We start from the raw sequence: 56527 nt of genomic DNA, 5'->3' as shown, positions 1-56527 counted from the left end.
GTCGAGGCGCCGCAGAGCTACGAGGACCTCAGCCCCCGGCTCGCCCAGATCCTCAAGCTCGGCGAAGAGGAGGCCGCGGCCAAGCGGTCGGACGCCGAGGCAGAGGCCGCCAGCGTGCGTGACGCGGCCAAGTCGGAGGCCGACCGGCTGTTGTCGACGTCCCGCGAGACCGCCGACAAGATCCTCACCTCCGCGCAGGCCGAGGCCGAGCGTCGCGTGCACGAGGCGACGCAGGCGGCGGAGGGCATGTTGGCCCAGGCGGGTGCGGACGCGGAGGAGCACCTCACCGCGGCCCGCGCCGAGGCCGATGAAGCGCTGCGCGAGGCGCGTGCCGAGGCGGAGCGCGTGCTGGCCGCCGCCCAGGCCGAGTCGGAGCAGCTGTTGAAGTCCGCCAACGCGCAGGCCGAGCAGCTGGTCACGGGAGCGCGTGCCGAGGCCGACTCGATGCTGGCCGCGGCGCACCAGCGTACCGCGACGCTGGACGAACAGGCGGGGCGGCGGGTCGAATACCTGACCAACACCCACACCGAGGTCGTGCGGCGGCTGACGGAGATCAGCTCGGTGCTGGGCGATCTCATGCGTAGCGAATCGGGTGCGGGGCCGCTGGTGCCCGAGCACGCCCTTCCTCCCTCGCCCCAGGAGAACGCCCTTCCTGCGGGGCAGGACGATGTGCGGGTCATCGTGGAGGCGGAGGAGGAACGTCCGCCGTCGGACGCGGCCCCGGCCGTCTCCGACGACACGGACGTGACCATCGTCCACCTGTCGGAGGCCCACAAGTAACCCACCACCGCCACCCCTCCGACCTCGCCTGGCAATCCACCCACCCGACAGCTCGCCCACGGACGGCTCTCCCGCTGGCGGCGTCCCCACCGGTGGCTCCCCACGGGTGGCTCCCCACGGGTGGCTCTCCGCCCACAGGAGGGCTCTCCCGCGGGGGTGCCTCGCACCGGTGGAGCCGCCCACGGTCGGTGCCTCCACAGGAGGCGCGCCCCACGGGCGGCTCCGCCCACAGGCGGCCATCGGCCGTGGCCGCGGGCTAGTGGGCCGCGGGCGGCGCCCTCCACCGGTGGCCCACCCCTACAGCCAGCGCCCCCAAGGGCAGCGCCGGTGGCCGGGGCGGACGGCGATGCCTGCTCGGGCTCGGTGGCCACGCGTCAGGTGATGGACGACAGGTATGCCTGGCCTCGTGGGGACAGGCGGTAGCCGGTCTCCAGGCTGATGGTCAGGCCGAGGGCCTTGAGCTTGCGGACGTTGAGTTTGAAGCGGGCGAGGTCCTGCCCCACCGCGGGCGCGAGGTCGGCGGCCCGCACCCCGGGCCGTTCGGCGATCAGCCGCAGCGTGCGCACGGCCCACGGCCCCATCCGGGTCAGGCGCGCGGTGAGCGCGGCCCGGTCCGGGTAGCCGGCCGCCCTGGCCTCCTCGTCCGTGCAGTCCTCGACGATCTCCACCGAGGTGACCTCGGCCAGCAGGCCGTATCCCATGCGATAGCGCCCGCCCACCGTGACCTGGGCGCGCTTCCAGCGCCTGAAGGCCAGGGTGATCGGCCCGTCCCGCACGCCTTCACGCAGCCGCCGTTCGAACAGCATGCCTATGACTGTACGGAGCGGAAGCCCCCGCCCCCGATAGGGTCGGAGGCTTCCGCGTTCGTGGCCCCTCCTCGTGGTGGCCCGGTGCCGGGGCCGCCGAGACGCTGGACCCGGCACCGGGCTGCTCGTGTGCGCCCGCCGCGGAACGGCGGACGTCAAGGGGGCGCTGGACCGGGTCCCCACCGGTGCGGCTCGCCGGCCCGTCGCTCCTGCTCCCGGAGCCGGTCACGCAGTCCGTCCGGGTCGTCCGCGTCGATGGTCATCGCACATCCGGCGTCGCGCTGTGCAGCACTCAGCGGATGGTGTCTCGTGGCCCACCACCGGCCCGCATCGCTCCGCCAGATGGTCCACTGGGGGTACTCCCGGGCGATCTCGGCGAGGTGCCGATCAAAGGACATCGCTGTCCACCTTCCCGGGCCCCAGGCGAGGTTGCCATCTCCCTAAAAGATGAAGGACCTCTCTAGAGATATCAATGATCGTGGTGGACAGGTCAACCTATCGCTTGACAGATCGGCTTGATTCAGGCGTCGAAGTCGTACTGGAGTACGTAAGCCGCCGAGTCCAGCACCATTTCGTTGACCTCGACGGGCAACCCGCCGGAGGTGTACGCGGTCCGCGCGATGACGATGACCGGTGTGCCGCCCGGCAGGTCGAGCAGCGCGCTCTCGCGGGGTTGCGGCATGCGGGCGCGTACCTCCTCGGTGAAGTGGGCCGGGGGGACGCCCAGATCGCTCAGCCTGGCGTAGACGCCTCCAGGACCCGTGTCGGGAAGGGTGATCGCGCTGCCCTCGACCAGGCGCGCGGGAAAGTAGGAGGTCGCCAGTTGCACCGGCCTGGTGTCGACCGAGTAGCGGCGTCGCCGCACCCATACCTCGGGGCTCTCGAGAATGCTCGCCACCTCCTCTGTGGCGTGCTCGAGCCCGACCTCGACGTGATCCACGGTGAACGGCCGGCCACGGGTGTCGGCGTCCCAGATGGCCTGGCCCTGACCCCACTGCTCCCGTGAGAGCCGGCGTGAACCGTGCCTGCGTATCGGTTTGAACAGCCGCACGTAAACCCCCGAACCTCGTTTGGGCACCGCCAGCCCTTCGTTGATCAGTACGGCAAGCGCCTGCCTGGCGGTGGCTCGTGCGATTGCGTATTCGGCCATCAGAGCGTTCTCGCCCGGTAGCCGGTCCCCGTCGCGCAACTCGCCGGCGAGGATCCGGGCGCGGAGACCGTCGGCGATGCGGCGATAGATAGGGGGCTCTTGGGGTACCGGGGATTCAGACAACTTTGATCACCCTCTGTCACCAACCAGGTTGTGGCGTCTCCAGAGAACTTGCCCCGTCTTGTCCACGATCGCACAGATACTGAGGTTGGTCCCGGGCTTCTTTTGAGCGGATCGTGCCCATGTGGTGAATTCCGCCCGGGTTATAGCGGACCGTTACTGTGGAACGGCCCCAGCCGGTATTCGGGTGGCCCACCAGCGGCGAGTAACCAGTGCGAAGATCACGGCGCCTGCGGTGTTGAGGACGACGTCGTCGATGGAGGAGAAACGACCCAGCCTCAGCCCGTACTGGAGGAGCTCGACGAGGACCGAAAATGCCGCGGAGACCGCCGCAATCCGGCCGAGAGAGGCCATTGCGGGGGTGCGTACCGGCAACAGCGCCCCCAGGGCGGCGAACACCAGCAGATTGCCTCCGACCTGCACCAAGACGGTCTCCCACGAGGCGGTGGCGACGTCCGCGAGGTCCATGAACGGGACGAGTCCGACTCCGCGGGCGCCGTCGGACGGCGTGAGGATCATCCAAATCCACGGCGCGGTGCCGACCACGATGCCGATGTCCGCGATCGACGTACGCAGAGGCGCCGGATGGCCGGCGCGAGCGCGGTGACGGGAGAGAAGCAAGATTGCTAGCAAGGCCAAGGGGAGTGCAAACGTACCAGCAATAATGACGTTTCCCCACAATTCCCACGTCCGCGTCATCCGACCATGATGGCCAGCGCTCTAGGGGTACCGGAAGATGTCCTTCTGGACAGGTCTTCGCAGCACCTTTTGCGCCGTGGTCGAGGGAGACGATGCCAAGAAAGCCTTCTCACCGAGAGCGACAGTGGAGGAGGGCGTTGTGCTGACCCATTTCATCGGCGGCGAGCCGGTGGTCGCGGGCAAGGCATTCCCGGTGCACAACCCGGTGACAGGCACGGTGATCAGGCAGGTCTGCGAGGCCGATCCGGAGGTCGTCGATCGGGCGGTCCGCGCGGCCAGGGAGGCGGCGCCCGGCTGGGCGGCACTGCCCGTGGCCGAACGGGCCGGGTGGATGCGGCGCCTGGCCGAGGGCATCGAGGACCGCTTCGACGCACTGGTGGCGGCGGAGATCGCCGACACCGGCAAGCCGCTCGACCAGACCCGCACGCTGGACATCCCGCGCGGCATCGCGAACTTCCGCGCGTTCGCCGAGATCGCCGCCCAGCGCCCCGACGACGCCTTCCACCTGTCGGGGGTGCTCAGCTACACCGTGCGCCGGCCCCTGGGCGTGGTCGCGGCGATCGTCCCGTGGAACCTGCCGTTCCTGCTGATGACGTGGAAGCTCGCCCCCGCTCTCGTCGCCGGCAACGCCGTGGTGGTCAAGCCGTCCGAGCACACGCCGGGGACGGCCGCGGTGTTCGGCGAGATCTGCGCCGCCGTGGGGCTGCCGCCCGGCGTCGTCAACATCATCTACGGGTACGGCTCCGCCGGCCGCCTCCTCGTCGAGCACCCCGGCGTGGACGCGGTGACGTTCACCGGCTCCACCGGGACGGGCTCGGCGATCATGAGGGCCGTGGCGGACCGGGTCAAGCCGGTCTCGTTCGAGCTGGGCGGCAAGAACGCCGGGCTGGTCTTCGCGGACTGCGATCTCGACCGCGCGGTCGAGGGGACGGCGAAGTCCGTCTTCACCAACGGCGGCCAGGTCTGCCTGTGCACAGAACGGCTCTACGTCCAGCGCCCGATCTTCGAGGAGTTCTGCGCCCGGCTGGCGGTCCGCGCCCTGGAGGTGGCGCCCCAGCCCATGATCTCCGCCGAACACCGCGACAAGGTGCTCTCCTACTACGCCTTGGCCCGCTCGGAGGGAGCCAAGATGCTGGCGGGGGGCGGCGTCCCGGTGTTCGGCGATCACCGGGACTCCGGTTATTTCGTCGAGCCGACAGTGGTGACAGGCTTGTCGGAGTGGTCCCGCTTCAACAGGGAGGAGATCTTCGGTCCCGTGTGTCACGTCGCACCCTTCGACACTGAGGCCGAGGCGATCGACCTGGCCAACGGCAGTGAGTACGGCCTGGCCGCCACCCTCTGGACCGGCAGCCTCGACCGCGCGCACCGGGTGGCGCAGCGGCTGGAGGCCGGGCTCGTCTGGGTCAACACCTGGTATCTCCGCGACCTGCGTACCCCGTTCGGCGGCGTGCGGCTGTCGGGTATCGGCAGGGAAGGCGGCGTCCAGTCGCTGGACTTCTACTCGGAACCCACCACGATCACGATCAAACTGGAGCAGCCCGATGCATGACGAATGGTCCCAGGCCGTCGACGCGCGTTCCCAGGCCGCCGAACGGCTGGCCGAAGCCGCGCGATCCGGCAAGCCGTGCGCGCCGATCAGGGACCTGATCGGTACGGCGGCCGACGCGTACGCCGTACAGGAGATCAACACGCGGCGGGCGCTCGGCGAGGGGCGGCGGATCGTCGGCAGGAAGATCGGCGTCACGAATCTGGAGGTGCAGCGGCAGCTCGGCATCGACCAGCCGACCTGTGCCCCGCTCTACGCGGACATGGCCTACCTCGACGGGCTGCCCATTCCGTACGGCCGGCTCCTGCAACCGCGGGCCGAGGCCGAGGTGGCGCTGGTGCTCGGCGCGGACCTGGTGGGCGGGCCTTTCACGGTGGCCGAGGTGATCAGGGCGGTGGAGTTCGTGCTGCCCGCCATCGAGATCGCGGACTCGCGCATCGACGGCTGGGACATCACGCTGGCGGACACGGTGTCCGACAACGCCTCCAGCGGGGTGTTCGTGCTGGGCAACACGCCGGTCTCGCTGATGGGGCTCGACCTGCGCGCGGCCGGGATGACGATGACCCGCGCAGGGAAGGAGGTCTCGGCCGGGTCGGGCGCCGCGTGCCTGGGCAGCCCGCTCAACGCCGCCACGTGGCTGGCGACGCGGCTGGGCCGTACGGAGCGGCCGCTGCGGGCCGGCGAGGTGGTGCTGACCGGCGCGCTCGGCGCGGTGGTCCCGGTCGAGCCCGAGGACGTGTTCGAGGCGCACATCGACGGGCTGGGATCGGTGCGGGCGGTGTTCGGCAAGTGAGGGGCAAGGGCATGCGGGTGCCCGGGAAGGCCACGCCGCGTGGCAGGTTCCCGCACGTCAAGCGGGCAGGCGACTTCCTGTACGTCTCGGGCACCAGCTGCCGCAGGCCCGACGACACGTTCGTGGGCGTCGAGGTCGACAAGTACGGAGCCACGAACCTGGACATCCGCGCCCAGACCAGGGCGGTCATCGAGAACATCGGCGACATACTCAAGGCCGCCGGCGGCTCGCTCGGCGACCTCGTGCAGATCACGGCCTACCTGGTGAACATGAACGACTTCAAGGGCTACAACGAGGTCTACGCCGAGTTCTTCGACGAGGAGGGGCCGAGCAGGACCACGGTCGCGGTGCACCAGCTGCCGCACCCGCACCTGCTCATCGAGATGCAGGCGGTTGCCTACCATCCGCAGGACTGATCCCCGGTGAGATCTGGTGCGCCCGGACGTACCAGAATGGTGTAAATCGGATACAGGAGTAATCGGGTGATAGACCGCGACCACTGTCTCGCCCTCGACGCCGGCGACCCGCTGCGTGCGTTCCGGGACGAGTTCGTGCTTCCGGAAGGCGTCGTCTACCTCGTGGGCAACTCGCTCGGCGCGTTGCCCCGCCACGCCGCCGAGCGGGTGCGGCGCGCCGTCCAGGACGAGTGGGGCGGGCAACTGGTCGGCGGCTGGAACCAGGCCGGCTGGTATGGCCAGCCGCTGACCGTCGGCGACCGGCTGGCCCCGCTGATCGGCGCGGGCCCCGGCCAGGTCGTGGTGGGCAACACGACCTCGATTGCGATCTACCAGGCGGTGGCGGCCGCGCTGCGGCTGCGTCCCGAGCGCCGGGTGATCGTCTCCGACGTCCAGAACTTCCCCACCGACCACTACATGGTGCAAGGGCTGGCCGGACTGCTCGGCGGCTACGAGATCCGCGACTTCGCGGCCGGGCGTTTCGACGACGCGGCCGTGGTGCTGCTGTCGGAGGTGGACTACCGGACCGGTGCGCGCCACGACGTGCCCTCGATCACCGCCCGCGTGCAGGAGGCCGGGGCGCTCATGGTCTGGGACCTGTGCCACAGCGTGGGCGCCATGGAGGTGGACGTGTCCGAGGCGGATTTCGCGCTCGGATGCACGTACAAGTACCTGAACGCCGGTCCCGGCGCGCCCGCGTTCCTCTACGTCAACCCGCGCCACCACGCCACCGCCGAGAACGTGTTGTCGGGCTGGCACGGGCACGCCGAGCCGTTCGCGTTCGAGCCCGATTACCGCCCGGCCGAGGGGATCAGGCGGTTCGCGGTGGGCACCCCGCATGTGTTGTCGTTCGCGGCGCTGGAGGCGGCCCTGGACGTGTGGGAGCGCGTGCCGATGGACCAGGTTCGCGCCAAGAGCATGGCGTTGACGTCGCTCTTCGTCGAGCTCGTCGGCGACGCGCTGGAGCTGGTCTCGCCTGCCGACCCCGCCGCGCGGGGCAGCCAGGTGAGCCTGCGCCACGCCGACGGCTACCCGATCATGCGGGCGCTGATCGACCGGGGCGTGCACGGGGACTTCCGGGCGCCGGACGTGCTCAGGTTCGGCTTCGCGCCGCTGTACATCCGCTACGCCGACGTCTACGACGCGGCCGTCACGCTCCGGGAGGTGCTGGATCGGGAGCTCTGGCGGGACGAGAAGTACGCCCAGCGGCTGGCCGTCACCTAAGCGCGGCGGCGGAACTCCTCCAGCTTCCCTTCGATGGCGTCCCTGATCAGGTCCCGGGCCTCCATCCGGGGCACGCCCGACATCAGCAGGCTGTCGTAGTCGGTGTCGAGGTGTCTGATGGAGGCGATCACGGCCAGCGTGATCGCGTTCTCGTCGAGCGCCTTGGCCGCCGCCGACCGGCCCACCCTGCCGCTGCCGCGCTGCCCGGCATGCTCGGCGATCTCGCGCGCCCGCGCCGGCGGGCAGCCGGGGAACAGCCGGGCGATCTCGGCCGCCATGCGGGCCTGGAACTCGACGTCCTGCTCGGCCCTGCGGACCCGATCGCGCTCACGGCGGCGCAGGCGCACCTCCTCGTCGGCCAGGCACCGTTCCTCGGCCGCGTCCAGGGCCGCCTGCTCGACCAGCAGGCCGAGGCGCTGGTAGATCTTGCGTCGCCGGTTGAACTGCATCACCACGGCCGAAAGGCCGCTCTCCTGCTTGGCGCGGCGGCTGAGCGCCGCGTTGCCGGCCGGGAGGAACACGAGATGGTCCATGTCGGCGCAGGTCAGGCAGTGCGGCTGAGCCTCCTCCATGATCAGGTAGGGGCCGGTGTCGCCGCAACCCGCGCACGTCCAGTCGTTCAGCGGGGCCACCGCCACCAGGTCGGGCGCCTTGCTCTGCCGCTCGGTGAGGCGGCGCAGCCTCGCCTCGCCGAGGTCGGGGGAGACCCAGTGGACGCGGAACGGCTCCTGGGGGTGGCGGGCGGTGAACCGCAGCTCGCGACGGTCGCGGGTGCCCGCCACGTACGGGGTGTCCACCGGCTTGAGCCCTCTGGCCAGGGCCCACTCCTTCAGCAGCGCCACCGTGGCGAGCAGGCGGTCCTCGTCCACGTCCGCCAGCTCGGCCAGCGTGGCCACCCGGCCCTGCCGCCAGGTGTCCACGTGCCTGGAGTGCAGCCAGCGCAGGCCCGTGACCACGTCGATGAACGTCACGTACTTGCGGGTGGTCAGCGCGATCTCGGCCGCGTCGGCGACTCTACGCGCCAAGTTGGGCTTGCTCACAGGGCCTCCTTCGTCGGCCCTGTGAGCATGCTGCTGTGTCTATTGGTTCGCTCGCTCCGCTCGCTCACGGCCTTAGTCTCCCGCGCCCTTTGTCGGGAGATGGCCAGACCGGAAGCTTTCCTTTTACGCATCGGGGCTAGTAATTCCTCCGGATTGGAGGATTATCGTGCGCCTGTTCTGGCCTGCCGTCCTCATGGTCGCCACCTCGTGTGGTCTGGCCGAGGAGGGCACACAGCCCGTTGTCACCGGCGCGGTCGGCAACAAGCCGGTCGTCGCCATCCCCAAGGGTGATCCGGGACGCACGTCGCGGATCACGGTGGTGTCGGTGGGGAGTGGGCGGCGTACGTTGCCTGGGGACGTGGTGCTCGCCGACGTGGACATCCGGCGCTGGTACGGCAATCAGCCGTATTCCAGCACGTACGACGCCGACCAGCCCACCACGGTGGTCTTCGACGGCAGGCAGGTGGCGGAGACCTGGCGGCGCTCGCTCATCGGCCACCCGGCGGGCAGCCGGGTCATGCTGGTCGGCCCGGCCGCCGAGGCACTGGGGCCCGACGTGCCGGCGACCGGCGTCGCACCCGCGGACCCGCTCGTGGTGGTCTTCGACATCCTGGGCGGATACCCGCCCGACGCCCGCCTGGTCGGCCGGACGCTGCCGGTCGTCCCCGCCGACCTCACGCCCGCCGCGCCGCCCCGCATGCTCATCGACGGCTCCGGGCGGGAGATCGTGGCCGGCGCGAAGGTGGTCGTCCAATACGTGGCCGCGTCCTGGCCGTCCCGCATGGTCGTGGACTCCTCCTACCGGCGGGGCGGACCGGTCGCGTACCCGCTGAGGCACGGGGCGGTGCCTCAGTCCTGGCTCAACGCGCTGGTCGGGCAGCGGGTCGGCTGCCGCATGGCGGTGCCGTCCCCGGGTGAGCAGCCCCGGCTGTACGTCATCGACGTCCTGGACACCATCACCCAGGTGTAGCCCGGTGGGCGAGTGAGCACTCAGAGCTCGCCGTCGAGGTCGGCGCGGACGATGCCGTAGAGCACGCCGTCGTGCCACCTCCCCGCGCGGAACCCGGACCCGCGCAGCACGCCCTCGCGGGTGAACCCGGCCTTCTCCAGCGCCCGCTGCTCGGAGAGGTTGCCGATCTCGGTGGCGGCCTCGATTCTGTTGACGGTCGAGTGATCGAACAGGTAACGCACGATCAGCTTCTGTGCCTCGGTGCCGTAGCCCTTGCCGCGGAATTCCGGTGCCACGATCAGCCCCATCGACCAGGAGAAACTGGCCCGGCTGGTGATCTGCTTGCGCCACGAGACGAAGCCGGCCCGGTCGTCGTCCTTCGTGATGATCAGCATGCCGCCCTCGTCGCCGACCAGGCCGTCGTCCTCCCAGCGCCGGCGCAGGCGGTGCGGGTTCTGCCAGCCGTACCACTGGTGGATGCCGGTGTGGTCGGGGTCGCTGGTGAGCTTGTAGAGGAAGGGCAGGTCGTCCTCGTCGACGGCACGGAGCTTGATGGTCATGATCCGGACACTATGCGACGCATCAGGCGTCTGAGCCGTGACTCCTGGGCGGGCGGGGCCTGCAGGGCGTGCAGCGCCTCCGCGGCGGCGGGCCGCTTGGCGGGGGAGTGGTCGAGCATGCGCCGCACCACCTCGGGGACGTCAGGGCCGCCCTGGGCGTCGGCGCTCGTCGGCAACTCCCCGGTGAGCAACTGGTAGGCGATCGCTCCGGCCGCGTACACGTCGGACGCGGTCGTCATCCTGTCGGGCCGCGCCTGGCACTCCGGCGCCACGTAATGCGCGTCCAGCACATTGCCGAGCTCGTGGGCGACGGTGTAGTTGCGCGGCCCCGGCTTGGCGTAGTCGAATCCGGTCAGCACCGCGTGCCCGTCGTCGGTGACCAGCACGCAGGCAGGCGTGAGCGCCCGGTGCACGACGCCGTTGGCGTGCGCGTGCGCCAGCCCGCGCAGCAGGTCCTGGATCACGCCCATCCGGGCGCCCCGGCCCAGCGACAGGTGCAGCGCCTGCCCGTGCACGTCATCGAGCACCAGCACGAACCGGCTCTCGTCGTCGATGGCGAAGAAGTCGCGCGAGCGCACCACGCACGGATGCGGGGGGATCCTGGCCAGCGTCTGGTAAGCATTGGCGATGCGCTGCCGCTCGGCCGCCCTCGCCTCCTGATCGGCCAGAGGATCGGCCTGGTAGACGCGGAGCAGCACGGTCTCGCTGCCCGGTAGCGTCACGTTGAACGCCCGGTATTCGGTGACCTTGGTGTCGCCGCCGAGCTGCTCCTCCACCTCCCAGTTGCCGAACCTGGGCGGTGCGGTGCTGCGGCGCACGGTCTGGTTGAGCGCGTCGAGAATCGCGGTCATGTACGGCCGCGCGTCCGGGCTGCACCCGCGCCTGACCCGCGAGGCGTCGCTCAGCGTCGCCAGGAGGCCGGGCAGGGTCGTGACGTTGACCGCGTCGCGCCCGGCCGGATCGATCAGCTCGGCGTCCGGCGAGGTGAGCACGACCAGGCTGTCGACGTAGACGCGTTCGAGCTGGGTGGCCTTGGACACCAACAGGCCCTTCAGCGCCTTGGCCGTGCCCCGCAGCTTGGCCACAGGAGAGCCGAACGCCTCCCTGCGCGGCGGGAACCACCGCGTGCCCGACACCTCGATCCGCCCTCGGGTGCCCTTGACGTCGACGACCACCAGCGAGTGGCCGGTCAGCACGAGCAGGTCGACCTCGAAGACGTCGGGGCCGCGCGGGACCTCGATGTTGTGCAGCAGCAGCCAGTCGGAGGGTGCGTGGTCGCGCAGATACGCGATGACGCGCCGCTCGGCGTCATTGACCGGATGTCCTCCGCCGACGATCTCTGCCATGGGCCCTATCCTCGCACGCAATCCTATTGACAGCATGCTGTCGAAATGACAAGATACTGTCATGAAGGAAATCGTTCACCACGCTGTTTACGACACGCTCGCCGACTGGGAGACCGGTCACGCCACCGCGCATCTGCGCAGCGGGCGCTTCCGGCGCGAGCCCGGCGCCTATGAGATCGTCACCGTGGGCCTGACCACAGACCCCGTCGTCAGCATGGGCGGGCTGCGCATCACCCCCGACCTCGCGCTCGACCAGCTGTCTCCGGCCGACAGTGCGCTGCTGATCCTGCCGGGGGCCGATCTGTGGGACGCGGGGGAGGAGCTGGCGCCGTTCGCACGCAAGGCCCGCGAGTTCCTGGAGGCCGGCGTGCCGGTCGCGGCCATCTGCGGCGCCACGGCCGGGCTGGCCAGGGAAGGGCTGCTGGACGAGCGCGAGCACACCAGCGCCGTCGTGCAATACCTGGAGGCGCAGGAGGGCTACGCCGGCGCCAAACGTTACCTGGACCAGGACGCGGTGCTCGACGGCGACCTCATCACGGCCGGGCCCACGGAGCCTGTCGCGTTCGCCAGGGAGATCTTCCGGCGGCTGGACATCTACCGGCCCGAGGTGCTGGACGCCTGGTTCCGGCTCTTCAGCAGGAGTGATGCCTCCGCCTACGAGGTGTTGATGGCGGCATGAGCGAGACGTCGGAATTGCTGTCCGGCCTGGCGCTGGGGGCGTTCCGGCTCAACGGCCAGTTCCTCCAGATCGCGGAGGGGCTGGCCAGGCCCGCGGGGATCACACCGGCGTGGTGGCAGGTGCTCGGCGCGGTCCTGCGCGAGCCCCTGCCGGTGGCCGGGATCGCCAGGGTCATGGGGATGACCAGGCAAGGGGTGCAGCGCATCGCGGACCTGCTGGTGGAGCGGGGGCTGGCCGAATACCGCCCCAACCCGGCGCACCGCCGCGCCAAGCTGCTCCAGCCGACGGCGGCCGGCCGGGAGGCGATCGCCAAGATCGCCCCCGGGCACCAAGAGCTCGCCGACCGTCTGGTGGGTGAGCTGGGGCTGGACCAGGCGAGGCAATGCCTGGAGGCCCTCCACCGCCTCTCGGCCGCTCTGGACCACTTCACCGACCACCCCTGACCCACCCACCCCCAGGAGGAGGGCGCCGTCGCCCGTCCCCGGCCCAGTGCTTGCGGCGCACCCGCCCGGCGTGGTGGGCGGCCGCGACCAGCGTCCCGGCCCAGCGGCCGGTGGTTCGTCGATGGGGGTGACCGGTCATCGCCCGTCGGCCTGGCCTGACGGGTGGCCGTGAGCTGCCGGGCCAGTCGGTGTCCAGGCGTGTGCCACTGGCCGGGCCGGGGTCGCGTCGTAGGGCGACGGCGCGGGTCGTGAGCCGGCGGGGGTGTAGGGGCGGCGTGCGGCAGGTCTACAACTTCTCGATGAGCTGATCCAGCAAGGTCGGGGTTTCGGCCGGGGGTGCGGCGTGGATGCCGAGCTCGTTCAGCAGATGGCGGTAGTGCCGGACGTCGCTCTCCCTGGTCAGGTATTGGGCGCCGGTGAGGTGTTCGAGGTAGACGACGTCGTCCAGCTCCTTCTGCGCGAAACGCAGCATGGTGACGGGCCCGACGCCGCCGATGGCGCTGCCCGCGGCGAACGGGAAGATCTGCAGGGTGATGTGCGGCTGCTCGGCCATCCGGGCGAGGTGCTCGAACTGCGCCCGCATGATGGCCTCACTGCCGACCCGTCGGCGCAGCGCGCCTTCGTCCAGCACGACCCAGAGTTTGCGCCGCGTGGGCGGGGCGAGCATCTCCTGGCGGCGCATCCGCACCTCGACCCGGCGCTCGAGCTGCTCGGTGGAGTCGTGCTCGTGGCCCTGCGCGATGATGGCATGGGCGTAGTCCCTGGTCTGCAGCAGACCAGGGACGAACTGCACCTCATAGGTACGGATCAGCGCGGCGTCGTGCTCGAGCCCGAGGTACGGCTCGAACCAGTCGGGGATCACGTCGCGGTATTCGTGCCACCAGCTCGGTGCGTTGGCCTGCCGGACGAGGGCGAGCAGGCTCGCGCGCTCGGCGTCGTCGGTCACGCCGTAGAGGGTGAGCAGGTCGGCCACGTCACGTGCCTTGAAGCTGGTGCGCCCGGACTCCATGCGGCTGATCTTGGAATGCGAGCCGCGGATGGCGTAGCCGGCGTCCTCGCGAGTGATGCCGCGCGCTTCGCGGAGCCGGCGCAGCTGCGCGCCGATGAGGAGCCTCAGCGTGGTCGGCCCGGATTGGAGCGAATCGCTATCGAATATTTCGGTCATGTCGCCCATATCGCGGACACCCCGTATCTATGCTCCTAAATCCGGCAGTTCTCCACGGTTCTCGCCCTGGCATAATCCTGCCATGTCGGCCGACGCCTGTGCCCTATTTCCTGAAGTGGGGAATGTGCTGGCTTTTCCGCACATTTCGAGGTAGATCCAGGCCAACCGCGCCGCCGTACGGCTACCGCGCAGTCGCCAGGATGACGCCGGAGCCGTGACCGGCCAGCTCGACGGCGGCCAGCCGCTCATGCCCCAGCAACGTCCGCCGCACCGCGTCCTGCCTGCTCGCGAACTCCGCGTCCCACACCACGCCGGGCGGCGGCACCATGTCGTCGACGACAAGCACGCCGCGCGGGTTGAGCGCGGCGATCGTGAGCTCCAGCCCCACCTGCTTGCCCGCCTCGGCGTCCGCGAAGACCAGGTCGTACGTCCCCAGCTCCGGCAACAACTCCAGCGCGTCCCCGGTACGGAAGTCCACGAACCCGGGCCAGTCGCCGCCCGCCGCCAGCCCGGTAGACCCCGGATCACGCTCGATCGTGGTCACCGTCACGTCGGCGCGTGGCACCAAACCGCTCACCAGCCAGGCGAGCCCCACGCCGGCGCCGGTGCCGATCTCCAGCACACGTCCACCTCCCGGCACGCCCGCGGCCAAGGTGGCGAGCAGACGGCCGACGGCAGGTTCGCAGGAATACACGAACCCCGCCGCCCGCGCGCGTTCCAGGGCGGCGCGGACCGGCTGCGGCGTCTCGTCGTTCGTTTGGTCGTTCATGACCGAATTTCTATCGCGGCACCGTTCCGGGCGTCACCGCAGTTTCCTGCGGGGTTTGAACACCGACAGCGCCGTCGCGGTCAGCAGCATGGCGATCTGCGTGCTCAGCGCCGCGACCTGACCCCACTGGCGAGCGGGGGCGGGCTGCGCGGCGCCCGCGGTGGCCGCGGCCATACCCTCGGGGTCGAACAGGAACATGCCCACGCAGATGACGGCCACGAGCAGGACCAGCTTGATCGCCACCCAGTAGTAGCGAAACAGCCCCCAATGGCTCGCCAGGCCGAGCGTGATGCCGGTGGCCAACGCGGTGAGGCTCAGCGGTATGCCGCCCGCGAACACCAGGGTGGGCATCAGCCGATAGGCCGCGTGCGCGAGCTCCAGGTCCTTGGTCAGGGTGGCCGCCGTATTCAGCGCGACCAGCCCCCACACCTCGCCGACCAGCGCGACCGAGACGACGATGTGGATGACCAACACTGTCTTGCGGATACGTGGCCCCATGGTCATGCCTCACCTCCGGATTCGGGAACTCCCGCCATCGTCGTGGCTTCGCCGGCGCGGGGCGTCCCCCCTCGGATGGCGCTCCAGGTACGTCGATCGGCGTACGCGGCTGCTCAAAGTTTCAGGTGATCATTGCTTATACAGCGGTGAAAGATTTCCCTGTCGATCTTGTGGTCAGCCAAATGAACGTCGATTGCCGGGTGGCGAGAGCGTGCTGAATGCCGTCCGTCGGTGATTAGCGTGAAAACCGAGTGCCAAGAAATCGAGGAGCCTCCTTGACCTCCGGGATGGCGTTCTGGGTTGCGATACCGGCTGCCTCCCGCAATTGTTATTCGCGGCACCTCACAGCCCTGCACGAACGACTATGGCGCTGGGAATTCCGCGCCGGTCCATGGAGGAAAGACAAGAATGATCGGTCGTATTCTGGCGGGCGCCGCAATCGCCGCCGCCGCCCTGGGCTTCACGGCCACCACCGCGTCCGCCGACCAGAACCCGCAGAACTCGGGTCAGGCGATCCTGAGCCAGTTCCAGGTCTTCGACGACGTCCTGAACAACGTGCTCAACAACTCGCTCAACGACTCGATCAAGAACATCGAGGTGGACTTCGTCGAGAGCGTGGCGGTGGACGAGGTCGACCTCGACGTGTTCGCCAACAACCACGGTCTGTGACCGCAACAAGGTCAGTGCCGCCTGGGTCGGCGGCACCCCACTACTGACGCTCGCCGCGTGGTGCAGGCAGGAGAGGCGATTCGCGGCCGTCCTCATGGCGGCGGCCGTCTGGCCAGAGTCACCATCCTCGCGCCCAGGCGAAGCGCGAAACGACTATGGCGCTGAATCCCGCGCCCATCCATGGAGGAAAGAAAATGATCAAGCGTATTCTGGCCGGCGCGGCCATCGCGGCCGCGGCCCTGGGCTTCACAGCCTCCGGCGCGTCCGCCGACGGGAACCCGAACAACTCGGGTCAGGCGATCCTGAGCCAGTTCCAGCTCTTCGACGACGTCCTGAACGGCGTGGCCAACAACTCGCTCAACGGGTCTCTCAGGGACATCGAGGTGGACCTCGTCGAGGACGTGACCCTCAACGAGTTCGACCTCGACGCGCTCACCAACAACGTCGGCTCCCGCCTCTGACGCTCGCAGCCTGGCGTGAGCAGGGGGATCGTCGGCGGCCGCCCCAGTGGCGGAGGCCGGCCGGCGAGTGAGCAACCCTCCTGGTGCCGAGGTGAACCGACAGAGCCCGTCGTGGGTGCTCGCGAGGCCACGGACGGCTCTTGAAGAACACCGGATGTTCGAGCGCCGTGCGGTCCAGGTCGCTCCTGGGCCGCCCGGCTCACCCTCAGACTCCCAGGTCGGCACGGCCGACGCCCGGCCTCACCACCCCCAGGAAGTGCGGCCGGTCCAGCGGGTCCACCCGCACGAGCGCCCCCGTGTACGGGGCGTGCACCATTCTCTCCCCGTCGAGCGCGATGCCGACGTGCTCCGGCCCGGGACGCCGCGGCTTGCTGTCGTAGAAGACCAGATCCCCCGGCTCTATCAGTTCTCTCGGCACCTGGATCCCGGAACTCCATTGTTCCTGCGTCGTGGATCCGATGAGCACCCCCGCCCGCGCGTAGGCGTACTCGGCGAGTCCCGAGCAGTCGAACCCCTTCGTCTTGGCGCCTCTCCCTATCCCGTATCCGGGCCCGTGCACCCCGCCACCGCCCCACGAGTACGGGACGCCGATCATTTCCAGGGCCGCGCGCAGCGCAATGCTTCCGGTCATCGACCTGCCGCTGAACGTGCAGGCGATGGCGCATGCCGACGCTATCAGTAGTCGTGTCCATCTTCCTTTCATCAGGTATTCAGCGCCCCCAGTCGATGCCCCACTTCGGTTGTCTGCTGTGTGACTTTTCTCCGTCCCTATGGGGATAAACGCCTCCGGACAAACCGCCATGAATCCGTAAATATCCAGACGGCCGGTGCCGGCCTGATATTCGCCTCTCGTCGTATATTTCGGCGCCGATTCCCCAGGTCGGGATGGAAATATCGCACCGCATCCTCGGGGTAGGACTCGGTCGAAAGGCGTGGGCGGGGCGCTGCTCGAGGAGATCCCTGGCAAACCAGGCGTTTCGCACGCGCGCGCCCGGCCCGCGCGGCGATGCGGCGTCAGCGTGCCAGAGAGGGGCGGGGCGCTCTGTCCGACTCTTCAGGATTTCTCACTAATTCGGTCATATTCTCGCGAAAATTACGTTGTGAAACGTACGTCGTGTAGCCTTAGTTGTGGCCAATCCACAACCCCCGAGGCATGCGTGTTGGGGGGTGCGAGGAGCGTGGGCGGTCTAGAAGAGCGGCTGCTTTACCAGGACGAGCAACTCAAGATCATGGTGCGCCAGAGTTCAGCGGCGCCCGAGGCCCCGGCCGTCTCGCTGATCGGCGAGATCGACGCCTCCAACAGTCGCGCGCTTGCCGGCGCTCTGGCGAGTTGCCGTCAGGGCACCTACATCGTCGTCGACACCGGGAAACTGACCTTTATCGACGTCTCGGGGCTGCGTGTGCTCGCCATGCCCACGCTGCCACCGTCGGAGCGCTGGATCCGGCTGCACAACGTCACGCCGTACCAGCGGCGACTGCTGCGCATGATGGGCTGGTACTACGAGCCCCGCGCCCACCACCTGCCCATTTAGCCCGAAGTCTCACCTGCCGGCGAAGGCCGTCGCGGCCGAGGTGCCCAGCCCGTTCGGTCCGCCGAGCCGCCACGGCGCGGGTTGCCTGTGCCGGAGAAGCGATGGCTCGTCGTAGCGTGCGCAGTGGCGGTGCCAATGGAGTATGCCGGTCACCAAGTTGCGCAACTCGTCCACGAACGCGTCGAGTTCCCGCCTCCCCTCGGCGTCGAGATCGAATTCGTCGCACACGATCGGCAGTTCGTGCTCGACGATGTGCTGGAACTGCCGCATCCGCGAGGTCAGCAGGTCGTTGACGACGGCGAGCGCCGTGGAGTAGTCGCAGTCGAAGAAGCTCTGCACGACCAGGATGCAGTTGTGCACCTCGCCGTCGAACTCGATCTCCTTCTGGTAGGAGAAGACGTCGTTGACCAGCAGGCCGCAGTCCATCATCGCGTTCTCCAACGCCCGCATCGGCCCGCTCGCATGAAGCTCCTCGGGGATCCCCTTGGTATGCCGTAGCCGGCACAGGTCCATCGTGAACTCGGCGCCGAAGGTCAGCCTGCGCATCTCCATGTAGTCCACCGGGTCGGGAACGTGGTGGGCCAGCTCGCCGGCCAGCTCCCACAACCACGCCGTGCACATCTTCTCCACGTCCTCGCGGAGCCTGCGGCGCGCCGCGAGCGGCATCGGCCCCGCCGTACGTCTCCACACGTCGGCCAGCCCACGCTCCATCGCGCTCGCGGGTGGAGGGGCGGGGGAGTCGTCGAGAGGCATGAACGCCGAGAGCCGGTCCACCGCGATCTTGGCGGCGGCCAGGTTGCCGGACCTGCCGAAGACGGCGGGGAAGTAGTCGTCGCCGTAGGTGCCCCAGCTCAGCCAGAACGACGCCAGGTCCAGTCCTTCCTGGGTGGCGTCGGGATGCAGGCCCGCCGCGCAGAGCGGGAAATCGAAGTCGATCAGCTTCTGCTCGTCCCACACTGCCGAGCCGACCACTCCGGGCTGGGCTTCGAGCATGCCCATCTCCCGGCACCAGGCCACGGTGTGGCGCCGGGCGGCGTCGAGGTGCGGTGAAAGCCGGAGCGGAAAGGGCACGTAGAGGTCGGGAATCTGAGAAGGCCCCACCCGCCGGTACGGAACGTGCGTGAAGTTCCGCACCCGCTTGGCCCCCAGCAGATCGACGATCGACGACATGCCCAGCGGCCGGCCGGTCCTGGCCCGCTGGTTCATGTAGCGGCTGGAGCGCAGGTGCCACTCGTGCCCGCCCGACTGCCAGTCCTGCAGCCCTTTGACGTACGCCAGCACGCCGGCCGCGGTGAGCGGGTCGATCGCGTGCTCGGCGAACATCGGCCCCAGCTCACCGAGCGCGGTGTGCTCGAACTGCTGCATCCGCGACGTGAGCAGATCGTTGACGGCGTTGGCGGCCTCCTGCGTGGTGCAGCCCAGGAACGTCTCCAGCACCAGCACCCCGTTGCTCAACTCGCCCTCGTCCCCGACCTCCCGCTGGTAGGAGAACAGGTCGTTACGCAGGTGCACGGCGTCGGCGAAGGCGTCCCTCAGCACCCGCATCGGCCGGGTCGCCGCGATCCTCGCCGGCACCTCGGCGCCCACGGCGTGCTCGACCAGCCCGGCCGACCATGGCGCACCGCCGACCTTGCGGCGCATCTCGATGTACTCGACGGGGTTGGCGATCCGGCCCTTGTTGATGTTGGCCAGCTCCCAGAGCGACTCGTCGAGCAGGTTTCTCGTACTCTCGGCGAAGCGGGTCCGCCAGTCCGGCGACATGCCGGGCACCGTGCGCACCCACAGGTCGGCGAGACCCGCCTCGACCGGGTTCTCCGGAGCCGGCATGGTCAGGTCAGCGCCCATGGGCATGAACCGGGCGAGCCTCGCGAGGTACGCCTTGCCGCCCTTCAGGTCCCCCGTACGTTTGAACACCTCCAGGAAGTGGTCGTCGAAGAAGAAGACCCACACGTACCAGTCGGTGATCAGGCACAACTCGCCGGCGCCGCAGTCGGGATGGGTGTAGGCGCACATCAGCGGATAGTCGTGGGCGTCCAGATCGGCCTCCTCCCAGACGCCCGAGCCTTCGAGCATGCCCCTGTCACGGGCCCACTGCGTCGAGTGCACGCGGGCCACGTCCAGATGTGGATTGAGCCGCGCCGGATACGGCAGGTAGAAGTCCGGCAGTTCGAACGGCTGGCTCATGGTCGCTCCTCGCGTGGATCGGTCAGCGGGCCGGCGAGCCGCGCACGGGGGCCGGTCGCCGGCCTCGGAGGCAAGGATCAGCCGTTCCTGCCGACCTCCACGTCCTCCAGGACGCCGAGCGCGTCGGGGACCAGGACGGCACACGAGTAGTAGGCGCTGACCAGGTAGGAGACGATGGCCTGCTCGTTGATGTTCATGAAGCGGACCGACAGGCTGGGCTGGTATTCGTCGGGAATGCCGGTCTGGTGCAGGCCGACGACGCCCTGGTTCTCCTGGCCGGTCCGCATGAGCAGGATCGACGTCGTGCTCGTGCCGGAGATCGGGATCTTGTTGCACGGGAAGATCGGGACACCCCGCCAGGACGGCACCCGGTGCCCGTTGACCTCGCCGGACTGCGGATAGACGCCGCGCTTGCTGCACTCCCTGCCGAAGGCGGCGATGGCCTGCGGGTGGGCCAGGAAGAACGCCGGGTCCTTCCACACGGTGGCGAGCAGGTCGTCGAGGTCGTCCGGGGTGGGCGGCCCGGAGCGGGTGCGGATGCGCTGGCTGAAGTCGGCGTTGTGGAGCAGGCCGAACTCCCGGTTGTTGACCAGCTCGTGCTCCTGGCGCTCGCGCAGGGCCTCGATCGTGAGGCGGAGCTGCTGGTCGAGCTGGCTCATCGGCTGGTTGTACAGGTCGGAGACCCGGCTGTGCACGCGCAGGACCGTCTGTGCCACGCTCAGCTCGTATTCACGCGGGCCCAGCTCATAGTCCACGAACGTGCCCGGCAACGTGGGCTCGCCGGTGTGACCCGACGCCATGTCGATGGCGGCCTCGCCGTAGTCGTTGTGCGCGTGCTCGACACTGGAGCGCCAGCTCTCGATGTGCTCGCGCAGGGCGGGCGACTGCTCGGCGATCTGCTCGAAGTCCTGCCGGGAGAGCGTCAGCACTGTGGTGGGCGTCTTGGTCCGCCAGGTGTGCTGGAATGTGCCGCCGTCTACCAAGGACTGCTCGCCGAGGTAGTCGCCGTCGGCCAAGGTGCCGAGGTGCTGCTCGTCGCCGTACGCGCCGCGCCCTATCTTGCGCACCCGCCCGTGGGCGATCAGCACGAGCCGGTCAGCCGGGCTGCCTTCGGCGACGATCTTCTCGTCGGCCTCGAACTCACGCTGGACGAAGCGGCCGGCCAGCGCTCCGAGCACCTCCATGTCGTCGAAGCCGCGCAGCATCGGCAGTTCGGTGAGCTCGGCCGGGATGACGCGCACCTCGGAACCGGTGGTGCTGAACGTGATCCGGCCGTCGCCAAGGGTGTACGTCAACCGCCGGTTGACCCGGAACACGCCGCCGGAGCACTGCACCCAGGGCAGCAGCCGCAGCAGCCACCGAGAGGTGATCTCCTGCATCTGCGGCGGCGTCTTGGTGGTGGTCGCGAGTTGCCTGGCGGCCTCGGTGCTGAGGCTGAGCTGTCCATTGCCGTTCGCCGGGGCGGTCGACGGGGTCGTTTCGGTCATCGTGCACCTGCCTGTCTCATGCTGTGCCTAGCCGGGGTTCCGAGAGGATCGGAGCTCGGGCGGGAGGGAGAATGTCAAGGTCTCTTCGGCCTGGGTGACCTGCTCGACGTCGGCGTAGCCGCGGGCGGCGAGCCAGCCGAGTAACTCCGTGACCAACCGCTCGGGGGCGGAGGCGCCGCAGCTCACGCCGACCGTGCGCACGCCGCGCAACCACCCCTCGTCCGCGTCGTCGGCCCGGTCGACCAGATAGGCCGCGTCCGCACCGGCGCCCCGCGCGACCTCCACCAGCCGTTGGGAGTTGGAGGAGTTGGCCGAGCCGACCACGATGACCAGCTCGCACTCCGGGGCGATGCTGATGATCGCCTCCTGGCGGTTCTGGCTGGCGTAGCAGATGTCGTCGCTGGGCGGGTCGGCCAGGTGCGGGAAGCGCCCGCGTAGATCGGCGACGGCCCGCATGGTCTCGTCCACGCCGAGCGTCGTCTGCGACAGCCAGCTCACCGGCCCGGAGCCGCTCGCCGTCACCTCGCCGGGCCTGGCCGGGTCGACGACGTGAATGCGGCCGGGGGCCTCGCCGAGCGTGCCCTCGACCTCTTCGTGCTCGGCGTGGCCGATGAGCAGGATCTCGTGGCCGGCCTTCGCCAGTCGCGCGGCCTCCTTGTGGACCTTGGTCACCAGCGGGCAGGTCGCGTCGATCGTACGCAGCCCGCGCCGCCGGGCCTGCTCCTTGACCGCCGGAGAGACGCCGTGGGCGGAGAAGACCACCAGCGCGCCGTCGGGGACCTCGTCCAGCTCCTCGACGAAGACCGCGCCGCGCCCGGTGAGCTCGGCGACCACGTAGGTGTTGTGAACGATCTGTTTGCGCACGTAAACGGGCGGCCCGAAACGCCTCAGCGCTTCCTCGACCGTGACGATCGCGCGTTCGACGCCCGCGCAGAAGCCGCGCGGCGCCGCGAGAAGTACCCGGCTCATCTGGGAAATCCCCTTACCTGGTGCGGCGCGCGAGCCGATCGGTCAGCCCGGCCAGCGCGCTAGCGGCCTCCGCGGCGATCGGCGCCTCGATCAGGGCCGTCACGGCCTCGCGCACGCGTTGTTCGATCATTTCCTCGACCTTGGCGACCGCCCCCGTGTCGAGCAGGATCCGGCGCAGCTCGGCGGCACGCTCCTCGGTCAGCTCCGGGTCGCCGTGCCAGCGCTCGAGGTGCTCACGCTGCGCCGGCGAAGCACGCCGCAGGGCATGTGCGATCAGCACGGTGCGCTTGCCCTCACGCAGGTCGTCGAGCGCGGACTTGCCGGTCTCCGCCGACGAGCCGAACGTGCCCAGCACGTCGTCGCGCAGCTGGAAGGCCTCGCCCAGCGGCACGCCGAACCGGGAGTAGGCGTCGAGCAGCTCGCCGGAGGCGCCGGCCAGGGCGCCGCCGATCTGCAGCGGCCGCTCCACGGTGTATTTGGCGGTCTTGAAACGGATCACTGTCAGGGCCTCGTCCATGCTCACCCTCGCGCGGAGCTGGGCGAGCATGTCGAGGTATTGGCCGCTGATCACTTCGGTGCGCATGGCGTCGAAGATGTGGTGCGCGGTCCGCAACCGCGGCGGATCGACCCCGCACGACGACAACATCGCGTCGGACCAGACCAGGCTCAGCGTGCCGAGCAGGATGCCGCCTGCCTGGCCGAACGCCTCCGCGCCCGGCCCCTCGTACAGCCCGGCCAGGGTCTTGTGCACGGTGGCCCGGCCGCGGCGCAATTCGCTGCCGTCCATGATGTCGTCGTGGATCAGCAGGCCCGCGTGACACAGCTCCAGCGCCGCGGCGGCCCTGATGATCTCCTCGCAGTCCTCGCCGCCGGCGCCGCGCCAGCCCCAGTAGCACAGCTGAGGTCGGATGCGCTTGCCGCCACCGAGCACGAAGTCGTTGAGCACCGCGTACGCCGACTCGACGTCGGGGTCGGACACGAGCGCGCACCAGGTTTCGAGGAAACCGCTCAGGTGTTGATCAATGCGTGAACCAAGGGAGTGCTGGGTGAAGCTCACCGGCATGCGCACGGCTCCTTCTGTCAATTGGCCACTACCAGTAGTTACTCATTGAATACAGAGCGTGTAAAGCCTCTTTCACTGCTTGCGGTCTGATCGACCACAGCGGTCCCGCCGTTTGATGTCTGACGAGGGGGTATGCGGTCAGGCATGAAGGCAGTCACCTGGCACGGCAAGCGCGACGTCCGGGTCGAGAACGTGCCCGACCCGGCGATCAAGGAGCCCAATGACGCGGTCATCAAGGTGACCAGCACCGGCATCTGCGGCTCCGACCTGCACCTCTACGAGGTGCTCGGGCCCTTCATGGCCGAGGGCGACATCCTCGGCCACGAGCCCATGGGAATCGTCGAGGAGATCGGCCCGGCCATCAGCACCATCAAGCCCGGCGACCGCGTGGTCATCCCGTTCAACATCTCCTGCGGCCACTGCCACATGTGCGACATGGAGCTGTACGCGCAGTGCGAGACCACCCAAGTACGCGAGCAGGGCACCGGCGCCGCCCTCTTCGGCTACACCAGGTTGTACGGCCGGGTGCCCGGCGGCCAGGCCGAATACCTCCGGGTGCCGGAGGCCCAGTTCGGCCCGATCAAGGTGCCGGAGGGGCCGCCCGACGAGCGCTTCCTCTACCTGTCGGACGTGTTGCCGACCGCCTGGCAGGCCGTCGAGTACGCCGACATCCCCGACGGCGGCAGCGTCACGGTCTTCGGGCTGGGCCCCATCGGCCAGATGTGCGCCCGCATCGCCCGCCACCTCGGCCACCGCGTGATCGGCGTGGACGGCGTCACGGCCCGACTGGCGATGGCGCGCCGCCACGGCATCGAGATCGTCGACGCGAGCGAGGTGCACAACGTGCCCGAGGAGATCCGCTACCGGACCTCGGGACGGGGCACGGACTCCGTCATCGACGCGGTCGGCATGGAGGCCCACGGCTCGCCTGCCGCCAAGCTCGCCCAGACGCTCACCGGCCTGCTGCCCGACGCGGTGGCCGCGCCGTTGATGTCCAACGCCGGCGTCGACCGGCTGGCGGCGCTCAACCAGGCCATCGACTCCGTCCGACGCGGCGGCGTGATCTCCGTCATCGGCGTCTACGGCGGCATGACCGATCCGCTGCCGATGTTCCGCATGTTCGACAAGGGCATCACGCTGCGCATGGGCCAGGCCCACGTCAGGCGGTGGATCAGCCGGCTGATGCCGCTGGTCACCGACGAGGCCGATCCGCTCGGCGTGATGGACCTGACCACGCACCGGATGCCGCTGGAGCAGGCGCCGAAGGCTTACGAGATGTTCCAGAAGAAGGCCGACGGGGCCATAAAGATTCTCCTCCAGCCGTAAGGCGCAGGTCGTCAGCGTTTCGCGGCCCTGGCAACGGGCAGCGGAGCGGTCATGAGAGTCGTTGTGGTCGGAGCTACCGGGAACGTCGGCACCAGCGTGGTACGCGCGCTGTCGAGGGATGAGAACGTGACCTCGATCGTGGGCGTCGCACGCCGGCTGCCCGGGTGGCGGATCGACCGCACCGACTGGCGGCAGGCCGACGTGGCCTCCGCCGACCTGACGCGGATCTTCGACGGCGCGGACGCCGTGGTGCACCTGGCGTGGTTGTTCCAGCCGACCAGGGACCCGGCGACGACCTGGCGGGCCAATGTGCTCGGCAGCATGCGGGTCTTCCGCGCCGCGGCCGAGGCCGGGGTGCCCACGCTGGTCCATGCCTCATCGGTGGGGGCGTACTCGCCGGGGCCCAAGGACCGTCCCGTGGACGAGAGCTGGCCCACGCACGGCTGGCCGGGCGCCGCGTACGGACGGGAGAAGGCGTACGTGGAGCGGGTGCTCGACGTCTTCGAGCACGATCACCCCGGTATCCGGGTGGTGCGGATGCGGCCGGGGTTCGTCTTCCAGCGGGTCGCCGCGACCGAGCAGCGCAGGCTGTTCGGCGGGCCGTTCGTGCCGCGGCGGCTGATCCGGCCGGGGCGGATCCCGTTCGTGCCGGACATTCCCGGGTTGCGGCTGCAGGTGGTGCATGCCGACGACGTGGCCGAGGCCTACCGGCTGGCCGTCACGCGGCCGGTGAAGGGCGCGTTCAACATCGCCGCCGAGCCCGTGCTCGACCCGCATGACCTCGCCAAGCTGCTCCACACCCGCACGGTGCGGGTGCCACGGGGCGTGGCCAGGGCCGCCATGGCCGCAGGGTGGCACATGAGGCTCCTGCCGGCCGCGCCGGGCCTGTTCGACCTGGCTCTGCGGCTCCCCGTCATGAAGGTCGAGCGTGCCAAGGACGTGCTGGGCTGGACGCCGCGGCACTCGTCCTGGGACGCCATGCGGGAGCTGATCGACGGCCTGCACGACGGGGCGGGCATGGACACCGCCCCCCTCGCACCGGACCGAGGCCCGGCCGGTCGGCTCAAGGAACTCGCCACGGGCGTCGGCGGACGCGCGTAAGAGCAGCCCGCGAAAAAAGTAGCCCGGAAAACCTGGCAGAGTGTAACTCCTCCTTCCTTGGGAAGAGGGGGACTGCTTGCTCGAGGTCCTGAGGCGCGGCCTGGGTGTCGGAACGACACGGAAGGAACGCCCATGGACCCCTTTTCCCGGGCCGCTTTCAGACAGGTCCTTCACCTCGATTTCCCTTCCGAGGGCGCCGCGCCCTCGGGTTCTGCGCGTCGGCGTGACCAGGCAACGTTGGAGGACCCCGCCATGCGCACCCTGTTGACCCAGCCCTTCACGCTCCACGACGTCACGAAACTGCGCCGTGCGGTGGCAGAGCAGGCCGAAAGCTGCGGACTGAGCGGCCCCAGGCTGGACGACTTCGTCCTGGCCGTGCACGAGAGCGTCGTCAACGCCGTCGAGCATGCGGGCGGGCACGGGTTCCTCAAGTTGTGGACGGTGAACGGCGTCATCCGATCGGAGACGACCGATCAGGGGTCGGGCATCCCCGATGATTACGTCGACGGCCGGCACCGGCCGTCCGACCTCGGCTACACCGGGAGAGGGATCTATCTCATCCGCCGATTGTGCGACACGGCGGACTTCCAGACCAGTCCGCTCGGCACCACGGTCCGGCTCACCATGCGGCTGCCGCGGGGGTTCGAGCTCTGCACCCGCCAGCGCATGAAGCGCATCAGGGTCTCGGCCGGGGGTCACCCTCCGGGCCGCTTCACCGCCTGAGTGACCTGCTCCTACGCCAGGTAGGCTCGCAACGTGAGCGGCGAGCAGCTTTCCCCTGAGATCACCTCCCCGGTCCGGCGCATTGGGCGGCGGGAGTTCGATTTCGAGCGCCAGGTCGCCATCATGGCCATCGTCAACAGGACCCCCAACTCCTTTCACGATCAGGGCCAGACGTACGCGCTGGACAGCGCCGTGGCAGCCGCGAAGAAGGCCGTGGACGACGGGGCCGACTGGGTGGACATCGGCGGGTTCGCCTTCAGCGCCGCCCAGGCGCCCATCGGCGCGGCGGAGGAGATCGAGCGGGTCGTCCCGGTGATCGCCGAGGTCAGGGCCGTGACGGACGCCGTGATCTCGGTGGACACCCACCGGCCGGAAGTGGCACAAGCCGCCATCGAGGCGGGCGCCGACGTCATCAACGACACCAACGGCCTGCGCGAGCCCGGCATCGCCGAGGTCGCGGCGGCGGCTGGGGTGAGCGTGGTGGTCACCCACAGCCTCGGCGGTCCAGGGCGGCGGGTCTTCCGGCCGAGCTACGCCGACGTCGTCTCGGAGGTCGCGGACTTCCTGCGCGAGCGGGTGGCGTTCGCGCTGAAGGCGGGCATCGCCCCGGAAAAGATCATCATCGATCCCGGGCACGATCTCAACAAGAACACCTTTCACTCCCTTGAGCTGACGCGCCGGCTCGAGGAGATCACCTCGATCGGATACCCGACGCTGGTGGCGCTGTCCAACAAGGACTTCATCGGGGAGACGCTCGACCGTCCCCAGGGGCAGCGGAAGGAAGGCACGATCGCCGTCAACGTGCTCTCCATCGTCAAGGGCGCCCGCATCCTCCGGGTGCACGACGTGGCCGCGGCCGTGGACTCCGTACGCATGACCGAGGCCGTGCTCGGCTGGCGCGGCCCACTCGCACCAGGTCACAACCTGGCCTGACGAGACGGGAGCTGATGTGACAGAGCGCAAGCCGCCCGGCATGCCGTTCGAGAGCTGGGTCGATCGGCAGATCCGCGAGGCGATGGAGCGTGGGGAGTTCGACGATCTGCCCGGCACGGGCAAGCCCCTGCCAGGGCTGGACCGGCCACACGACGACATGTGGTGGATCAAGCAGAAGGTGGAGAGCGAAGGGCTCACGATGCCGCTGCCACCGACGCTGGCGTTGCGCAAGGAGGCGGAGGAGGCGCTGGCCCAGGCGCGCGGGGCCCGATCGGAGACCGAGGCGCGGCAGATCGTCGAGGACATCAACCGCAAGATCCGCGAGGCGATCAGGACGGGGGTGTCCGGTCCCCCGCTCAACCTGATGCCCTTCGACGTCGAGCAGATCGTGTCGGAGTGGCGGCGGGCACGACCATAGACACAGACGTCGAGTGGATCGTGTCGGAGTGGTGGCGGGCACGATGAACGAGAAAGGGGCCGGGTCGATGCGACCCGGCCCTTTTCGAAAGCCGAGGGACCCGGGTCAGGCGGGTCCCTCCGAGGGACCTGGGTCAGGCAGGCCCCTCTGGCCGGGCTGAGCGAGCTCGATGCTCCTCAGCCCGGCCAGGTCCTCAGTTGATCGGCGGGTAGGCGTTCGCCAGCAGCTCGCGGAACTGCGCGGAGAACCACTGTCCCGACAGCGGCGCGTCGGGCAGTGCACCCGACATGTTGAACTTGTTGAGGTTGTTGCCGGTGTAGGTCGGGTCGCACATCCGGTCGAACTTCTTGCCCTCGTTGTTCGGGATGTCCTTGCTGGCGCCGTCGGACTCGCCCGGAGGCTTGATCCAGACGTAGGCGTCGAAGCCGGCCGCGGGGCTGGCGGTGGGCCGTGCGCCCATGCCCGCGCCCTTCTGGTTGCACCAGTTGCCGGCGTGGATGCGGCGGTCGGCGCGCGACTGGTCGACGAACGGGTTGAGCTCCGTCGAGGTGCTCGGCGCGGTCGGGCGGGCGCTGCCGCCCCAGCCGTTGCGCGAGGTGTCGATCAGCATGCCGAGTCCGGAGCGGAAGCCCTTGGCGATCAGCCGGTTACGCAGCTCCGTCGCGAAGGTCTGCTCGTCGATGTAGTAGTTCCAGTCCACCCAGTTGGACGCCCGGACCGACTGATTGCCCACCTGGGTGTTGATGGTGAAGTGCGGCTCGGTGGTGATGGAGTAGTTGGCGGTGTTGACGATGAAGCCGTCCACGCTGTCCACTCCGGCGGTGGTGCCGGAGACGGTGTTGTAGAAGAGGTCGACGGCGGGCTGGAAGTTCGAGTCCCAGCCGAGCCACGCGTGGTGGGCGGCGTCGATGTAGGAGTAGACGTTGGTGATGGGCTCGAGCTGGTTCAGGGCGTACCTGACGCCGTCGACGTAGCCGCCGGGGCCGTTGGCCTCGCGGCACTTCTCGAAGGCGTTGATGTTGGTGACCAGGTTCGGCAGCGAGTCGGGCTCGATGATCGCGACGATACGCAGGTTGGCGTACTTGGAGTCGCGGAGGATGGCCGCGATCGGGTCGATGTACTCGGTCTTGTAGCGGTTGAAGCCGTTCTGGGCGATGAGCAGCTCACCGCTGGAGGCCAGCGCCGAGCAGTCGCGGTTGGGCAGGTTGTAGACGACGACCTGGATCGTCAGCGGCGCGGCGCCGTTGGCGGCGTCCTGCCTGACCGCCTCGTCCAGGTGGGCACGCAGGCCCATGGCCGACTCGGAGCCGGCGATGGCGGCGATGCGGTCCATCCACACGGCGGTGGAGGTGTTGGCCACGGCGGAGCCGCCCGGCTCCGCGGCCGCCTTGGCGGACCAGTTGGGGTTCACGTAACCGGTGGCGCCGGCGTACGGGTTCTCGACGTGGGTCGGGTTGGTCACGCCGTCGTCGTCGGCCTCGGTGGCGGTGACGGTCCGCGCGGTCAGCCCCGTGGAGGCGACCGAGATGGGCCGGCTGCCGTTGGTGTTGTCGCTGTCCTGCGCGGCGGCCAGGGTGACCGTCTGCGCCGTGTTCCAGTTGCCCGAGGTGAACGTCAGGCTCGCGCCGGAGGAGACGGTGATGTTGGTGTCACCGGTGCCGGCCGTCGAGGTGACGATCACGTCCGCGGAGGGCTGGGTGGCCAGCTTCACCGTGTACGTGGCGGTGGAGCCCTCGGGCACGGTCACCGCGGTCGGCGTCACGATGATCGACTGCTCCTGGACGGCGTCGTCATCCACCTCGGTGGCGTTGACCGTGGCGCCGGTGACGCCGTTGCCGCCGACGCTGAAGGCCGCCGTGCCCGCCGTGGTGTCGGAGTCCTGCGCGGCGGCCAGGGTGACCGTCTGCGGGGTGTTCCAGGTGGTCGGCGAGAAGGTCAGCGACCCGCCGGAGCTGACGGTCAGGTCCGTGTCACCGCTGGTCCGCGCGGTGGTGACGGTCACGTTCGAAGCCGGGGCCGAGGAGAGCCTGGCGGTGAAGGTCGCCGTGCCGCCCTCGTTGACCGCGACCGAGCTGGCCGACAACACCACCGACGGGGTCGTCTGGGTGCCGCCGCAGGCGACGCCGCTGACGCTGAACGACTCCGGGTTCGGGTTGGTGCCCGTCCAGGTGCCGTTGAAGCCGACGGACACGGAGGCCCCGGTGGCGAGGCTGCCGTTGTAGGGCATGTTGGTGCCGGTCATGCGAGTGCCGGACTGTGTCCAGTTCGCGCCCCAGCCGCTCGGGGTGTACTTCTGGCCGGTGGTCGGGAAGTCGAAGGCCAGTGACCACGACGAGATCGGGTCACCGGTGTTCTTCAGCGTGATGTTCGCGGTGAAACCGCCCTGACCCGGGCTGCTCGTCCACGAGTTGGCAGAATAGGTCACGTCGCATGCGGGCGCGGCGTTCGCGGCCGTGCTCTGGCCGACGACGAGTCCTAAGGCCGCGACACTCGCGGCGGTCATGGTCACGGCCCATTTCCGAAGGCCGCGTTGGAGTCTCACGAGCGATCATCTCCAGTGCTGCTAGTTGGCTGGGAGCGCTCCCATGGTGAGCCGAGTGTGAAGCGCTGTACAGAGGCGGCCTTTCGCGGAGGTGTCCTCCGCCCCGCATGCTCGTTGAATGCCCCGGAATGTCGATGAAACTTTCATTACCGGCAGCCTGGTGAGAGGAAACACGGGGGTTACCGCGGCGCCATTCCGTTGACATACGCCGGACGGCACCCACAATCCCTTTTGGGAGCGCTCCCACACCCCTACTCCCATGGAGATCCCGTGAAGTACAGACCTCCCTTGTTCTTATCGCGCGTGACGAGACGGCTCGCCGTGGCCACGACCCTCGTCCTCGTCGCGGGCGCGACCACGGCAGTGGCGGCCTCTCCCGCCCAGGCCGCCGTGTCGTGCGACGTGACGTACGCCGCCAACCAGTGGACGAGCAGCCCAGGCCAGGGCGGCTTCACCGCGAACATCACGTTGAAGAACACCGGCGACCCCATCACCTCATGGTCACTGGCCTTCGACTTCCCGACCACCGGCCAGAAGTACACCCCGAGCGGCTGGGGTGCGAACTGGACGCAGTCCGGCACCCGCATGACCGGCACCAACATGCCGTGGAACGGGAGTCTCGGCACCGGGGCCTCGACGACGATGGGCTTCAACGGCACCTGGACGGGCAGCAACCCCAGTCCGGAGTCGTTCAGCGTCAACGGCGTCACCTGCGGCGGCACCGGCAACAACGTCGCGCCCAACGTGTCGCTGACCTCCCCGACCGCCGGACAGAGGTTCACGGCGCCGGCCACCGTGCCGATCGCCGCCAACGCGTCCGACCCCGACGGCACGATCTCCAAGGTCGACTTCTACCAGGGCTCCACGCTGCTGGGCACCGACACCTCGGCGCCGTACAGCTACAGCTGGCAGAACGTCGCGGCCGGCAGCTACTCGATCACCGCGAAGGCCACCGACAACGGGGGCGCGACCAAGACCTCCGATCCGGTCGGCATCACGGTCGCCCCGGACACGGGACCCGCGCTCGTGGTGAGCCCGACGACGCTCTCCGTGCCGGAGGAGGGGCAGGCGGGCTTCACGGTGAAGCTCTCGCAGGCGCCCACGTCGAACGTGACCGTCTCGGCCGCGCGGGCCAGCGGTGACGCCGACATCACCGTCGTCCCCCCTGCCACCAAGACGTTCACACCGGCCAACTGGAACACCGCGCAGGAATTCCAGCTGAGCGCGGCCAACGACAGCGACACGACCAGCGGCTCGGCCGTGATCAGGGTCAGCGCCACCGGCTACGACCCCGTCGACGTCACCGCCAGCGAGGCCGACAACGACCTCGGCGGCGACAACGAGTACGTCAAGCGGTTCGTCGAGCTCTACAACGACCTCCACGACCCGGCCAACGGCTACTTCTCGCCCGAGGGCGTGCCCTACCACTCGGTCGAGACCTTCATGGTCGAGGCGCCGGACCACGGGCACGAGACCACGTCCGAGGCCTACAGCTACTACCTGTGGCTGGAGGCGACGTACGGGCAGGTCACCGGCGACTGGTCGAAGTTCAACAACGCGTGGGCCTCGATGGAGAAGTACATCATCCCGGCCACCGCGGACCAGCCGACGAACTCCTTCTACAACCCGTCGAAGCCGGCCACGTACGCGGCCGAGCACAACGCGATCAGCAACTACCCCTCGCCGATCGACTCCGGCGTCCCGGTCGGCGTGGACCCGCTGGCGAACGAGCTGCAGAGCGCGTACAACACCCGCGACATCTACGGCATGCACTGGCTGCTGGACGTCGACAACACCTATGGCTTCGGCCGCTGCGGCGACGGCACGACCAAGCCTGCCTACATCAACACCTACCAGCGCGGCCCGGAGGAGTCGGTCTTCGAGACGATCCCGCAGCCGTCCTGCGACACCTTCAAGCACGGCGGCACCAACGGCTACCTGGACCTGTTCATCAAGGACGGCTCCTACGCCAAGCAGTGGAAGTACACCAACGCCCCTGACGCCGACGCGCGTGCCGTGCAGGTGGCGTACTGGGCGCTGACCTGGGCCAAGGCGCAGAACAAGGCCGGCGACATCTCCGCGACCGTGGCCAAGGCCGCCAAGATGGGCGACTACCTGCGCTACGCGATGTACGACAAGTACTTCAAGAAGCCTGGTTGCACGAGCCCCTCGTGCCCGGTCGGCACCGGCAAGGACTCCGCCGCCTACCTGCTGAACTGGTACTACGCCTGGGGTGGCGCGACCGACTCCAGCGCCGGATGGGCCTGGCGCATCGGCTCCAGCCACAACCACTCCGGTTACCAGAACCCGTTCGCGGCCTGGGCCCTGTCGAACGTGACCGAGCTCAAGCCCAAGAGCCAGACCGGCGCTTCCGACTGGAGCACCAGCCTCACCCGCCAGCTGCAGTTCTACAAGTGGCTGCAGTCCGCCGACGGCGCCATCGCGGGCGGTGCGACCAACAGCTGGAACGGCAACTACAGCGCGCCGCCGAGCAACCTGCCGAAGTTCCACGGCATGGCCTACGACTGGCAGCCGGTCTACCACGACCCGCCGTCGAACCAGTGGTTCGGCTTCCAGGCGTGGACGATGGAGCGGGTGGCCGAGCTCTACAACGTCACCGGCAACGCCGATGCCAAGGCCATCCTCGACAAGTGGGTGACCTGGGCGCTGGCCAACACCACGATCAACGCGGACGGCAGCTACCGGATGCCCTCCACGCTGCGGTGGACCGGCCAGCCCGCCGGTGACTTCAACGCCACCACCGGCATGCCGCCGGCCAACCCGGACCTGCGCGTGACCGTCGTGGACCACACGCAGGACGTGGGCGTCGCCGGCTCCTACGCCAAGGTGCTGATGTACTACGCGGCCCGGGCCAACCACACCCAGGCCAGAGACACGGCCAAGGCGCTGCTCGACGGCGTCTGGAAGAACCGCGACGCCAAGGGCGTGTCGGTGCCGGAGACCAAGGCCGACTACAACCGCATCGACGACCCGGTCTACGTGCCGCCGGGCTGGACCGGCAAGATGCCGAACGGCGACACCATCGACTCCAACTCCACGTTCATCTCGATCAGGTCCTTCTACAAGAACGACCCCGACTGGGCGGAGGTCGACGCCTACCTGAAGGGCACCGGCCCGGTTCCCAGCTTCAACTACCACCGGTTCTGGGCGCAGGTCGACGTGGCCGTCGCGCTCGCCGAGTACGGGCGGCTCTTCCCGTGAGAAAGGCAGCTTTCATAGCCGCGGTGTCGCTGGCCCTGCCCCTTGTGGTGGCAGGGCCGGCGGCCCCCGCCTCGGCCGCACCGGCTTTCGCCTACGGCGAGGCGCTGCAGAAGTCGCTGTGGTTCTACGAGGCCCAGCAGTCGGGCGCGCTGCCCGACTGGAACCGCGTCTCCTGGCGCGGCGACTCGGGCATGAACGACGGCAAGGACGTCGGCGTGGATCTGACGGGCGGCTGGTACGACGCGGGCGACCACGTCAAGTTCGGCTTCCCGATGGCGTTCTCCGCCACCATGCTGGCCTGGGGCGCGGTCGAGTACCGCGACGCCTACGCCTCCTCGGGGCAGCTCACCCACCTGCTCAACAACCTCAAGTTCGTCAACGACTACTTCATCAAGGCCCACCCGTCGCCGAACGTGCTCTACGGGCAGGTCGGCAACGGCGGCACGGACCACGCTTGGTGGGGCCCGGCCGAGGCCATGCAGATGAACCGGCCGGCGTACAAGATCGACGCGTCCTGCGGCGGGTCGGACCTGGCGGGGGAGACGGCGGCGGCGATGGCGGCCTCCTCGATCGTCTTCCGCCCGACGAACCCGACCTATGCCGACACGCTGGTGACGCACGCCAAGCAGCTGTACTCCTTCGCCGACACCGTCAGGAAGAAGTACAGCGACTGCATCACCGACGCGCAGGGGTACTACAACTCCTGGAGCGGCTTCAACGACGAGCTGGTGTGGGGCGCGATCTGGCTCCACCGGGCCACGAACGACGCCTCCTACCTGGCCAAGGCCGAGAGCGGCTACGCCAACCTGGGCACCGAGCCGCAGAGCACGACCAAGTCGTACAAGTGGACGATCGCCTGGGACGACAAGTCGTACGGCGCGTACGTGCTGCTGCACAAGCTGACCGGCAAGCAGCAGTATCTGGACGACGCCAACCGCTGGCTCGACTGGTGGACGGTCGGCGTCAACGGCTCACAGGTCAAGTACTCGCCGGGCGGCCAGGCCGTGCTCGACCGGTGGGGCTCCCTGCGGTACGCGGCCAACACCTCGTTCGCGGCGCTCGTGCACAGCGACTCGATCACCGACGCGACGCGTAAGGCCCGCTACCACGACTTCGCGGTGCGGCAGATCAACTACGCGCTCGGCGACAACCCGCGCAACTCCTCCTACGTGATCGGGTTCGGCAACAACCCGCCGAAGAACCCGCATCACCGCACGGCGCACGGCTCGTGGACCGACCAGATCACCAACCCCGAGCAGACCCGCCACACCCTGTACGGCGCGCTGGTCGGCGGCCCGCCCGACCCGAACGACGCCTACACCGACAAGCGCGACGACTACGTCATGAACGAGGTCGCCACCGACTACAACGCCGGCTTCACCAGCGCGCTGGCCCGGCTCTACAAGGAGTACGGAGGAGCGCCGGCGGCGAACTTTCCCGTGCAGGAGACGCCGGACGGTCCTGAGATCTTCGTCGAGGCGGGCGTGAACGCCTCGGGAAGCAACTTCACCGAGATCAAGGCCATCGTCCGCAACCAGTCGGCCTGGCCGGCCAGGGTGCTGTCCGACGGCTCGTTCCGCTACTACTTCACGCTCGACGGTTCGACGACGGCCTCGCAGATCAGCGTGTCGTCGGCGTACACGCAGTGCAAGGCGCCCACGCTGCACTCGGCGGGCGGCAGCACGTACTACGTCGACATCGACTGCTCGGGGCAGGTCATCGCCCCGGCCGGGCAGTCGCAACACCGCAGGGAGGTGCAGTTCAGGATCAGCAGCGCGGGCACGTGGGACCCGGCCAACGACTGGTCGTACCGGAACATCCCCACGACGCCCGGCGCGACGCCGGCGCGGACCCAGAACATCACCCTCTACAGCGGCGCCACCAAGATCTGGGGTGAGCCGCCGGGTCCGGAGGAAGAGGACGACACCCCGCCCAGCAAGCCGGGCAAGCCCGCGGTATCCGGGATCACGGGCTCGACCGCCAAGCTCAGCTGGACGGCCTCCACGGACAACGTGGGCGTGACGGGCTACGACGTCTACCTGGGGTCCACCAAGGTAGGCACGGCCACGAGCGCCTCCTTCGACCTGAGCGGTCTCACCCCTTCCACGTCCTACACCGCCTCCGTGGTGGCGCGGGACGCGGCGGGCAACACCTCGGCGCCGTCGGACGGCACACCGTTCACCACCACGAACGAGGAGCCGCCGCCGGGCGGCTGCACGGCGGCGTTCAAGGTGACGAGCTCCTGGGGCGGCGGCTACCAGGCCGAGGTGACGGTGAAGAACACGAGCACCTCGGCGATCAACGGCTGGACGGTCGCCTGGACGTCCCAGAACCAGATCAGCCAGCTGTGGGGCGGCAAGCACACCCAGAACGGCTCCAGCGTCTCGGTCAAGAACGAGGCCTGGAACGGCACGCTCGCCCCGAACGCCACCGCCACGTTCGGCTTCATCGCCGGCGGCACCGCGTCCACCCCTGACCCGATCACCTGCACCCCCGCCTGAGCGCGGACCCCGCCCCCGTCGCCCCGTGCAGCGGGGGCGGTTCCACGCCTCAGGGAGAGGCCCTTCATGAAGTCACTGTTCACCGCGCTGGCCGTCGCGGCGGCCCTCGCCGTCGTGCCGGCCACGGCCGCGAACGCGGCCACCGGCATCCACGTCAGCGGCACGAAGATCCTTGAAGGCAACGGCCAGGAGTTCGTGATGCGCGGCACCAGCCACGCGCACACCTGGTACGCCGGCCAGACCAAGGCGTTCGCCGACATCAAGTCGCTGAAGGCCAACACCGTCCGCGTCGTGCTCAGCGGCGGCCGCTGGACCGCCAACAACGCCGCCGACGTGGCCAACGTGGTCGCGTTGTGCAAGCAGAACAAGCTCATCTGCGTCCTGGAGAACCACGACACCACCGGGTACGGCGAGCAGAGCGGCGCCTACACCCTGGACCAGGCCGTCGACTACTGGCTCAGCGTCAAGTCCGCCCTGGTCGGCCAGGAGGACTACATCATCGTCAACATCGGCAACGAGCCGATCGGCAACAACGCGGTCACCCCCGGCTGGGCCGACCGCACCAAGGCCGCCATCCAGGAGCTGCGTGACAACGGCTTCGACCACGCGCTGATGGTCGACGCGCCCAACTGGGGCCAGGACTGGCAGGGCACCATGCGCGACAACGCGCGGTCGGTCTTCGACAGCGACCCCGACAAGAACACGATCTTCTCCGTCCACATGTACGGCGTCTACGACACGGCCGCGGAGATCACGGCGTACCTGGACGCGTTCAAGACCGCCGGGCTGCCGCTGGTGATCGGGGAGTTCGGGTTCAACCACTCCGACGGCGACCCGGACGAGGACACGATCATGGCGCAGGCCGTGAGCCGCGGCATCGGCTACCTGGGCTGGTCGTGGAGCGGCAACAGTGGCGGCGTCGAGTATCTCGACCAGGTGACGAACTTCGACGTCACCCGGCTCACCTCCTGGGGGCAGCGGCTGTTCAACGGCGCCAACGGCATCGCCGCCACCGCCAAGGAGGCGTCGATCTATGGCGGCGGCACCAGCGACCCGACCCAGCCGACCCCGCCGGGCGCCCCGTCGGCGTCGAACGTCACCGCCTCCGGCGCCACGCTGACCTGGACCGCCTCCACCGACAACGTGGGCGTGACCGGCTACGACGTCTACACCTCGACCGGCACCCACCTCGGCGCCACGGCCACGAACTCCATCACGCTGACCGGGCTGTCGCCGGCCACCGCGTACCAGGTGTACGTGCGGGCCAGGGACGCGGCGGGCAACCAGTCGGACCCGTCGCCGACCGTGCCCTTCACCACGCTCGCCGGGGGTGGCTGCACGGCCGCCGGCTCCGCGCAGAGCCAGTGGAGCACCGGCTACGTGGCCGGGGTGACCGTGACCAACACCAGCTCCTCGACCAAGAACGGCTGGACGGTGACGTTCAAGCTGCCCGACGGGCACACGATCACCGGCTACTGGAACGCCGCGGTGACGGTCGACGGCCAGACAGTGACGGCCAAGAACCTGAGCTACAACGGCACGCTGGCCCCCAACGCGAGCGCCGGATTCGGGTTCCAGGCCGGCCGCCCGAACGGCAACACGGAGCTGTCCACCGGCTACGCGTGCGCCAACTGAACACCCCGGCCGTCGGCTGCGTATGAGGAGGTGAGGCCACAACTCCATATCCCTGCCCAATGAACACCATCCCCGCCCGGATGGGACGGACGCGGTCGATTCCTCCAGTCGGCCGCGTCCGTTTGTTTCGATCCCTCTGCACCCTTTCCGGATGGCCCGCTTTGTCGCCGGCCCGCGGACGTCCCCAGCGAGAACACCGCTATTTGACTTGGGCGAACCGCTGGCGAGCGGCCTCGATGGCCGCGTCGTCCTCGAACTCCTCCTGGAAGGCCTGCGTGTGATAGCGCTCGGGAATGAGGTTCCTGACCCGGTCCGGATAGCCGGCCCCCGGCTCGGGCACGCGGATCTGGGGAGGGATGCTGATCTTGACGGCGATCGGCCCGGCGGCCCGGACGGACGAGGCCCATTCAGGGCTCTCGCCGGTGATCGCGCACATGTGACGGGCGTACACCCACGTCACCTCCACGAGGGACTTGGCGTCCGCGGGCTCGGTGCCGAACGGCTCCACGGCGCACACCACGCGGGATTCGAAGTTGTGCCCGTGGGCGTGGTGCTCGTCGGGCGAGGACTCCTCGAGAATCTTGGTGACCTGCGCGGCGAGCTCTTCCTGCAACTGTGACGACGGCTGCCTGGCGGCGAAAAACATCACCCCGGCCAGGGTCAGGCTGGCCAGGGTGACGATCGCCGCGATCAGCCCGCGACGCGTTCTGATCACGGGCTGGTGCAGGTCAGGGTAGGTGGCGGGTTAGGAACCGAGCCAGTGGCGTTGAAGCCGAACGTCGTCGTGGCGTTCGGCGCCAGCTGGCCGTTGTAGTTGGCGTTCGTGACCGTCACGTTGGGCGGTTGCCCGGTCAGGACGGCGTTCCATGGTGAGCCCTCGAAGCCCTGCCCACCGCTGTAGGTCCACTTGACCGTCCAGCCGTTCATCGAGCTCGTGCCGGTGTTGCGCACGGTCACCTCACCCTGGAAGTGGCCGGCCCAGCCGGTGTCCGTGGCCTTCCACGTGGCTGTGCAGGCGCCCGTGGGGTTGTTCGTCGGGGTCACCGTCGGGCTAGGGCCGGGCTGCTGGCCGTCGGGACCGACACCGGTGACCTCGCCGTTGCCGCCGTCGAACACGACGTCGGAGCAGCTGTAGAAGTTCTCGTTGCTGTCCGAGCGGATCCAGTGGGTGAAGATGATGTGCCGGCCGGTCTTACCGGACGGCAGCTGGGCGTTCCAGTAGTAGTAGTTGAGCCCGCCGGCCCCGCCGCTCTCGGGCGGGTTGGTGACGCTGCCGAACGGCTCCAGGTCGGACCACTTCAGCGGCGCGTTCGGGTTCCAGCCGTTCTTGGTGATGTAGTAGTTGAACGCGCCCGGGTGCCTGGCCCAGTTGCTGTGCCGCATCTGGATGCTGGCGCCCGAGGTCAAGTGGGTCAGCGGCCAGTCGGAGCGGACCGCGTTGTATGCCGTGAAGTCGTAGGGCCCGCCGGTGCCGCCGCTGCAGATCTGCCCGTCGGGAATGAATCCGCTGGTCCGGCCCGCACCGTCGGAACGCAGCACCGCGAACCAGTTGTACAGGGGGGTCGTGCCGCTCTGCTGGACGGCGGCCGCACACGCGGGGTTGTAAGGAATGATCTGGCCGTTGTCGCGCAGGCCGTCCTGCCAGCAGAGGAACGTGCGGCTGCCGGGGAACATCGACACCCCGTGCGCCTGCGCCTGCGTGGGCACCATAAGGAGACTAGTGATCAGGACCAATCCGGCGGTGATCGCCGCCGACTTGAATAATTTCATGGGGATTCCCTTGTGCTGACGACAGAGGAAACCTGCCCACGACCCAGCCCGCCCGGCCAGCGCGATTGAATCACGGCCGGCGCGGCTTCGACAACGTGCGGTGAAACTTTCAGCCGACCTTGGTCTTTGCCGCTCTGGGTGGCATATTGGGAGCGCTCCCAGCAGCCTTGCACCCAAGGATCGACATGAGGCGCGCCTACCTTTCCCTGATCGCGTTATTCGCCACGTGCCTGTTCGCCGCACCGGCGCAGGCCGCCCCCGTGTTGTGCGACAAGTACGCCTCGACCACCATTCAGAGCGGGCGCTACGTGGTCATGAACAACGTCTGGGGCGCCGACACCGCGCAGTGCATCGACGTGAACCAGAACGGCGGCTTCACGGTCACTCAGGCCGCGCACAACAAGCCGGCCAACGGGTCCCCGGCGGCGTATCCGGCGATCTACGCGGGCTGCCATTACGCGACCTGCAGCACCGGCAGCAACCTGCCCATGCAGGCGAGCGCCTCGGGATTCGCCGCCCTGCGCAGCACCGTGAGCATGACCTATCCGAGCTCCGGCACCTACAACGCCTCCTACGACATCTGGTTCGACCCCACGCCGCGGACCGACGGCCAGAACACCGGCGCCGAGATCATGATCTGGCTCAACAGGCAGGGCTCCGTCCAGCCGATCGGCTCCCAGGTCGGCACCGTCACGCTGGCCGGCGGCACCTGGCAGGTCTGGTACGGCAACATCGGCTGGAACGTGGTCTCCTATGTCCGCACCACGCCGGCGACCTCACTCGACTTCACCATCAACACCTTCTACGCCGACGCGATCAGCCGCGGCTACGCGCAGCGGTCGTGGTACCTCACCAGCGTGCAGGCCGGCTTCGAGCCCTGGGCCGGCGGCACAGGCCTCGCGGTCAACTCCTTCTCCTTCGGCTCGACGGGCGGCGGCACCGACACCACGCCGCCGAGCACGCCCGGCACGCCGACCGCCGCGGGCACCACGTCGAGCAGCACCACCCTGTCGTGGGCCGCCTCCACCGACAACGTGGGCGTGACCGGGTACGACGTCCTGCGTGCCACCGGGGACACCTTCACCGTGGTCGGCAGCAGCTCCACGACGTCGTTCACCGACACCGGGCTGAGCCCCGCCACCACCTACCGCTACCGGGTGCGGGCCAGGGACGCCGCCGGCAATCAATCGCCCGAGTCGGCCGCGGCCACCGTGACCACCCTGTCCGGCGGGAGCGGCGGAGGGTGCACGGCCACCGCCGCCGTCCAGAACTCGTGGAGCAACGGCTACGTCGTCCAGCCGGTGACCGTCACCAACACCGGGACCTCGGCCAAGACCGGCTGGAGCGTGACGTTCACGCTGCCGGCCGGGCACACGATCACCGGTTCGTGGAACGCGAGCCTCACCGCCAGCGGCTCCACGGTGACCGCCAGGAACCTCGGCCACAACGGCGCCCTGGCGCCGAACGCCTCGACGAGCTTCGGCTTCCAGGCGAGCAGGCCGGACGGGAACACGCAGGTGCCGAGCGGCTACACCTGCGCGTGATGCCCGCGCGGGCGTGCTTTAGCGAGGGGTACGGACCGCGCGTTCGGAGGGGTACGGCTGGTGCTGCTGCCGTACCCCTCCTTCAATTGCGCCCGAGCGCGGATTCGATGTCGTCGAGCCTGGCCTCCAGCTCGCTCAGGCAGGCCGGTGAGAGCCTGCCCTCCCGCCAGCGGTCGGACAACTTCCTGCGGACGTCGGCCGTGGTGGACGCGTACGGTCCCCGCGGCGTCACGGTGGCGTTCAGCACCTGCTTGAGGTCGAGCACGACGTCGGCGTCGGTCGCGCCGCACGGCGTCCTCGCCTCCAGCACGGTGGTGAAGTCGTTCACCGCCTGATCCACGGTGACCGCGGCGGCCGGCGTGTTCTCGATGTACCTGGCGGTGGGGGAGACCGACGGCTCCACCACGGCCTTGTCCACCGGTGGCCGGCTCGCGCCCTGCTGCTGGAGTCCCGTCTGCTGGAACCACAACATTGCGGAGAGCGCCAGCGCGGCCGAGCTCGCGACCGTGAGGCCCCGCCTGACGTGCCGGCCCAGCGTCGCCGTGCCGAGCGCCGATGTCAGCTCGGCGACGACGTCCGCCGCCGAGGGCCGCTCCTCCGGCCGGTGCGCCAGGCACCGCTGGCAGAGTGAGGCGACGGCGTGCGGCACCCCGGGGACCCGCGGCGGAGGAGATGTCCGGCAGGCGGCCTCGATCTCCTCCCATGTGGTCTCCGGGTACGGCGTGTGCCCCGTGAGCATGGTGTGCAGCAGCACACCCAGGGCGTACACGTCGACAGCGGGATGGGTCGGCGCGCCGAGCAGGCGCTCGGGGGCGACGTAGGGCGGTGTGCCCCGGTCGTCCTCCGGGTCGCCCTCCCAGGCCGCGATGCCGAAGTCGAGCAGCTTGGGCCCGTCCGTGGTGAGCAGCACGTTCTCGGCCGTGACGTCCCGGTGGACCAGGCCGCGGGCGTGCCCGGTCATGAGGACGCGGGCCAGCCGCAGCGCGATGCCCGCCGCCTCGGTCCACGGCAGCGGGCCCGCCTCGATGCGCTCGGCCAGCGGCGTGCCGTCGAGCAGCGGCATCACGACGTAGGCCGCGACCCCGCCGTTGGCGGTGACGCATTCGCCGTAGTCGTAGATCTCGATGGTGTCGGGGTGGATGAATCGGGCGGCGGCGCGAGCCTCGCTGCGCACGTTGACCCGCGCGCCGCAATCGGTGTGCAGTGACGCGGTCAGCACCTTGAGCGCGATCATTCGGTGCAGTGACTGGTCAAAGGCACGCCAGATGACGGACATGCCCCCGCGGGCCAGCGGATCCAGCAGCAGATACCGCCGGGCCAGCACCTCCCCCGGCTCAAGCCGACTCACGGACGACCAGTTCCGTGGGGAGGACAGGGTCGATGCCCGCGGCTCCCGTCAGGAGCAGCCGGGTGGCGACCGTGGCGAGCTCCTCGACGGGCTGGCGGATCGTGGTCAGAGCGGGGACGGTGTGCTTGGCGACCGGGGCGTCGTCGAACCCGATCACCGCGACGTCCGCGGGCACCTTGCGCCCCGCCCTGCGCAGCGCCTGGATCGCGCCCGCCGCCATCAGGTCCGAGGCGACGAAGACGGCGTCCAGCCCTGGGGCGTGACGCAGCAGCCACTGCATGGCATGGGTGCCCGAGGCGGCGGTGAAGTCGCCGTAGGCCACCGGCACGTCCGGCGCGCCGGCCGCCTGCAGGGTGCGGATCAGCCCGTCCAGCCGGTCGCGGGCCGCGGGCAGGGACGGCGGACCGCCGATGGCGGCCACGTTCCTGCGGCCGCTGAGCAGAAAGTGCTCGGCCGCCTGCCGGCCTCCGTCGTAGTTGTCGACGTCGGCGTACGGGAGCTTGAGGTCGTGGGGCGGGCGGCCGATGTTGCGTACCGGGACGCCCGACGTGGACAGTTTGATCGCCAGGGGATGGCGTTCCCTGGCGCCGATGATGAGCACCGCGCCGGATAACGCGGGCAGGGTCGACGACGTGGGGGTGACGGTCGTGACCTGGAGATGGGTGCCGTGTTCGGCGATCACGGCGCCCGCGGCGGACAGGAGCCTGGCGTAGTACGGTTCGGAGAACAGTCGGGGCAGATGGTCACAGATCACGGCCGTGACGCCGTCGGCCATGGTCTTGGCTGCCGTTCCCCTGGGCGCCCGGTGCCGGACGTACCCCATTCGGGAGACGGCGTCGTAGACTTGGCGGCGGGTCGAGGTACTGACCCGCACCGAGCCTGTGAGAACTCGGGATGCGGTCGCGGGGGAAACCCCTGCAGCGGCCGCCACCTGTGCCAGTGTGGGCTGCTCGGTCATGGAGCACCTCGCGGAAAGTTCCTGGGAGCGCTCCCAAGGTACCAATGTTTCGCCCCTGTTAATAGAGCCTTTGCAAGGAGTGCGTCCCATTGTGCGGACGCACTCCGAATTTGCGGAGCTAGAGGCATTGGTAGTTGCGAGAGGTTTTTGTGCAGGATGGTGATCTCGGTATATTGACCAGCCCGATTTGTCATATTTGGGTGTTGGAAACCCCCGGAACGATCAGTCGTCTCCTAGGCCAAGCGTGACGTCAAAGGGGTCGTCGTCGCTCTGCGGCTCCTCACGGTCGCGCTCGGGCTGCACCGGCGCGCAGCTCTGACCGCAGCCCCCGAAGCGGGCGGTGTTCACCGGCGTGAAGTCCGTCGGTGGGATGCCCTTCAGTGCGGCGATCATGGTGTCCTTCCAGATCGGGCCGGGGATCGAGGCGCCGAAGACCGAGCTGTAGTAGCGGCCACCGATGGTGACGTAGTTGAGCTTGTACTTCTGCGCGCCGCGCGGGTCACCGATGCTGACCGCCCCTGCCAGGTCCGGGGTGAACCCGGCGAACCAGGCCGTGGCCTGCGAGTCCGTGGTGCCGGTCTTGCCGGCGGCCGGTCGGCCGATGCCGCCCACGCCACGCATCGTGCCCTTGGTGAAGACGCCGGACAGGATGTCCGCCGCCGCGTCCGCGACCTCGGGATCCAGCGCCTGCTTGCACTTCGGCTTGTACTCGGTCGCCTTGCCGTAGCGGTCCTTGATCGAGGTGATCGCCATGGGGGCGCAGTATTTGCCGCGCGCGCCGATCGCCGCGTAGGCGTTGGCGACGGTCACCGGATCCATCTCGTTGATGCCGAGCGTGAAGGTGGAGTATTCCTGCAGCTTCAGGCCGTCGGACCGCTTGATCCCGAGCGACTGGGCCGTCTTGATCACGTTGCACAGGCCCACCTTCTGCTCCAGCGCCATGAAGAAGGTGTTCACCGAGCCCCAGGTGCCGGTGGCCAGCGACTTGAAGCCGCCGCCGCCCTCGTCGTTGGTGACGGTGTGGCTGGGGTCTCCGATGTTCTCGCCCTTGCAGTTCTTGAACGAGGAATAGTAGGGGGCGCGGTAGCCGCTGCCGACGGAAAGTCCGTCGTTGATCTTCATGCCCTGATCGAGCGCGGTGAGCAGCGTGAACGTCTTGAACGTCGAGCCGGCCTGGAAGCCGGTGCCGCCGCCGTGCACCGCGTCGGCCACGACGTTGTAGGACATCTCCTTCTTGCGCTTGTTGTTGCCGTACTTGCGGCTGGCGGCCATGGCCTTGATCGCGCCCGTGCCCGGCTGGACCAGCGCCTCGGACGCGACCGGGTTGTCCGTGGCGAACACGTGCTTCTTGATGGCCTGCTCGGCCGCCTTCTGCATCTTCGGATCGAGGGTGGTCGTGATCTCCAGGCCACCCCGGTTGAGGTATTGGCTCCGGGCCTTGGCCGTCTTGGCGAAGACCGGGTTGGTGAGCACCTCGTTGCGGACGTACATGCAGAAGTACGGGTAGTCGCTGGCCCCGCAACCGCCCGGGATGTCGGTGCCCTTGTAGCCGAGCTTCTTGGCCTTGGCCTCCTGGGCCTCCTGCGGAGTGATCTTGCCCAGCTTGGCCATCGTGTCGAGGACGAGGTTGCGCCGCTTCAGCAGCCGGTCCCGCTGCTCCTTGCCGAGGTTGGGGTCCGTCGCGTTCGGGTCCTGCACGGCGCCGGCCAGGGTCGCCGCCTGCGCCAGGGTCAGCTCAGAAGCGCTCACGCCGAAGAACCGCTTGGCCGCCGCCTCCACGCCGTACGCGCTCGCGCCGAAGTAGGCGATGTTGAGGTACTTCTCCAGGATCTGGTCCTTGGTGTACTTCTCCTCGACCGCCATCGCGTACCGCAGCTCCCTGAGCTTGCGCGCGTAGCTGGCCTCCAGCGCGGCGTTCTTCTCCTTCTCGGTGGTCGCCGAGTTGAGCAGCACCTGCTTGACGTACTGCTGGGTGATGGACGAGCCGCCCTGGGCGATGCCACCGGAGCTGAGGTTCTTGGCCAGGGCGCGGATGGTGCCCTCGATGTCGATCGCGCCGTGCTCGTAGAAGCGGTAGTCCTCGATGGAGATGATCGCCGTCTTCATGACGTCGGCGACCTGGTCGAGCGTGACGTTCTCGCGGTACTCCTCGTAGAACTGCGCGATCTGGTTGCCCTTGGCGTCCAGCAGCACCGTCTTCTCCGCCAGCGGGGGCTCCTTGAGCTCCTCGGGTTTGATGCCCAGCTCCTCAGATGCCGAGACGAACATCGCTCCGGTGCCTCCGACCGCGGGCAGCGCGATGGCGGCGGCCACCACCCCGGCTGCTGTCGCGGCCGCGGTCAGGCGCGCGATACTCGACACACGGGAACCCATGTGGAAATTCCCCCAACCTTCCTGGCAATCTCGGGCAATAGGGTGCATCCTAAACCCGCTCATGGCGTGCTCCTTGTAAAGGCTTGGACCTCAGGAGGCGCTGGTTGGTTCGGCCTCGATGCGGTGATTTCCAGCACATCTCCTTGATCGCGGATCAGGCCTGCCCACGGCTTCCGTCAGAGGTTGGCAAAGAAGCGGGTCAGTCGCCGGGCACAGGCACGCCGCTCTGGCAACGTCTACCAGGCATATCTTCCTGGCCTCGGTGGAGGGTCTCATGCGTCGTGTCGGAGATGGCGCGTACTTCGATCGGCTGCTCCGCGCTGCCCGTACGCACTGGGGGGAAAGGCCCCTCGGCGACCGGTGCGTCGTGGCCGAGGCGTTCGACCAGGACATAAGATCCGTGGCCCGCACGCTCATGGTCGCGAAGGCCGTGTGCGGCGCGGCCAGGGGGCGGCTGGTCGTGCTGGGCGACCCGGAGGTGCGGCAGCTGGGCGAGGTGTTCGGGGCCGCGCGCGACCCGCAGCCGGAGACGCCGCCTGTCGCGCTGGTCACCCCCCGGGTGGACCACAGCGTGCCCAGGGACATCCCGGTCGTGCACGTGCACGGCACCGGGACGGTGCAGGCGTACGCGATGTTCCCCACGGACGGCCCGAGCTCCTTCCGGGAGGAACTGCCCAGCCAGGTGGCGGCGTTCTTCGATGCGCACGTCTGGCCGCATCGGGACTTGATCAGACCCAGCGCGGAGCGTGTGGCCTGGCAGGCGAAGAGCGGATACCAGGTCCGTACCGACACCGAACGCCGCCAGCTCCGCAACTACGGTTGCGCCCGCCTGGGCCTCGACCCCGGCCTGCCCACGGTCACCGTGTTCGGCCACCAGCCCGGCGAGGACACGGAGCTGTTCGAGACGACGGCACACTTCGCCACGTCCGACGAGTCGGCCAACTGGTTGTTCCTCGACCCGGTCGGCGCCGCCCACTCCCGGATGAAGTACGTGGCCGACAGCCTGTCCACGAACATGTTGTGGAGCCTGACCGACATTGCCGTCACGTTCGGGGACAGCGAGCTGCCGGCCTTCGGCATCCCCGTCATCCAGGCCGGCTGGTCAGAAGGGGCCGAGTGCGGCGCTTCGCACGTCTCGCGCTCGCCGTGCGAGCACCGGCAGCTCCTGGAAGAGGCCATCGCCAGGCACGCCAAGGGCGACACCATCCTCGGCCCAGAGCAGCGCGAGCGCGCCCGCCTGTGGCTCTGGCTGCAGCGCTGCGGCGGGGACGTGCCCACCCAGCTCCTGCCGCACTGGGAGCACGGCGAGGACTACACCCGCGTGCTGGCCGTCAACCTGCGATACGTCGAGCGCGACGGCGACCCGCTCTTCTGCGCGGTCCACCGCATGTGGGCACGACGTGACCCCCTGCTCACCCGTTTCGACTTCTATGACCCGGCAGACCTGTCCACCACACTGACCCCCGCGAGGAGCACTCGATGAGCAGCGGATCCGCCACTGACCTCGACCAGCTGATCCTTCCGGCGATACCGCCCGCGCACGTGCTCAGCGGCCAGAACGCCGCCTTGCAGGTGACCGATCGGTTCCACCGGGGCTCGCAGATCGTGGGCAGATTCGAGACGTCCGGGCTGGCCGGGTTCAAGATCGCCGCACAGGGCCGCCCGCTGCGGGTGCGGATGACATTGTCGGTGGACGAGCGGTCGTTGATCGGCTGGCACACCGGCGAGGGCGAGCCTGCGAGCTCGCTGCCGCGGCTGATCCAGATCCGCTCCCAGGGACGGCTGCGCCAGTGCCTGCTGTTGCGCGGCCGCAAGGCCCACGCCCAGGTGGGCTTCGACCTGTCGGCGGAGGAGATCCCCGACGACGGACTGATCTCCATCGAGGCGCTCGACATCACAGAGGGCGACGGGGTCAGCGACGAGGTGCGCCAGATCGTAGGCGGACGTCTCATGCCGGACGGCGTGGCGGGGCTGCGGATCGACAAGATCGTGTTCGAGGAGCCGCCGCCGGTGAACTTCGACCCCGACAAACTCGACGGGTGCCGCTGCGAGCTGTACTCGCTGATCAGCGCCGGCGGGCTGGCGAACGTCAACAAGCAGGGCGCGCGCCTGCTGCGCTCGGGAATGTTCTTGATCAACCCGGTGCTGCCCGGCGCGTTCGGGTCGACCGGCCGGATCACGCTCCGGCTCGGCACCAAGGCCGAGCCGGCCAGCATCGTCCCGGCGACGTGGCGGCGTATCAACAGCGAGCTGCGCTGGCTGCGCCACGCCGCCAAGAAGCTCATGGGGGCGGCGGCGCCCACGGTGGACCGCATCCTCAGCATCAGGGACGGCGACGCGGGCCGGCCCAAGCGGCGGGTGCAGGGCAACATCACCGAACTCGAGCTGCCCACGCCGGCCCGGTCGCCGATGCTGGTCATGATCAGCCCCGTCCGGGGTGTGATCCCGACCCTGGAGTCCGGCACCTCGCACTAGTAAGGGTGTGAACTATCCCGGGTCGAATAGGATTTGGGCCCATGGGCGACGCCATCGACAGGATTCTCGAGGAATGGCGGCGTGAGCGGCCCGATCTCGACCTGTCGGCCATGGAGGTCTTCGGGCGGCTGGCCCAGGTCGTGCGTCTGATGATGCCCCAGGTGGATCGGGTGTTCACCAAGCGCGGGCTGCGGCAGGGGGAGTTCGACGTGCTGGCCGCGCTGCGCCGGGCCGGGCCGCCGTACACGCTGATTCCGTCCGAGCTCTCGGATGTGCTGATGATGTCGCGGGCCGGCATGACCAACCGGCTGGATCGGCTGGAGGCGGCCGGGTTCGTCCAGCGCAGCCTGGACCCGGCCGACCGGCGCAGCTTCCGCGTCCGGCTCACCGACGAGGGCCTGCGGGTGGTGGACGAGGCGCTCACCGAGCACGCCGCGAACCTGGCTCGCCTGGCCACCCCGCTCAGCCCCGAGGACGCCGCCACACTGGCCGCGACACTGCGCAAGCTGCTCGACGGACCCCTGGGTAACCCGGGTCACCGCGAGGCTTAATGGCCCGGGAAAAATAAATGATCACGCTGTGATAACGCCGCTCTGAGGGCAGTGAAGAAAGTGTGAGCAAGAGCGGCTTGCGCATCGAGACGACCCGATATCTCCAGTGCACGGTCATACGTGCCAGCGGTGAGCTCGACCACGCGGGACGCGTCCGGTTCAGTGCCTGCATCAACGCGGTGTGGGACTGGTCGGACGGTCCCGTACTCGTGTTCGACCTGGCCGAGCTGGATTTCTACGACTCCTCGGTCATCGGCGTGCTGGCGATGGCGATGCAGCGTATGGAGGAGGAGGGAGGCGGGCGGATCATCCTGGTTCGGCCCTCCGGTCACCTGCTGTCCGTGTTGCGGCTGACGGACCTGCTGTCGCACGTGGAACTCCGTGAGAGCGTCGAGGAGACCGTGGCGGAGTTGATGCTGCAGTCGGGGGAATCCGGTAGCCCCGCGCCCACCCGCCCGCCTGTCGTCGTCCACTCGGGCCGGCGCTAGGCGGCCGAACGCGGGGCTTTCTGAATCGGCCTACAGCCCGTACGTCTCCAGCAAGCGCAGCCAAATCTCGCTGACCGTCGGGAACGACGGCACGGCGTGCCAGAGCCGGTCGAGCGGCACCTCGGCGGTGACCGCGATCGTGGCGGAGTGCAGCAGCTCGGCCACGCCCGGGCCGACGAACGTGACGCCGAGCAGCACCTTCCTGTCCTCGTCCACGACGGCCCTGGCCCGGCCGCGGTAGCCGTCGCCCAGCAGGTACGCCCCGGTGACCGAGCCGATGTCGTAGTCCACCACGCGTACGCGGAAGCCCGCCTCCCTGGCCGACTCCTCGGTCTGGCCCACCGCACAGACCTGCGGGTCGGTGAAGACCACCTGCGGTGCGCCGTAGCCGTCGGCCAGGTCGCGCATCGCGGGCAACTCGTCGCCGCGCGCCCGCGCCGCGATCACGTCGCCGCAGATCCTGGCCTGGTATTTGCCCATGTGCGTGAGCAGCGTGCGCCCGTTGACGTCGCCCACCGCGTACAGCCAGCCCTCGGGGACCTCGGTCGCCCGCAGACTGTCGTCCACGTGGACGTAGTCGCCGTCCTTGAGGCCCACTGAGGCGAGTCCCAGGTCGCGGGTGGCGGGCTTGCGGCCGGTGGCCACCAGCAGCTCGTCAGCCTCCAGCGGCGGCTCCTCGCCCAGGTGCAGCGTCACCTTGCCACCGGGTTCCGGCCGCTCGACCCTGGCCACGTCGGTATGGGTGCGCACCTCGATCCCGGCCTCCGCGAAGGAATCGGCCACCATCTCCCCCGCGAACGGCTCCATCCTGGCCAGCAACCCGCCGCCGCGGACCAGCAAGGTGGTCTGGCGGGCGCCGAGCCCGTGCATGGCCTGTGCCATCTCGCAGGCCACCACCCCGCCGCCGACGACGGCCAGGCGCTCGGGGATGGCGGTGGCCGCGGTCACCTCGTGGCTGGTCCACGGGTTCGCCTCGCGCAGACCCGGCACCGGTGGCACGGCGGCTGTGCTGCCGGTGGCCAGCACCACGGCCTGCCTGGCGGTCAGCACGCGCTCGCCGCCTTCCACCGTGGTCACGTGCACCCGTTTGGGGCCGTCGATGCGGCCGTGACCGCGTACGAACTCGGCGGGCACGCTGTTGATCCACCGCACCTGCCCGGAGTCGTCGTACCGCCCGACGGCCTCGTCGCGGCGGGCCAGCACGGCCGCGACGTCGATCTCGCCGAGCGAGAGCCCGGGCACCCGGCTCACCTCGCCCGCCAGGTCGATCGGCCGCAGCAGCGCCTTGCTCGGCACACACGCCCAGTAGGAGCACTCGCCGCCGGCCAGCCGCTCTTCGACGACGGCCACGGTCAAGCCGCCGCGTACGGCCCTGTCCACGACGTTCTCGCCGGCGGGACCGGCCCCGATCACGATGACGTCGAACTCGTCAGCCACCCCAGCCTCCAGAAGCACTCGTCCGTGAAATGCACTCTTTCACGCCGAGGTACGACGCTCAGCGAGCGCCCCCTGCCGTGTTCGGGTGAGAAACCTGTCATCTCGCCCTCATAGTGGCCCAACGGCCGCCCAGGAGTCTGAGGTCAGCCGCGGAGAGGCCGCGGCGGACGTCAGGAGGAGACTCACATGAGCCAGGCAACACGGCGGATCCTGCTCACGATCACGGTCGCGCTCGGGCTGGGCACGACGGGCGCGATGTTCGTGACGACGAGCGCCCAAGCGGCGGCTGCTCCCGCCTCCGTCCACGTCGCCGCCGTCACGGACGACGATGACGACGACGATGGCGGGGACGATGACGATGACGGCGGGGCTCCCAGGGGTGGGGTCGACACGGGCGTGGGCGGTGCGTCGCGTGACGACGACGATGACGATGACGGCGGGGCTCCCAGGGGTGGGGTCGACACGGGCGTGGGCGGTGCGTCGCGTGACGACGACGATGACGATGACGGCGGGGCTCCCAGGGGCGGTGTCGACACCGGCGTGGGAGGTGCCTCCCGTGACGACGACGATGACGACGACGGGGCCCCGCGGGGCGGCGTCGACACCGGTATGGGCGGGACCGCTGGGAACGCGAGCGTTGAGAGCGGGACCGCTGGGAACGTGAGCGCTGGGAGCGGGAGCGCCGATGACGGGTCGGTTCCCGTGGTGCCGCTGACGCTGGCGGGCGGTGGGCTGCTGGCCGTGGGGGCGTACTGGGTGCGGCGCGCCTTCTTCGCGGGGGCCTGACCGTGCGCGCGTTGCTGGCGGTCGCGACGACCTGCGTGCTGGTCGCGGCGGCCGGATGTGCCGCTGCTCCGGCGCCCGCCGACCCGGCGGCCTCCGCCCACGACAGCGCGGCGTCCTCGGCTCACGAGGGGACGGCGGCTCGGGCACAAGGCGGGGACACCCGCCCCGTGTCGGACACCGCGGCCCGCCGGGCCGACGTCGCCAACCCGGTCCGGTTACGCATCCCCGCCATCGGCGTCTCCACCAAGGTGATCCCGCTGCGGCTGGACACCGAGGGCCGCCTGGTCGCCCCCAAGCAGTTCGACCGGGTGGGATGGAACAAGGCGGGACCGGAACCCGGCGAGCAAGGCGTCGCCGTGATCGCCGGCCACGTCGACTCGACCACCGGCCCGGCGGTGTTCTACCGGCTGCCCCAGCTGCGCAAGGGCGACCGCGTCCACGTCGACCGCTCCGACGGCACGACGGTCACGTTCGTGGTGAACCGCCTGGCCCGCTATCCGAAGAACCGCATCCCCGACAAGGAGGTCTACAGCTCGGGCAGGGGCACTCAGCTCCGGCTGATCACCTGCGGCGGCACGTTCGACCGCGAGCGCCGCAGCTACCGCGACAACGTGATCGTGTTCGCCGGCTGACCCGTAACCCCTCGTGCCGCTGAGGAGCCCGGCTCCCCAGCGGCACCTGTCTCTCCGCCACCACTGGCCTCATTCGTCTTCACGTCGGACAGGCGTCGGACGTCGTTAACCCGCGGCCCGTAGCGTGCCCGCATGGCGGATCATTACCCCACGTCGGTGCCGTACCGGCGGGCGACGGATGGTTACCACACGTACCGGATCCCCGCGGCGGTCGTGACGCAGGCAGGCACCGTGCTGGCGTTCGCGGAGGGACGGCAGGCCTCGGCCGGCGACTCGGGCCACATCGACCTGGTGCTCAAGCGCTCCACCGACGGCGGGCAGACCTGGGGCGCCCTGCAGGTGATCGCCACCGAACCGCGGCGTGGCACCGCGGGCAACCCCGCCCCGGTGGTGCTGGCCGACGGCCGGATCGTCCTGGTGTTCGTCCGGCAGGGCCCGTCGGCAACTGAGGAGAAGATCCGGCGCGGCCAGGTGTCCGCGGCCGATGGGCGGCGGGTGTTCGTGCAGGTCAGCGAGGACGACGGGGTCACCTGGTCGGCTGCTCGCGAGATCACCGGCACCGCGAAGCGGCCGGAGTGGCGCTGGTACGCGACCACGCCCGGCCATGCGATCGAGCTGCGGGGCGGACAGCACGCCGGACGCGTCGTCGTCCCCGCCAACCACTCTCTGCCCCCGACCGGCCAGGACAACGGCACCGAGGGCAAGTACAACGGCGGTCACTCGCTGCTCAGCGACGACGGCGGCCAGACCTGGCGCATCGGCTACGTGGACGACAACCCCGACGGTTACGTCAACGTCAACGAGACCACGGCCACCGAACTGCCCGACGGGCGTGTTTACTTCAACACGCGCACCGAATCGACCGCCCCCGGCACCAGGGCCGACGCGTACTCCGCCGACGGCGGGCAGACGCTGGAGCAGCCGTTCCGCCCGCAGGCCGGGCTGGTCGGCCCGGTGGTGGAGGGCAGCGTGTTGTGGTGTGGCTCGCCCGACGTGCTGCTGTTCTCCGGCCCGGCGGCGCCCGACGCGCGGGCGGTGATGACGGTACGCGCGAGCGACGACCTCGGCGTCACCTGGCGGGTCGCGCACACGGTGTCCGGGTTGCCCGCGGCCTACTCCGACCTGGTCAGGGTCGATGGGGACACGGTGGGCCTGCTGTTCGAGACCGGGAGTTTCGGCCCGTACGAGAGCATCGCCTTCCGCCGCATCCCGGTCGCCGAGCTGGCGCCCTAGATCGCGTTCAGCGGGTTGGGGATCTCCATCCAGCTGTCGCCTGGCGGTGCGCCTTCGAGCTGGGCGAGCAGGAGTGCCTTCACCATGATGTGCGGGCGGAAGAGGGCGTCGCGGTCGGCCCGCACGTCCGGGCCGCCGGGGAGCGCGTCGAACGCCTCCCGGGCGGCGCTCGCCACGACGGCCCACAGCCGTGACTCGGCGGCCCGGTCGCCCTCGCAGAACAGCGAGATCAGGCTGCCGAACGTGGTGCCGATGAGCGAGCCGAACAGCTTGGCGTGCAGGACGGTGGGGTCGTCGCTGAGCAGCCTGGCGCTGACCGGCGGGACCTCGATCCCGTTGCGGGCCAGCCTGGCGGGACTGAGCCGGATGTCGGCCAGGTCCCGGTAGACCAGGCGGACGGGCAGGCCGCGGCCGTGAGCTCCGCGAGCTTCGTCGATCACGATCAGCAGGTTCTGGCCGTGTGCTTCCAGCGCCGCGCCGAGCGCCAGCATGCCCAGGCCGGCGGCCAGGGCCAGGCGGGCGAACGCCGCCAGCCACTCGGCCGGGTCGCGCACCATCTCGCGGGTGACTGCCGCGACGGGCAGCACGGTCGCGGACCCGGCGACGGGCGGCACGGTCGCGGACCCGGCGACGGGCGGCACGGTCGCGGGCCCGGCGACAGGCAGCACGGTCGCGGGCCCGGCGATGGTGGGTGTCGGCTCGCGGAGCATGGCCGACAGGTCGGCGCTCAGCTCGCCTTTCGCCGTGGCCGCGGCTCCGGCCAGGTAACGGGCCACGCACGGGCCGCCGGTCAGCCGCGCCGACAGGTCCGTGAGCAGGTCGGACAGTGCCACGCAGTCGCGAATGGAGCCGGGGGAGATGTCCCTGACGTCCGAGGTCATCCGGGTGGTGAACGCCGTCTTGACATGCGGTCCGCCGTCGAGCGGGGCCAGGGTGCGGACGGACATGAGCGGGTGGGCGGGGATCGCGCCCGTTGTGTACGGCAGCAGGCCCAGGTCGGGCAGCACATGCTTGGTCTGCCAGGGGTGCACGGGCAGGAGCAGCCGGTCACCGTCGGTGAGCGAGGCCGGCCACGGCCCCGTGACGAGGCAGTCCTCGGCAGGCACCGCTATCAGGTCCAGAGCGACGACGGGACGGTGCTCCGGCATGTACGCCAGCTGCTCGGCCACCGAGACGCCCGGCCGGTTGCGGCAGCACGGGTGGTAAGGGTGGCCGTCGACCACGCTCTGCTCGTAGCCCACAGGTGTGGGCGGCGCGGAGAGGGACGGTGCGGCGGCGCTCGCGCGCGACAGGGCCAAGGAGGCGACGCTGTTGGCCAGGTCCTCGACCAGCCGTCCAGAGCCGGGCACGCCGAGGGCTGCCAGCAGCTCGGCGGGGTGCGTGCAGGGGCGGCCGTCCAGCCACAGCGCGGGTTCGCCGCCCAGGTCGTACGGCAGCCGTGCCCGCCCCGCCACCTGCCGCCCATCGGACGTCACCACAACGGCCTGCCCCCGCCCGTCAGGCGATCGCACGGTCAGGCCGGGCAGGGGTTCGTACAGGAGGCTGCGCCACAGGCGGCCCAGGACGGCGGCCCGGGCACCCGGCAACGCGGCGGCATAGGCGGCCGACAGGTCGGGGCGCACAACGGCCAATTCGGCCGCGAACTCGCTCTCCACTTGCCCCATATTTCCCACTATTTCCAGAAACATCCTGGTGTAGCTTTCCTCTGACCAGCGATGGGTACACACGGTAGGAGCAGGTCGCCATGGCATCCACCGACGGCCTCCTCCCGCCTACCGGGCCGGAGCGAGAGGCATGGAGAGGCGCCGAAGCCCTCGCGGTGACGGCGTTGCTCAACTGCCTGCTCCGCGAGGTGGCCCACCCTGGCCCGGACCCCGGGACGTACACGCTGCCCGCCACCGGTCACGTGGTGTGGACCGAAGGCGATCGATTCCCCACCGCCGCCGCGCTCCGCACGCCCGACGGCTGGTGTCCGCTGTCGCTGGCCGGCCTGAGCTCGCTGACCGCGGCCGAGCTGCGTGCGGGCACCGGGGTGTCCAATGACGTGCTGCCTGCCGAGATCGCCCACAGCCGGGACGTGACGGCGGTTCTGCTGGCCGCCAGGCAGGCCGCCGCGCCGCCCGCCGACCCGTACCTGCGGTCCGAGCAGGCTCTTGTGGCCGGGCATCGTTACCACCCGGCGCCCAAGAGCCGCGGCGGGGGCGGGCCGGAGGAGTGGCTGCGGTACTCGCCGGAGGCGTACGCGAGCTTTCCGCTGCCGCTGCTCGGCGTGCCCCAGGAGTTCCTGGTGGCGGAGGGGGACACGGAGGCGCTCGACGGGCTCGGCCCGCCCGCCGGCGACGGCCTGGCGCTGCTCCCGGCCCATCCCTGGCAGGTGGAGCTGCTCGGCGGGCTGCGTGACGGCCCGCTGCGGCACCTGGACAGGACCACGGCCGTCGCCGTGCCGACCGCGTCGATCCGCACGGTGTACCTGCCGGAGGCGGACCTGTTCTGCAAGTTCAGCCTGGACGTGCGGGTCACGAACGACATCCGCCGCCTGTGGCTGCGTGACCTGCACCGGCTGGGCATGGTGGCCGACCTGGTGGACGGGGCGTTCGACGGTCTGCCCGAGCACGTGCCGCGGCCCGCCGTGCTGCGCGACCGCGGTTACCGCAGCGCGGAGCTGGGCGGGGACGGCGGTGAGGCGCTGGCGCTGATCGTACGGGACGGGCTGCGCGAGCACCTGCGCCCCGGGCTGACGGCGCTGCAGGTGGCGGGGATCAGCGAGGGTTTCCCCGGCAACCCGCTCGACCGGCTGGACGAGGACCGGTCGCTGCTGTGGTGGGAGCGCTACCTGGAGCACGTGGTGCCGCCGGTCCTGCACGCGTACCTGCGCCATGGGGTCGTGCTCGAATGCCACCTGCAGAACGTGCTGATCGCGGTGGACCGGCACGGCACGCCCGCCCAGGCCCTCTTCCGCGATCACGAGGGCGTCAGGATCCTCGCGGACCGGCATCCCGAGCTCCCGGACACGGCCGTGGTGAGCCGTTCCTACGGCTGGGAGCGGCTGGTCTACTGCCTGGTGACCAACAACCTCTACGAGATCGCCGGAGCGCTCGCCGCGCGCCATCCCCGGCTGCGGCCCGAGTTGTGGGCGCGGGCGAG

Annotated in this window: 51 protein-coding genes (2 of these 51 cut by a window edge); 28 read left to right on the top strand and 23 right to left on the bottom strand. The window is 69.6% G+C overall.

The features are described 5' to 3' along the window. A protein-coding gene (locus EDD27_RS41575) for a coiled-coil domain-containing protein (protein ID WP_127937287.1) crosses the window boundary here: on the top strand, window positions 1-780 show its 3' portion. Its footprint begins 204 nt before the window's first position; the window shows 780 of its 984 coding nt (coding positions 205-984); its start codon lies off the left edge, out of view; its stop codon occupies window positions 778-780. A gap of 374 nt (window positions 781-1154) precedes the next feature. On the opposite strand, the gene EDD27_RS41570 is transcribed toward EDD27_RS41575, so the two are convergent. The 4 genes from EDD27_RS41570 to EDD27_RS41555 form a co-directional block, all read right to left on the bottom strand. Continuing rightward, window positions 1155-1586, bottom strand: coding sequence for an ASCH domain-containing protein (locus EDD27_RS41570; protein WP_127937285.1), 432 nt, complete (start codon window positions 1584-1586; stop codon window positions 1155-1157). A 155-nt stretch (window positions 1587-1741) separates the two neighbouring features. Then, complete coding sequence (locus EDD27_RS41565; RefSeq protein WP_127937283.1) at window positions 1742-1984, bottom strand: hypothetical protein; 243 nt, start codon at window positions 1982-1984, stop codon at window positions 1742-1744. A gap of 122 nt (window positions 1985-2106) precedes the next feature. After that, window positions 2107-2859, bottom strand: coding sequence for a GntR family transcriptional regulator (locus EDD27_RS41560; protein ID WP_127937281.1), 753 nt, complete (start codon window positions 2857-2859; stop codon window positions 2107-2109). Between the two features lie 153 nt (window positions 2860-3012). After that, a complete protein-coding gene (locus EDD27_RS41555; RefSeq protein ID WP_127937279.1) occupies window positions 3013-3555 on the bottom strand; it encodes a VanZ family protein in 543 nt (180 codons plus the stop codon). 139 nt (window positions 3556-3694) lie between these two features. On the opposite strand from EDD27_RS41555, the gene EDD27_RS41550 reads away from it, so the two are divergent. The 4 genes from EDD27_RS41550 (at window position 3695) to kynU (ending at window position 7573) form a co-directional block, all read left to right on the top strand. Continuing rightward, window positions 3695-5104 carry an aldehyde dehydrogenase family protein gene (locus tag EDD27_RS41550; protein ID WP_206641881.1) on the top strand — a complete coding sequence of 470 codons (1410 nt, stop codon included), beginning with the start codon at window positions 3695-3697 and terminating at the stop codon, window positions 5102-5104. Continuing rightward, a complete protein-coding gene (locus EDD27_RS41545) occupies window positions 5097-5894 on the top strand; it encodes a 2-keto-4-pentenoate hydratase (protein WP_127937275.1) in 798 nt (265 codons plus the stop codon). Before EDD27_RS41550 ends, EDD27_RS41545 begins: the two co-directional genes overlap by 8 nt. Window positions 5895-5905: 11 nt before the next feature. Continuing rightward, a complete protein-coding gene (locus EDD27_RS41540; RefSeq protein WP_127937273.1) occupies window positions 5906-6310 on the top strand; it encodes a RidA family protein in 405 nt (134 codons plus the stop codon). A gap of 66 nt (window positions 6311-6376) precedes the next feature. Continuing rightward, window positions 6377-7573 (top strand): kynureninase, encoded by a 1197-nt coding sequence (kynU, locus tag EDD27_RS41535; RefSeq protein ID WP_127937271.1) that lies wholly within the window; start codon window positions 6377-6379, stop codon window positions 7571-7573. Here the strand turns inward: kynU and EDD27_RS41530 are convergent. Beyond that, window positions 7570-8613 (bottom strand): DUF2293 domain-containing protein, encoded by a 1044-nt coding sequence (locus EDD27_RS41530; RefSeq protein ID WP_127937269.1) that lies wholly within the window; start codon window positions 8611-8613, stop codon window positions 7570-7572. The two genes, kynU and EDD27_RS41530, sit on opposite strands and share 4 nt — an antisense overlap. Window positions 8614-8779: 166 nt before the next feature. On the opposite strand from EDD27_RS41530, the gene EDD27_RS41525 reads away from it, so the two are divergent. Further along, on the top strand, window positions 8780-9583 hold the full coding sequence (locus tag EDD27_RS41525; protein WP_127937267.1) for an FKBP-type peptidyl-prolyl cis-trans isomerase: 804 nt from the start codon (window positions 8780-8782) through the stop codon (window positions 9581-9583). A 20-nt stretch (window positions 9584-9603) separates the two neighbouring features. On the opposite strand, the gene EDD27_RS41520 is transcribed toward EDD27_RS41525, so the two are convergent. Beyond that, window positions 9604-10122 carry a GNAT family N-acetyltransferase gene (locus tag EDD27_RS41520; protein WP_127937265.1) on the bottom strand — a complete coding sequence of 173 codons (519 nt, stop codon included), beginning with the start codon at window positions 10120-10122 and terminating at the stop codon, window positions 9604-9606. Beyond that, window positions 10119-11468, bottom strand: coding sequence for a methylation-associated defense system protein kinase MAD6 (gene mads6 / locus EDD27_RS41515; protein ID WP_127937264.1), 1350 nt, complete (start codon window positions 11466-11468; stop codon window positions 10119-10121). Before mads6 ends, EDD27_RS41520 begins: the two co-directional genes overlap by 4 nt. 61 nt (window positions 11469-11529) lie before the next feature. Here mads6 and EDD27_RS41510 point away from each other — a divergent pair, with 61 nt between their 5' ends. After that, on the top strand, window positions 11530-12147 hold the full coding sequence (locus EDD27_RS41510) for a type 1 glutamine amidotransferase family protein (protein WP_127937263.1): 618 nt from the start codon (window positions 11530-11532) through the stop codon (window positions 12145-12147). Continuing rightward, window positions 12144-12590 (top strand): MarR family winged helix-turn-helix transcriptional regulator, encoded by a 447-nt coding sequence (locus EDD27_RS41505; protein WP_127937262.1) that lies wholly within the window; start codon window positions 12144-12146, stop codon window positions 12588-12590. Before EDD27_RS41510 ends, EDD27_RS41505 begins: the two co-directional genes overlap by 4 nt. Window positions 12591-12876: 286 nt before the next feature. Here the strand turns inward: EDD27_RS41505 and EDD27_RS41500 are convergent, their stop codons facing one another. The 3 genes from EDD27_RS41500 to EDD27_RS41490 all read right to left on the bottom strand — a co-directional run bounded on the left by EDD27_RS41500 (window position 12877) and on the right by EDD27_RS41490 (window position 15022). Further along, complete coding sequence (locus tag EDD27_RS41500) at window positions 12877-13755, bottom strand: helix-turn-helix domain-containing protein (RefSeq protein WP_338324689.1); 879 nt, start codon at window positions 13753-13755, stop codon at window positions 12877-12879. Window positions 13756-13936: 181 nt separating this feature from the next. Then, entirely contained in the window at window positions 13937-14524 is a 588-nt protein-coding gene (locus EDD27_RS41495) for an O-methyltransferase (RefSeq protein ID WP_127937260.1), read from the bottom strand. Window positions 14525-14557: 33 nt separating this feature from the next. Continuing rightward, window positions 14558-15022, bottom strand: a complete 465-nt coding sequence (locus EDD27_RS41490; RefSeq protein ID WP_127937259.1) for a hypothetical protein — start codon at window positions 15020-15022, stop codon at window positions 14558-14560. A gap of 408 nt (window positions 15023-15430) precedes the next feature. On the opposite strand from EDD27_RS41490, the gene EDD27_RS41485 reads away from it, so the two are divergent. Beyond that, window positions 15431-15691, top strand: a complete 261-nt coding sequence (locus tag EDD27_RS41485) for a hypothetical protein (RefSeq protein ID WP_127937258.1) — start codon at window positions 15431-15433, stop codon at window positions 15689-15691. Window positions 15692-15885: 194 nt separating this feature from the next. Continuing rightward, window positions 15886-16152, top strand: coding sequence for a hypothetical protein (locus tag EDD27_RS41480; RefSeq protein ID WP_127937257.1), 267 nt, complete (start codon window positions 15886-15888; stop codon window positions 16150-16152). A 205-nt stretch (window positions 16153-16357) separates the two neighbouring features. Here EDD27_RS41480 and EDD27_RS41475 read toward each other — a convergent pair whose 3' ends face one another. Further along, entirely contained in the window at window positions 16358-16783 is a 426-nt protein-coding gene (locus tag EDD27_RS41475; protein ID WP_164904018.1) for a C40 family peptidase, read from the bottom strand. Between the two features lie 547 nt (window positions 16784-17330). Between EDD27_RS41475 and EDD27_RS41470 the strand changes: the two genes are divergently transcribed. Beyond that, window positions 17331-17684, top strand: coding sequence for an STAS domain-containing protein (locus EDD27_RS41470; protein WP_127937255.1), 354 nt, complete (start codon window positions 17331-17333; stop codon window positions 17682-17684). 9 nt (window positions 17685-17693) lie between these two features. Here the strand turns inward: EDD27_RS41470 and EDD27_RS41465 are convergent, their stop codons facing one another. The 4 genes from EDD27_RS41465 to EDD27_RS41450 all read right to left on the bottom strand — a co-directional run bounded on the left by EDD27_RS41465 (window position 17694) and on the right by EDD27_RS41450 (window position 23387). Next, window positions 17694-19868, bottom strand: coding sequence for a terpene synthase family protein (locus tag EDD27_RS41465; RefSeq protein WP_127937254.1), 2175 nt, complete (start codon window positions 19866-19868; stop codon window positions 17694-17696). A 77-nt stretch (window positions 19869-19945) separates the two neighbouring features. After that, window positions 19946-21355 carry a family 2B encapsulin nanocompartment shell protein gene (locus tag EDD27_RS41460; RefSeq protein WP_127937253.1) on the bottom strand — a complete coding sequence of 470 codons (1410 nt, stop codon included), beginning with the start codon at window positions 21353-21355 and terminating at the stop codon, window positions 19946-19948. 27 nt (window positions 21356-21382) lie between these two features. Further along, entirely contained in the window at window positions 21383-22324 is a 942-nt protein-coding gene (locus EDD27_RS41455; RefSeq protein WP_127937252.1) for a 4-hydroxy-3-methylbut-2-enyl diphosphate reductase, read from the bottom strand. A gap of 13 nt (window positions 22325-22337) precedes the next feature. After that, entirely contained in the window at window positions 22338-23387 is a 1050-nt protein-coding gene (locus tag EDD27_RS41450; RefSeq protein ID WP_127937251.1) for a polyprenyl synthetase family protein, read from the bottom strand. Between the two features lie 144 nt (window positions 23388-23531). On the opposite strand from EDD27_RS41450, the gene EDD27_RS41445 reads away from it, so the two are divergent. The 5 genes from EDD27_RS41445 to EDD27_RS41425 all read left to right on the top strand — a co-directional run bounded on the left by EDD27_RS41445 (window position 23532) and on the right by EDD27_RS41425 (window position 27888). Beyond that, window positions 23532-24713, top strand: a complete 1182-nt coding sequence (locus EDD27_RS41445) for a zinc-dependent alcohol dehydrogenase (protein WP_127937250.1) — start codon at window positions 23532-23534, stop codon at window positions 24711-24713. A gap of 51 nt (window positions 24714-24764) precedes the next feature. Beyond that, window positions 24765-25814, top strand: coding sequence for an NAD-dependent epimerase/dehydratase family protein (locus EDD27_RS41440; RefSeq protein WP_127937249.1), 1050 nt, complete (start codon window positions 24765-24767; stop codon window positions 25812-25814). Between the two features lie 252 nt (window positions 25815-26066). Beyond that, window positions 26067-26537 (top strand): ATP-binding protein, encoded by a 471-nt coding sequence (locus EDD27_RS41435; protein WP_164904017.1) that lies wholly within the window; start codon window positions 26067-26069, stop codon window positions 26535-26537. Window positions 26538-26570: 33 nt separating this feature from the next. Continuing rightward, window positions 26571-27470, top strand: coding sequence for a dihydropteroate synthase (folP, locus tag EDD27_RS41430; protein WP_206641880.1), 900 nt, complete (start codon window positions 26571-26573; stop codon window positions 27468-27470). A 16-nt stretch (window positions 27471-27486) separates the two neighbouring features. After that, the gene (locus tag EDD27_RS41425; RefSeq protein WP_127937247.1) at window positions 27487-27888 is read left to right on the top strand and encodes a DnaJ family domain-containing protein; all 402 of its coding nucleotides are present in this window, start codon (window positions 27487-27489) and stop codon (window positions 27886-27888) included. 193 nt (window positions 27889-28081) lie between these two features. Here EDD27_RS41425 and EDD27_RS58445 read toward each other — a convergent pair whose 3' ends face one another. Further along, window positions 28082-30391, bottom strand: a complete 2310-nt coding sequence (locus tag EDD27_RS58445; RefSeq protein WP_127937246.1) for a glycoside hydrolase family 6 protein — start codon at window positions 30389-30391, stop codon at window positions 28082-28084. 342 nt (window positions 30392-30733) lie between these two features. Between EDD27_RS58445 and EDD27_RS41415 the strand changes: the two genes are divergently transcribed. The 3 genes from EDD27_RS41415 to EDD27_RS41405 all read left to right on the top strand — a co-directional run bounded on the left by EDD27_RS41415 (window position 30734) and on the right by EDD27_RS41405 (window position 37788). Then, window positions 30734-33652 (top strand): glycoside hydrolase family 48 protein, encoded by a 2919-nt coding sequence (locus tag EDD27_RS41415; RefSeq protein ID WP_241564533.1) that lies wholly within the window; start codon window positions 30734-30736, stop codon window positions 33650-33652. Beyond that, the gene (locus EDD27_RS41410) at window positions 33595-36153 is read left to right on the top strand and encodes a glycoside hydrolase family 9 protein (RefSeq protein WP_127937245.1); all 2559 of its coding nucleotides are present in this window, start codon (window positions 33595-33597) and stop codon (window positions 36151-36153) included. The genes EDD27_RS41415 and EDD27_RS41410 overlap by 58 nt, the downstream gene beginning before the upstream one ends. A 66-nt stretch (window positions 36154-36219) precedes the next feature. Beyond that, complete coding sequence (locus EDD27_RS41405; RefSeq protein WP_127937244.1) at window positions 36220-37788, top strand: cellulase family glycosylhydrolase; 1569 nt, start codon at window positions 36220-36222, stop codon at window positions 37786-37788. 199 nt (window positions 37789-37987) lie between these two features. On the opposite strand, the gene EDD27_RS41400 is transcribed toward EDD27_RS41405, so the two are convergent. Both EDD27_RS41400 and EDD27_RS41395 read right to left on the bottom strand, forming a co-directional pair. Further along, on the bottom strand, window positions 37988-38503 hold the full coding sequence (locus EDD27_RS41400; protein ID WP_127937243.1) for a hypothetical protein: 516 nt from the start codon (window positions 38501-38503) through the stop codon (window positions 37988-37990). Beyond that, entirely contained in the window at window positions 38500-39558 is a 1059-nt protein-coding gene (locus tag EDD27_RS41395; RefSeq protein WP_127937242.1) for a lytic polysaccharide monooxygenase, read from the bottom strand. Before EDD27_RS41395 ends, EDD27_RS41400 begins: the two co-directional genes overlap by 4 nt. Window positions 39559-39743: 185 nt before the next feature. On the opposite strand from EDD27_RS41395, the gene EDD27_RS58065 reads away from it, so the two are divergent. Further along, window positions 39744-41102 carry a GH12 family glycosyl hydrolase domain-containing protein gene (locus EDD27_RS58065; RefSeq protein WP_127937241.1) on the top strand — a complete coding sequence of 453 codons (1359 nt, stop codon included), beginning with the start codon at window positions 39744-39746 and terminating at the stop codon, window positions 41100-41102. A gap of 82 nt (window positions 41103-41184) precedes the next feature. Here EDD27_RS58065 and EDD27_RS41385 read toward each other — a convergent pair whose 3' ends face one another. The 3 genes from EDD27_RS41385 to EDD27_RS41375 form a co-directional block, all read right to left on the bottom strand. Beyond that, window positions 41185-42450, bottom strand: a complete 1266-nt coding sequence (locus EDD27_RS41385) for a serine/threonine-protein kinase (RefSeq protein WP_127937240.1) — start codon at window positions 42448-42450, stop codon at window positions 41185-41187. Then, window positions 42437-43408 carry a LacI family DNA-binding transcriptional regulator gene (locus EDD27_RS41380; RefSeq protein ID WP_127937239.1) on the bottom strand — a complete coding sequence of 324 codons (972 nt, stop codon included), beginning with the start codon at window positions 43406-43408 and terminating at the stop codon, window positions 42437-42439. Before EDD27_RS41380 ends, EDD27_RS41385 begins: the two co-directional genes overlap by 14 nt. A gap of 222 nt (window positions 43409-43630) precedes the next feature. Further along, entirely contained in the window at window positions 43631-45769 is a 2139-nt protein-coding gene (locus EDD27_RS41375; protein ID WP_338324688.1) for a transglycosylase domain-containing protein, read from the bottom strand. Window positions 45770-46055: 286 nt separating this feature from the next. Between EDD27_RS41375 and EDD27_RS41370 the strand changes: the two genes are divergently transcribed. The 4 genes from EDD27_RS41370 to EDD27_RS41355 all read left to right on the top strand — a co-directional run bounded on the left by EDD27_RS41370 (window position 46056) and on the right by EDD27_RS41355 (window position 49295). Then, window positions 46056-47264, top strand: coding sequence for a hypothetical protein (locus tag EDD27_RS41370; RefSeq protein WP_127937237.1), 1209 nt, complete (start codon window positions 46056-46058; stop codon window positions 47262-47264). After that, a complete protein-coding gene (locus EDD27_RS41365) occupies window positions 47261-48256 on the top strand; it encodes a hypothetical protein (protein WP_127937236.1) in 996 nt (331 codons plus the stop codon). The genes EDD27_RS41370 and EDD27_RS41365 overlap by 4 nt, the downstream gene beginning before the upstream one ends. Window positions 48257-48297: 41 nt before the next feature. After that, complete coding sequence (locus tag EDD27_RS41360) at window positions 48298-48807, top strand: MarR family winged helix-turn-helix transcriptional regulator (RefSeq protein ID WP_127937235.1); 510 nt, start codon at window positions 48298-48300, stop codon at window positions 48805-48807. A gap of 62 nt (window positions 48808-48869) precedes the next feature. After that, a complete protein-coding gene (locus EDD27_RS41355) occupies window positions 48870-49295 on the top strand; it encodes an STAS domain-containing protein (protein WP_127937234.1) in 426 nt (141 codons plus the stop codon). A 30-nt stretch (window positions 49296-49325) separates the two neighbouring features. Here EDD27_RS41355 and EDD27_RS41350 read toward each other — a convergent pair whose 3' ends face one another. Next, window positions 49326-50732, bottom strand: a complete 1407-nt coding sequence (locus EDD27_RS41350) for a dihydrolipoyl dehydrogenase family protein (RefSeq protein ID WP_127937233.1) — start codon at window positions 50730-50732, stop codon at window positions 49326-49328. 186 nt (window positions 50733-50918) lie between these two features. Between EDD27_RS41350 and EDD27_RS55990 the strand changes: the two genes are divergently transcribed. The 3 genes from EDD27_RS55990 to EDD27_RS41335 all read left to right on the top strand — a co-directional run bounded on the left by EDD27_RS55990 (window position 50919) and on the right by EDD27_RS41335 (window position 53383). Beyond that, entirely contained in the window at window positions 50919-51518 is a 600-nt protein-coding gene (locus EDD27_RS55990; RefSeq protein ID WP_206641878.1) for a hypothetical protein, read from the top strand. A gap of 2 nt (window positions 51519-51520) precedes the next feature. Continuing rightward, window positions 51521-52150 (top strand): class F sortase, encoded by a 630-nt coding sequence (locus EDD27_RS41340; protein ID WP_206641877.1) that lies wholly within the window; start codon window positions 51521-51523, stop codon window positions 52148-52150. 132 nt (window positions 52151-52282) lie between these two features. After that, the gene (locus EDD27_RS41335; RefSeq protein WP_127937232.1) at window positions 52283-53383 is read left to right on the top strand and encodes a sialidase family protein; all 1101 of its coding nucleotides are present in this window, start codon (window positions 52283-52285) and stop codon (window positions 53381-53383) included. Here the strand turns inward: EDD27_RS41335 and EDD27_RS41330 are convergent. Then, entirely contained in the window at window positions 53380-55047 is a 1668-nt protein-coding gene (locus EDD27_RS41330) for an IucA/IucC family protein (protein WP_127937231.1), read from the bottom strand. The two genes, EDD27_RS41335 and EDD27_RS41330, sit on opposite strands and share 4 nt — an antisense overlap. A gap of 80 nt (window positions 55048-55127) precedes the next feature. Here EDD27_RS41330 and EDD27_RS41325 point away from each other — a divergent pair, with 80 nt between their 5' ends. Further along, window positions 55128-56527, top strand: the 5' portion of a protein-coding gene (locus EDD27_RS41325; RefSeq protein ID WP_127937230.1) for an IucA/IucC family C-terminal-domain containing protein. Its footprint extends 175 nt past the window's final position; 1400 of the gene's 1575 nt are visible here — the first part of the coding sequence; it begins with the start codon at window positions 55128-55130; the stop codon falls past the right edge of the window.

Origin of the sequence: Nonomuraea polychroma (genome assembly GCF_004011505.1) — a bacterium.
Taxonomy (GTDB): domain Bacteria; phylum Actinomycetota; class Actinomycetes; order Streptosporangiales; family Streptosporangiaceae; genus Nonomuraea; species Nonomuraea polychroma.
This window is presented reverse-complemented; position numbering and strand designations above follow the sequence as displayed.

Excerpts from the sequence above, each read along its gene's own strand:
- EDD27_RS41565 (WP_127937283.1), bottom strand. The coding sequence starts at position 1,984 with ATGTCCTTTGATCGGCACCTCGCCGAGATCGCCCGGGAGTACCCCCAG.
- EDD27_RS41545 (WP_127937275.1), top strand. The coding sequence starts at position 5,097 with ATGCATGACGAATGGTCCCAGGCCGTCGACGCGCGTTCCCAGGCCGCC.
- EDD27_RS41370 (WP_127937237.1), top strand. The coding sequence starts at position 46,056 with ATGCGTCGTGTCGGAGATGGCGCGTACTTCGATCGGCTGCTCCGCGCT.
- EDD27_RS41495 (WP_127937260.1), bottom strand. The coding sequence starts at position 14,524 with ATGAACGACCAAACGAACGACGAGACGCCGCAGCCGGTCCGCGCCGCC.
- EDD27_RS58445 (WP_127937246.1), bottom strand. The coding sequence starts at position 30,391 with ATGACCGCCGCGAGTGTCGCGGCCTTAGGACTCGTCGTCGGCCAGAGC.
- EDD27_RS41505 (WP_127937262.1), top strand. The coding sequence starts at position 12,144 with ATGAGCGAGACGTCGGAATTGCTGTCCGGCCTGGCGCTGGGGGCGTTC.
- EDD27_RS41395 (WP_127937242.1), bottom strand. The coding sequence starts at position 39,558 with ATGAAATTATTCAAGTCGGCGGCGATCACCGCCGGATTGGTCCTGATC.
- EDD27_RS41570 (WP_127937285.1), bottom strand. The coding sequence starts at position 1,586 with ATGCTGTTCGAACGGCGGCTGCGTGAAGGCGTGCGGGACGGGCCGATC.
- EDD27_RS41555 (WP_127937279.1), bottom strand. The coding sequence starts at position 3,555 with ATGACGCGGACGTGGGAATTGTGGGGAAACGTCATTATTGCTGGTACG.
- EDD27_RS41450 (WP_127937251.1), bottom strand. The coding sequence starts at position 23,387 with ATGCCGGTGAGCTTCACCCAGCACTCCCTTGGTTCACGCATTGATCAA.
- EDD27_RS41500 (WP_338324689.1), bottom strand. The coding sequence starts at position 13,755 with ATGACCGAAATATTCGATAGCGATTCGCTCCAATCCGGGCCGACCACG.
- mads6 (WP_127937264.1), bottom strand. The coding sequence starts at position 11,468 with ATGGCAGAGATCGTCGGCGGAGGACATCCGGTCAATGACGCCGAGCGG.
- EDD27_RS41405 (WP_127937244.1), top strand. The coding sequence starts at position 36,220 with ATGAAGTCACTGTTCACCGCGCTGGCCGTCGCGGCGGCCCTCGCCGTC.
- EDD27_RS41435 (WP_164904017.1), top strand. The coding sequence starts at position 26,067 with ATGCGCACCCTGTTGACCCAGCCCTTCACGCTCCACGACGTCACGAAA.
- EDD27_RS41540 (WP_127937273.1), top strand. The coding sequence starts at position 5,906 with ATGCGGGTGCCCGGGAAGGCCACGCCGCGTGGCAGGTTCCCGCACGTC.
- EDD27_RS41440 (WP_127937249.1), top strand. The coding sequence starts at position 24,765 with ATGAGAGTCGTTGTGGTCGGAGCTACCGGGAACGTCGGCACCAGCGTG.
- EDD27_RS41510 (WP_127937263.1), top strand. The coding sequence starts at position 11,530 with ATGAAGGAAATCGTTCACCACGCTGTTTACGACACGCTCGCCGACTGG.
- EDD27_RS41365 (WP_127937236.1), top strand. The coding sequence starts at position 47,261 with ATGAGCAGCGGATCCGCCACTGACCTCGACCAGCTGATCCTTCCGGCG.
- EDD27_RS41330 (WP_127937231.1), bottom strand. The coding sequence starts at position 55,047 with ATGGGGCAAGTGGAGAGCGAGTTCGCGGCCGAATTGGCCGTTGTGCGC.
- EDD27_RS41455 (WP_127937252.1), bottom strand. The coding sequence starts at position 22,324 with ATGAGCCGGGTACTTCTCGCGGCGCCGCGCGGCTTCTGCGCGGGCGTC.
- EDD27_RS41380 (WP_127937239.1), bottom strand. The coding sequence starts at position 43,408 with ATGACCGAGCAGCCCACACTGGCACAGGTGGCGGCCGCTGCAGGGGTT.
- EDD27_RS41490 (WP_127937259.1), bottom strand. The coding sequence starts at position 15,022 with ATGGGGCCACGTATCCGCAAGACAGTGTTGGTCATCCACATCGTCGTC.
- EDD27_RS58065 (WP_127937241.1), top strand. The coding sequence starts at position 39,744 with ATGAGGCGCGCCTACCTTTCCCTGATCGCGTTATTCGCCACGTGCCTG.
- EDD27_RS41475 (WP_164904018.1), bottom strand. The coding sequence starts at position 16,783 with ATGACCGGAAGCATTGCGCTGCGCGCGGCCCTGGAAATGATCGGCGTC.
- EDD27_RS55990 (WP_206641878.1), top strand. The coding sequence starts at position 50,919 with ATGAGCCAGGCAACACGGCGGATCCTGCTCACGATCACGGTCGCGCTC.
- EDD27_RS41465 (WP_127937254.1), bottom strand. The coding sequence starts at position 19,868 with ATGAGCCAGCCGTTCGAACTGCCGGACTTCTACCTGCCGTATCCGGCG.
- EDD27_RS41445 (WP_127937250.1), top strand. The coding sequence starts at position 23,532 with ATGAAGGCAGTCACCTGGCACGGCAAGCGCGACGTCCGGGTCGAGAAC.
- EDD27_RS41520 (WP_127937265.1), bottom strand. The coding sequence starts at position 10,122 with ATGACCATCAAGCTCCGTGCCGTCGACGAGGACGACCTGCCCTTCCTC.
- EDD27_RS41460 (WP_127937253.1), bottom strand. The coding sequence starts at position 21,355 with ATGACCGAAACGACCCCGTCGACCGCCCCGGCGAACGGCAATGGACAG.
- EDD27_RS41480 (WP_127937257.1), top strand. The coding sequence starts at position 15,886 with ATGATCAAGCGTATTCTGGCCGGCGCGGCCATCGCGGCCGCGGCCCTG.
- EDD27_RS41485 (WP_127937258.1), top strand. The coding sequence starts at position 15,431 with ATGATCGGTCGTATTCTGGCGGGCGCCGCAATCGCCGCCGCCGCCCTG.
- EDD27_RS41360 (WP_127937235.1), top strand. The coding sequence starts at position 48,298 with ATGGGCGACGCCATCGACAGGATTCTCGAGGAATGGCGGCGTGAGCGG.
- EDD27_RS41335 (WP_127937232.1), top strand. The coding sequence starts at position 52,283 with ATGGCGGATCATTACCCCACGTCGGTGCCGTACCGGCGGGCGACGGAT.